The sequence below is a fragment of the Streptomyces sp. NPDC025721 genome, assembly GCF_055558595.1.
In genome coordinates, this window is record NZ_JBVHMF010000009.1 from 1 (window position 1) to 57,671 (window position 57,671).

Annotated in this window: 43 protein-coding genes and 3 tRNA genes (1 of these 46 running past the window's edge); 20 read left to right on the plus strand and 26 right to left on the minus strand. The window is 73.4% G+C overall.

From position 1 onward, the window contains the following. Window positions 1–129: 129 nt before the first annotated feature. Window positions 130–720 carry a GNAT family N-acetyltransferase gene (locus tag ACZ4EF_RS15040; protein ID WP_467504767.1) on the minus strand — a complete coding sequence of 197 codons (591 nt, stop codon included), beginning with the start codon at window positions 718–720 and terminating at the stop codon, window positions 130–132. A gap of 282 nt (window positions 721–1,002) precedes the next feature. On the opposite strand from ACZ4EF_RS15040, the gene rox reads away from it, so the two are divergent. Continuing rightward, window positions 1,003–2,430, plus strand: a complete 1,428-nt coding sequence (gene rox, locus ACZ4EF_RS15045; RefSeq protein ID WP_467504769.1) for a rifampin monooxygenase — start codon at window positions 1,003–1,005, stop codon at window positions 2,428–2,430. Between the two features lie 113 nt (window positions 2,431–2,543). Here rox and ACZ4EF_RS15050 read toward each other — a convergent pair whose 3' ends face one another. Further along, window positions 2,544–3,026 (minus strand): heme-degrading domain-containing protein, encoded by a 483-nt coding sequence (locus ACZ4EF_RS15050; RefSeq protein ID WP_391047083.1) that lies wholly within the window; start codon window positions 3,024–3,026, stop codon window positions 2,544–2,546. After that, a complete protein-coding gene (locus ACZ4EF_RS15055; protein WP_355343143.1) occupies window positions 3,023–4,087 on the minus strand; it encodes a Gfo/Idh/MocA family oxidoreductase in 1,065 nt (354 codons plus the stop codon). The genes ACZ4EF_RS15050 and ACZ4EF_RS15055 overlap by 4 nt, the downstream gene beginning before the upstream one ends. Before the next feature lie 56 nt (window positions 4,088–4,143). Here ACZ4EF_RS15055 and ACZ4EF_RS15060 point away from each other — a divergent pair, with 56 nt between their 5' ends. From ACZ4EF_RS15060 to ACZ4EF_RS15110, 11 genes are all read left to right on the plus strand, one after another. Continuing rightward, window positions 4,144–5,637 carry an ROK family transcriptional regulator gene (locus tag ACZ4EF_RS15060; protein ID WP_467504771.1) on the plus strand — a complete coding sequence of 498 codons (1,494 nt, stop codon included), beginning with the start codon at window positions 4,144–4,146 and terminating at the stop codon, window positions 5,635–5,637. 69 nt (window positions 5,638–5,706) lie between these two features. Beyond that, window positions 5,707–6,471 carry a GntR family transcriptional regulator gene (locus ACZ4EF_RS15065; protein ID WP_355343149.1) on the plus strand — a complete coding sequence of 255 codons (765 nt, stop codon included), beginning with the start codon at window positions 5,707–5,709 and terminating at the stop codon, window positions 6,469–6,471. Window positions 6,472–6,604: 133 nt separating this feature from the next. Then, window positions 6,605–7,723 carry a TIGR03364 family FAD-dependent oxidoreductase gene (locus ACZ4EF_RS15070; RefSeq protein WP_467504774.1) on the plus strand — a complete coding sequence of 373 codons (1,119 nt, stop codon included), beginning with the start codon at window positions 6,605–6,607 and terminating at the stop codon, window positions 7,721–7,723. Window positions 7,724–7,728: 5 nt separating this feature from the next. Then, the gene (locus ACZ4EF_RS15075; RefSeq protein ID WP_355343155.1) at window positions 7,729–8,499 is read left to right on the plus strand and encodes a phosphonatase-like hydrolase; all 771 of its coding nucleotides are present in this window, start codon (window positions 7,729–7,731) and stop codon (window positions 8,497–8,499) included. Next, the gene (locus ACZ4EF_RS15080; protein ID WP_467346927.1) at window positions 8,496–9,653 is read left to right on the plus strand and encodes an ABC transporter ATP-binding protein; all 1,158 of its coding nucleotides are present in this window, start codon (window positions 8,496–8,498) and stop codon (window positions 9,651–9,653) included. Before ACZ4EF_RS15075 ends, ACZ4EF_RS15080 begins: the two co-directional genes overlap by 4 nt. Beyond that, on the plus strand, window positions 9,646–10,668 hold the full coding sequence (locus tag ACZ4EF_RS15085) for a 2-aminoethylphosphonate ABC transporter permease subunit (RefSeq protein ID WP_467504776.1): 1,023 nt from the start codon (window positions 9,646–9,648) through the stop codon (window positions 10,666–10,668). Before ACZ4EF_RS15080 ends, ACZ4EF_RS15085 begins: the two co-directional genes overlap by 8 nt. Further along, complete coding sequence (locus ACZ4EF_RS15090; RefSeq protein ID WP_391163942.1) at window positions 10,655–11,452, plus strand: ABC transporter permease; 798 nt, start codon at window positions 10,655–10,657, stop codon at window positions 11,450–11,452. The genes ACZ4EF_RS15085 and ACZ4EF_RS15090 overlap by 14 nt, the downstream gene beginning before the upstream one ends. A 60-nt stretch (window positions 11,453–11,512) precedes the next feature. Beyond that, entirely contained in the window at window positions 11,513–12,601 is a 1,089-nt protein-coding gene (locus tag ACZ4EF_RS15095; protein WP_467504779.1) for a 2-aminoethylphosphonate ABC transporter substrate-binding protein, read from the plus strand. Window positions 12,602–12,867: 266 nt separating this feature from the next. Beyond that, window positions 12,868–13,647 carry an HAD-IIA family hydrolase gene (locus tag ACZ4EF_RS15100; protein WP_355343169.1) on the plus strand — a complete coding sequence of 260 codons (780 nt, stop codon included), beginning with the start codon at window positions 12,868–12,870 and terminating at the stop codon, window positions 13,645–13,647. Window positions 13,648–13,871: 224 nt separating this feature from the next. Beyond that, window positions 13,872–14,486 carry a hypothetical protein gene (locus ACZ4EF_RS15105; protein ID WP_391163940.1) on the plus strand — a complete coding sequence of 205 codons (615 nt, stop codon included), beginning with the start codon at window positions 13,872–13,874 and terminating at the stop codon, window positions 14,484–14,486. A 5-nt stretch (window positions 14,487–14,491) separates the two neighbouring features. Continuing rightward, the gene (locus tag ACZ4EF_RS15110; protein WP_188283612.1) at window positions 14,492–15,172 is read left to right on the plus strand and encodes a class F sortase; all 681 of its coding nucleotides are present in this window, start codon (window positions 14,492–14,494) and stop codon (window positions 15,170–15,172) included. Window positions 15,173–15,376: 204 nt separating this feature from the next. Here ACZ4EF_RS15110 and ACZ4EF_RS15115 read toward each other — a convergent pair whose 3' ends face one another. Together ACZ4EF_RS15115 and ACZ4EF_RS15120 are read right to left on the minus strand one after the other, a co-directional pair. Further along, window positions 15,377–15,925, minus strand: coding sequence for a hypothetical protein (locus tag ACZ4EF_RS15115; protein WP_355343174.1), 549 nt, complete (start codon window positions 15,923–15,925; stop codon window positions 15,377–15,379). A gap of 198 nt (window positions 15,926–16,123) precedes the next feature. After that, a complete protein-coding gene (locus tag ACZ4EF_RS15120) occupies window positions 16,124–16,993 on the minus strand; it encodes an ANTAR domain-containing protein (RefSeq protein ID WP_467504782.1) in 870 nt (289 codons plus the stop codon). A gap of 296 nt (window positions 16,994–17,289) precedes the next feature. Between ACZ4EF_RS15120 and ACZ4EF_RS15125 the strand changes: the two genes are divergently transcribed. Next, on the plus strand, window positions 17,290–20,286 hold the full coding sequence (locus ACZ4EF_RS15125) for an FAD-binding and (Fe-S)-binding domain-containing protein (protein WP_467504784.1): 2,997 nt from the start codon (window positions 17,290–17,292) through the stop codon (window positions 20,284–20,286). Here ACZ4EF_RS15125 and ACZ4EF_RS15130 read toward each other — a convergent pair. The 4 genes from ACZ4EF_RS15130 to ACZ4EF_RS15145 are packed head-to-tail and all read right to left on the minus strand — an operon-like array spanning window position 20,273 to window position 22,783. Continuing rightward, window positions 20,273–21,424 (minus strand): PP2C family protein-serine/threonine phosphatase, encoded by a 1,152-nt coding sequence (locus ACZ4EF_RS15130; RefSeq protein WP_355343183.1) that lies wholly within the window; start codon window positions 21,422–21,424, stop codon window positions 20,273–20,275. The two genes, ACZ4EF_RS15125 and ACZ4EF_RS15130, sit on opposite strands and share 14 nt — an antisense overlap. Then, window positions 21,421–21,792, minus strand: coding sequence for a monovalent cation/H(+) antiporter subunit G (mnhG, locus tag ACZ4EF_RS15135; RefSeq protein WP_355343185.1), 372 nt, complete (start codon window positions 21,790–21,792; stop codon window positions 21,421–21,423). Before mnhG ends, ACZ4EF_RS15130 begins: the two co-directional genes overlap by 4 nt. Continuing rightward, a complete protein-coding gene (locus ACZ4EF_RS15140) occupies window positions 21,789–22,244 on the minus strand; it encodes an MrpF/PhaF family protein (protein ID WP_467346937.1) in 456 nt (151 codons plus the stop codon). The genes mnhG and ACZ4EF_RS15140 overlap by 4 nt, the downstream gene beginning before the upstream one ends. Beyond that, window positions 22,241–22,783 (minus strand): Na+/H+ antiporter subunit E, encoded by a 543-nt coding sequence (locus tag ACZ4EF_RS15145; RefSeq protein ID WP_355343191.1) that lies wholly within the window; start codon window positions 22,781–22,783, stop codon window positions 22,241–22,243. Before ACZ4EF_RS15145 ends, ACZ4EF_RS15140 begins: the two co-directional genes overlap by 4 nt. 235 nt (window positions 22,784–23,018) lie before the next feature. Here ACZ4EF_RS15145 and ACZ4EF_RS15150 point away from each other — a divergent pair, with 235 nt between their 5' ends. Both ACZ4EF_RS15150 and ACZ4EF_RS15155 read left to right on the plus strand, forming a co-directional pair. Next, window positions 23,019–24,428 carry a M1 family metallopeptidase gene (locus ACZ4EF_RS15150; protein ID WP_391047049.1) on the plus strand — a complete coding sequence of 470 codons (1,410 nt, stop codon included), beginning with the start codon at window positions 23,019–23,021 and terminating at the stop codon, window positions 24,426–24,428. A 14-nt stretch (window positions 24,429–24,442) separates the two neighbouring features. Continuing rightward, window positions 24,443–25,258 (plus strand): pentapeptide repeat-containing protein, encoded by an 816-nt coding sequence (locus tag ACZ4EF_RS15155; RefSeq protein ID WP_401304873.1) that lies wholly within the window; start codon window positions 24,443–24,445, stop codon window positions 25,256–25,258. Between the two features lie 129 nt (window positions 25,259–25,387). Here ACZ4EF_RS15155 and ACZ4EF_RS15160 read toward each other — a convergent pair whose 3' ends face one another. The 5 genes from ACZ4EF_RS15160 to ACZ4EF_RS15180 all read right to left on the minus strand — a co-directional run bounded on the left by ACZ4EF_RS15160 (window position 25,388) and on the right by ACZ4EF_RS15180 (window position 34,738). After that, window positions 25,388–27,076 carry a Na+/H+ antiporter subunit D gene (locus tag ACZ4EF_RS15160; protein ID WP_467504788.1) on the minus strand — a complete coding sequence of 563 codons (1,689 nt, stop codon included), beginning with the start codon at window positions 27,074–27,076 and terminating at the stop codon, window positions 25,388–25,390. Next, the gene (locus tag ACZ4EF_RS15165; protein ID WP_355343203.1) at window positions 27,073–27,558 is read right to left on the minus strand and encodes a Na(+)/H(+) antiporter subunit C; all 486 of its coding nucleotides are present in this window, start codon (window positions 27,556–27,558) and stop codon (window positions 27,073–27,075) included. The genes ACZ4EF_RS15160 and ACZ4EF_RS15165 overlap by 4 nt, the downstream gene beginning before the upstream one ends. Beyond that, window positions 27,555–30,701: a hydrogen gas-evolving membrane-bound hydrogenase subunit E gene (mbhE, locus tag ACZ4EF_RS15170; protein WP_467504790.1), complete on the minus strand. Its 3,147-nt coding sequence runs from the start codon at window positions 30,699–30,701 to the stop codon at window positions 27,555–27,557. The genes ACZ4EF_RS15165 and mbhE overlap by 4 nt, the downstream gene beginning before the upstream one ends. 133 nt (window positions 30,702–30,834) lie before the next feature. After that, a tRNA-Lys gene (locus tag ACZ4EF_RS15175) sits at window positions 30,835–30,908 on the minus strand. A gap of 83 nt (window positions 30,909–30,991) precedes the next feature. Beyond that, window positions 30,992–34,738 carry a S8 family peptidase gene (locus tag ACZ4EF_RS15180; RefSeq protein WP_467504792.1) on the minus strand — a complete coding sequence of 1,249 codons (3,747 nt, stop codon included), beginning with the start codon at window positions 34,736–34,738 and terminating at the stop codon, window positions 30,992–30,994. 127 nt (window positions 34,739–34,865) lie between these two features. Between ACZ4EF_RS15180 and ACZ4EF_RS15185 the strand changes: the two genes are divergently transcribed. After that, a tRNA-Lys gene (locus ACZ4EF_RS15185) sits at window positions 34,866–34,939 on the plus strand. Window positions 34,940–35,069: 130 nt separating this feature from the next. On the opposite strand, the gene ACZ4EF_RS15190 is transcribed toward ACZ4EF_RS15185, so the two are convergent. Next, window positions 35,070–35,825 (minus strand): IclR family transcriptional regulator, encoded by a 756-nt coding sequence (locus tag ACZ4EF_RS15190; RefSeq protein ID WP_355343212.1) that lies wholly within the window; start codon window positions 35,823–35,825, stop codon window positions 35,070–35,072. Window positions 35,826–36,124: 299 nt separating this feature from the next. On the opposite strand from ACZ4EF_RS15190, the gene ACZ4EF_RS15195 reads away from it, so the two are divergent. Next, complete coding sequence (locus tag ACZ4EF_RS15195) at window positions 36,125–37,408, plus strand: LLM class flavin-dependent oxidoreductase (protein WP_467346944.1); 1,284 nt, start codon at window positions 36,125–36,127, stop codon at window positions 37,406–37,408. A gap of 270 nt (window positions 37,409–37,678) precedes the next feature. Continuing rightward, window positions 37,679–39,427, plus strand: a complete 1,749-nt coding sequence (locus ACZ4EF_RS15200; protein ID WP_355343298.1) for a glycosyl hydrolase family 18 protein — start codon at window positions 37,679–37,681, stop codon at window positions 39,425–39,427. Between the two features lie 125 nt (window positions 39,428–39,552). Here ACZ4EF_RS15200 and ACZ4EF_RS15205 read toward each other — a convergent pair whose 3' ends face one another. Next, a complete protein-coding gene (locus ACZ4EF_RS15205) occupies window positions 39,553–41,376 on the minus strand; it encodes a putative bifunctional diguanylate cyclase/phosphodiesterase (RefSeq protein WP_467504794.1) in 1,824 nt (607 codons plus the stop codon). A 252-nt stretch (window positions 41,377–41,628) separates the two neighbouring features. Between ACZ4EF_RS15205 and ACZ4EF_RS15210 the strand changes: the two genes are divergently transcribed. Next, the gene (locus tag ACZ4EF_RS15210; protein WP_467504796.1) at window positions 41,629–42,972 is read left to right on the plus strand and encodes a M6 family metalloprotease domain-containing protein; all 1,344 of its coding nucleotides are present in this window, start codon (window positions 41,629–41,631) and stop codon (window positions 42,970–42,972) included. 4 nt (window positions 42,973–42,976) lie between these two features. Continuing rightward, a complete protein-coding gene (locus ACZ4EF_RS15215) occupies window positions 42,977–44,275 on the plus strand; it encodes a M6 family metalloprotease domain-containing protein (protein WP_401304863.1) in 1,299 nt (432 codons plus the stop codon). A gap of 20 nt (window positions 44,276–44,295) precedes the next feature. On the opposite strand, the gene ACZ4EF_RS15220 is transcribed toward ACZ4EF_RS15215, so the two are convergent. From ACZ4EF_RS15220 to ACZ4EF_RS15265, 10 genes are all read right to left on the minus strand, one after another. Continuing rightward, entirely contained in the window at window positions 44,296–44,724 is a 429-nt protein-coding gene (locus tag ACZ4EF_RS15220) for an OsmC family protein (protein WP_355343227.1), read from the minus strand. A gap of 70 nt (window positions 44,725–44,794) precedes the next feature. After that, window positions 44,795–45,847: a polysaccharide deacetylase family protein gene (locus ACZ4EF_RS15225; RefSeq protein ID WP_467504798.1), complete on the minus strand. Its 1,053-nt coding sequence runs from the start codon at window positions 45,845–45,847 to the stop codon at window positions 44,795–44,797. Window positions 45,848–45,976: 129 nt separating this feature from the next. Then, window positions 45,977–49,270 (minus strand): bifunctional lysylphosphatidylglycerol synthetase/lysine--tRNA ligase LysX, encoded by a 3,294-nt coding sequence (gene lysX / locus ACZ4EF_RS15230; protein WP_467504800.1) that lies wholly within the window; start codon window positions 49,268–49,270, stop codon window positions 45,977–45,979. 86 nt (window positions 49,271–49,356) lie between these two features. After that, window positions 49,357–51,969, minus strand: a complete 2,613-nt coding sequence (locus ACZ4EF_RS15235) for a phosphatidylglycerol lysyltransferase domain-containing protein (RefSeq protein ID WP_467504802.1) — start codon at window positions 51,967–51,969, stop codon at window positions 49,357–49,359. Between the two features lie 44 nt (window positions 51,970–52,013). Beyond that, window positions 52,014–52,087 (minus strand) — tRNA-Lys (locus ACZ4EF_RS15240). A 55-nt stretch (window positions 52,088–52,142) separates the two neighbouring features. After that, a complete protein-coding gene (locus tag ACZ4EF_RS15245; RefSeq protein ID WP_467346952.1) occupies window positions 52,143–52,751 on the minus strand; it encodes a bifunctional DNA primase/polymerase in 609 nt (202 codons plus the stop codon). A 248-nt stretch (window positions 52,752–52,999) separates the two neighbouring features. Further along, a complete protein-coding gene (locus ACZ4EF_RS15250; RefSeq protein WP_355343241.1) occupies window positions 53,000–53,377 on the minus strand; it encodes a hypothetical protein in 378 nt (125 codons plus the stop codon). An 81-nt stretch (window positions 53,378–53,458) separates the two neighbouring features. Continuing rightward, entirely contained in the window at window positions 53,459–54,739 is a 1,281-nt protein-coding gene (locus tag ACZ4EF_RS15255; protein ID WP_402713197.1) for an AAA domain-containing protein, read from the minus strand. Window positions 54,740–54,849: 110 nt separating this feature from the next. Beyond that, window positions 54,850–56,508 carry a hypothetical protein gene (locus ACZ4EF_RS15260; protein WP_467504804.1) on the minus strand — a complete coding sequence of 553 codons (1,659 nt, stop codon included), beginning with the start codon at window positions 56,506–56,508 and terminating at the stop codon, window positions 54,850–54,852. Further along, window positions 56,499–57,671: the 3' portion of a hypothetical protein gene (locus tag ACZ4EF_RS15265; protein ID WP_467504806.1), read on the minus strand. Its footprint extends 30 nt past the window's final position; only the last 1,173 of its 1,203 coding nucleotides appear in the window; its start codon lies beyond the right edge, outside the window — the gene reads right to left on this strand; the stop codon is at window positions 56,499–56,501. The genes ACZ4EF_RS15260 and ACZ4EF_RS15265 overlap by 10 nt, the downstream gene beginning before the upstream one ends.

The window sequence follows — 57,671 nt, forward strand, 5'->3', positions numbered from 1 at the left end:
GGGGGGTGGGGGTGCGAGGAGTGGGCCGCAGGGAGAAGGTTTTCGCCGCCTACAGCCCCCAACGGGTAGGTTGTGGGGGGGGGGGGGAGGGGGGCCCCCCCCCCCCCCCCCCCCCCGCCCCGAAGCCCGTCACGTCGTAGCGAAGTAGGGCTCACGTCCTGCCGCCCGCTCGTTGGCCTCGAATTCGACCGCGAGCAGCCCGAAGTGATGCACGTCCCGATAGGCGCCGCCCTGGAACACGTGCTCACGCTGCACGCCCTCCGCGGTGAAACCGAGTTTGCGCTGGAGCGCCAACGACCCCTCGTTGCCTCCGTAGACCTCGGCACAACAGCGGTGATACCGCCGTTCCCCGAACATGAACGACAGGACCAGCCGCATGGCCTCCGACGCGTAGCCGCGGCGCTGGTACGCGGCACCGAGATGAATGCCGTAATGGAAGTTGCCGTTCAGCCGGTCGCAGTCGTTCAGCACGACAGCACCCACCGGCTTCCCGCTGTCCAGGGCCTCGATGACGAGCAGGTACTCGTCCTCCGTACGGCTCGGCCCTTTCTCGCTCTGCTCTTGAAGGCGCTTGCGAGCCGCGGCCGCGGAAATCGGCAGCATCAGCCGCTCACCGTCCCGTTGCGTCTCCGCCTCGGACTCGAACGCGGCCAGTTGCTCCCAGTCCTCGGGCTCCAGGCCCCGCAGGCGCACCCGCTCGCCCGTCCAGAACCGCGTCACTCCACCCATGCTCAGCCCCCGCCGTCTGTCGCTGTCTCGCGCGGGCCATGACGTCGACCCGGTCCGGGCTGCCAGCGTACGGGGGTGGGCCGGGCTGAATTCCGGGGTGCGGAGGCCGGGTATGCGAATGGGCAAGGAGAGTGGGTACTCCTTGCCCTTCTTAAGGTATAGCGCAAGGGGGGCCTTGCGGCAAGGGGGTGCTGGGGTCGCACAATGGGCGGCCGGAGGCCAGAGGTGCGGTGAATCTGGCGGAATGCACGGCTTTGTGGACGGGGACATCTGATGGTGGACGTGACCGTCGTCGGCAGTGGGCCGACGGGGTTGATGCTGGCGAGCGAGCTGCGGTTGCAGGGCGTGGACGTCGTGGTGCTGGACCGGGAGGCGGAGCCGACGTCGTTGGTGCGGGCGCTGGGGCTGCACGCGCGGAGCATCGAGATCATGGACCAGCGCGGGCTGCTGGAGCGGTTCCTGGCGCTGGGGACGCAGCACCGGGTCGGGGGATTCTTCGGGGGGCTCGGCAGGGAGTGGCCGCGGCGGCTGGATACGGCGCACGGATATGTGCTGGGGATCTTCCAGACGGTCACCGAACGGCTGCTGACCGAGCACGCGCGGGAGCTGGGCGTGGAGTTCAGGCGCGGCTGCGAGGTCGTGGGGCTGAGCCAGGACGACGAGGGGGTGACGGCGGAGCTGGCGGACGGGTCGCGGCTGCGGTCGCGGTACCTCGTGGGGTGCGACGGCGGCCGGAGCACGGTGCGCAAGCTGCTCGGCATCGGATTCCCGGGGGAGCCGAGCAGGGTGGAGACGCTGATCGGCGAGATGGAACTGGACGTCGACCAGGAGACGTTGGCGGCCGTGACGGCCGAGGTGCGCAAGACTGAGAAGCGCTTCGGGGCGATGCCGCTCGGTGACGGGACGTACCGGGTGGTCGTGCCCGCGAAGGGCGTCAGCGAGGACCGGGCGGTCCCGCCGACGCTGGAGGACTTCAAGGAGCGGCTGACGGCGTTCGGCGGCACCGACTTCGGCGTGCACTCACCGCGCTCGCTGTCGCGGTTCGGCGACACGACCCGCCTGGCGGACAGCTACCGCGTGGGCCGGGCGCTGCTGGCGGGGGACGCGGCGCACATCCACCCGCCGACCGGCGGCCAGGGCCTCAACCTCGGCGTGCAGGACGCGTTCAACCTCGGCTGGAAGCTGGCCGCCGCCGTCAACGGCTGGGCCCCGGAAGGGCTGTTGGACACCTACGAGACCGAGCGCCGCCCGGTGGCCGCCGCCGTACTGGACAACACCCGCGCCCAGATGGAGCTGATGTCCACGGAGCCGGGAGCCATGGCGGTGCGCCGACTGCTGTCGGAACTGGCCGAGTTCGAGAACGTCAACACGTATCTGATCGAGAAGATCACCGCGATCGCCATCCGTTACGACGTCGGCGAGGGGCACGAACTGCTCGGCCGGCGGCTGCGCGACGTGGAGTTGAAGCGCGGCCACCTCTACGGGCTGATGCGCCAGGGGCGCGGTCTGCTGCTCGACCGGACCGGCGCGCTCTCGGTCGACGGCTGGGCGGACCGGGTCGACCACGTGGTCGACGTCAGCGAGGAACTGGACGTCCCCGGCGTCCTGTTGCGCCCGGACGGCCATGTCGTGTGGGTCGGCGAGGACCAGGCGGACCTGCGCGCCCTGATGCCGAAGTGGTTCGGGGCCCCCGCCGACTGAGCGATCACGCCGACTGAGCGATCACGGCGACCATGAAGCTCACGGCGACCATCAAGCTCACGGCGACCGACCGTCAAGCTCACGGCGATCACGGCCACCCACCCCGCTCGCCGTCAGGCGCCCGCCTCCGCCAGATAGCGGGTGAGCGCCGCCACGACCAGCGCGTGGTCCTCGACCTGCGGGAGGCCGGAGACGGCGACGACCCCGACCACGCCGACTCCCGCCACCCGCAGGGGGAACGCGCCGCCGTGCGCCGCGTACAGGTCGGGGTCGAGCCGCGAGGACTCCTCGAAGCTGCCGCCCTTGGCCCGGAACCGCTCGCCGACCAGCAGTGACGAGGCGTGGTAGCGCTCGACGACCCGCGCCTTACGGGCCAGCCAGGCGTCGTTGTCGGGGGTGGTGCCGTCCAGGGCGTGGTGGAAGAGCTGCTGACCGCCGCGCCGGATGTCGACGGTGACGGCGGCGCCGCCCTCGCGGGCCATCTCGACCAGCAGGGAGCCGAGCCGCCAGGCGTCGTCGTGGGTGAACCGGGAGAACACCAACTCCGCTTCCTGCGCCACGAGTTCGGCGACCCGCTCGCCGCCGGGCGCGGTCACAGCGCCACCGTCCGGCCCTGCGCGGCCGAGAGCTTCGCGGCCTCCAGGACGTCCAGGGCGGCGGCGGCCTCCAGCGCCGTGACCGGCGGCGGGGTGCCGTCGCGCAGGGAGGCCAGGACACCGGCGTAGAAGGCGGGGTAGTCGCCGGGCACGGACGGCACCCGGCGCGAGTTGTCGTCGGTGCCGACGGTGCCCCACGAGGACTCCGGCTCCGCGCCCCACGCCGTGCCCTCGCCGGGGCGCAGGCCCTCGCGCAGCGCGGCCTCCTGGGGGTCAAGACCGTAGGTGACGTAGCCGCCGAGGCTGCCGAGGACGCGGAAGCGCGGCCCGAGGCGGGCGGTGGTGGCGCTCATCCACAGGTGGGAGTGGACGCCGTTGGCGTGGGTGACGGCGATGAAGGTGTCGTCGTCCGCGGCGGCGCCGGGCCGCTGGACGTCGGACTCGGCGTACACCAGGGCGGCCGGGCCGAACAGCGCGAGCGCCTGGTCGACGAGGTGGCTGCCGAGGTCGTACAGCAGGCCGCCGATCTCGGCCGGGTCGCCGGACTCGCGCCAGCCGCCCTTGGGCTGCGGGCGCCACCGCTCGAACCGCGACTCGAAGCGCTGCACCTCGCCCAACTCGCCCTTGTCCAGCAGCCCTTGGAGAGTGAGGAAGTCGCTGTCCCAGCGCCGGTTCTGGAAGACGGAGAGCAGCAGGCCGCGGCGCTCGGCGAAGGCGGCCAGTTCGCGCGCCTCGGCCGCGGTGCCCGCGAGCGGCTTGTCCACCACGACCGGCAGCCCGGCGTCCAACGCGGCGGTGGCCAGCGGCACATGGGTGCGGTTGGGGGAGGCCAGGACGACCAGGTCCAGCTCGGACGCGCGCGCCCACAGCTCGTCGGCCGCGGCGGCGAAGCGTACGTCCGGGTGCTCGGCCAGCGCCTGGGCGCGGCGCTCGGGGCTGCCGGTGACGATCGTGTCGAGGACCAGGCCCTCGGTGGCGGCGATCAGCGGGGCGTGGAAGAAGGAGCCGGCCGGGCCGTAGCCGACGAGGCCGACGCGAAGGGGAGTGCCGGGGGTGCTCATGCGCTCCACTTTGGCAACAGTGTTGCCAAAGTGCAAGCGCGCGGGACAATGGCGGGGTGAACCCGTCCGCGCCCGGCGCCAACCTCCCCGCCCTCCGCAGCCACAACGCCGCGCTCGTCCTCGGCCTGCTCCGTACGGCCACGCTGTCGCCCGCCGACGCAGGCACGGACAGCGGCGGTACGGACAGCCGGGGTACGAGCGGCGGCGGCACGGACAGCGGGGGTACGAGCGGCGGCGGTACGGGCAGCGGCGGTACGGACGGCCGCGCGCGGGGCATCAGCCGCCTGGAGCTGGCCGAGCGGACCGGCCTCACCCCCCAGGCGGTCAGCAAGATCACCGCCCGGCTGCGGGCCGAGGGACTGGTCGAGGAGGCCGGGCGGCGCGCCTCGACCGGCGGCAAGCCGCGCACCGAACTGCGGCTCGTCAGCGGCGCCCGGCACGCCGTCGGCGTCCACCTCGACGGGGAACGGCTCACCGCCGTCCTCACCGACCTCACCGGCCGTACCGTCGCCGAACGCGAGGCGCCGCTGGACCTCGGCCTGCCCGTGGAGTCCGCGCTCGCCGCGATCGTCCACGAAGTACGGCTCATCGCCGCCCGCGCCCCCGGCGCCGTCCTCGGCGTCGGCGTCGGCATGCGCGGCCCCCTCGACCACCGCACCGGCACCCTCCACCGCGTCACCGGCTTCCCGCACTGGCAGGGCGTCCCGCTCCGCGCCCGCCTGGCCGCCGCCCTCGGCCTCCCGGTCGCCCTCGACAAGAACACCAACGCGGCGGCCCTGTCGATCCTGGCCGAGGCCGTCCCGGCGGGAAGCGTCCCGACCGGGGTCGTTCTGGCCGGGACCGGGGAGGGCTCACCGCCCCCGGCCGCCGCCCCCGGCGAGTGGTCCGCACCGACGGAGTCCGCCCCGGCCCCCGTCACAGCCCCGGCCCCCGTCACCGCCCCGGCCCCCGGAGCCGGTCGTCCCGCGTCCGGAGTCGGCGGTCCCGCGTCCGAAGCCGGTGGTCGCGGGACGGAGTCCGACCCCGCCCCTGGCGGCGAACCGCCGACGACGGCGGAGTCCGCAGCCGCCCGTCCCCGCCCCGCCGCAGGCGGCCCCCCGGCCTTCGCGTATCTGCACCTCGGGGCCGGGCTCGGCGCCGGGCTGGTGCTGGGCGGGGAGGTGTACCGGGGCGGGCGGACCGGGGCGGGGGAGTTCGGGCACCAGGCGGTGGAGCTGGGCGGGGTGCTGTGCGAGTGCGGCAACCGGGGCTGCCTGGAGGCGCTGTGCCTGGCGGCGGCCGGGCGCGGCGACACCGTGGGCGCGGCCCGGCTGCTGGGCGTCGGGGCGGCGAATCTGGTCGCGCTGCTCGACATCGACCGGGTGGTGCTGGGCGGCAGGACCGTACTGGCCGCGCCCGCCGTCTTCGCCGAGCAGGTCACGGCCGTGCTGGCCGAACGCGGCCGGAGCGTGCCCGTGGGATTCGCCGCGGCGGGCCCCCGCGCGGTGGCCGAGGGCGCCGCCCTGCTCGTCCTGGCCCCGCTCTTCGGCAATGTCCTCACCCACGCCTGACGCGTCCCCGCCCGCCCGTGAGCAGGGCTCCGGGACCGGGCACCCCGTCCGGTCTGCGAGGATCGGGCAATGGCCGACGCAGATCCGCAGAGCCCGATCCGGGCGGGCATCCCGGAGCACGGGCGGGTGCCGAAGTACTTCGCCGTCAAGACCCGCCTCGAAGTCGTGCTCGACGAGTTGGGCGAGGGCGGACTGCTGCCCACGGAGCGGGAGTTGGCGGCCCGCTTCGAGGTGGCGCGGGAGACCGTACGGCAGGCGCTGCGCGAACTGCTGATCCAGGGCCGGGTGCGCCGCAGGGGCCGCGGCACCGTCGTGGCCGGGCCCAAGCTGGAACAGCCGCTGTCCACCGACAGCTACACCGAGGGCGTACGGCGGCAGGGCCGCGTCCCCGGCCGCAATCTGATCGCGCTGGAGCGGCTGCCCGCCGACCCCGGTCTCGCCGCCGAACTGCGGCTCGCGCCCGGCGACCCGGTGTGGCACATGGAGCGCGTGCTGCTCGCCGACGAGGAGCGGGTCGGCCTGGAGAGCACGTATCTCGCGGTGGCCCGACTGCCGCACCTGGAAAGGGACTTCGCGCCCGACACCTCCTTCTACGCCTTTCTGCGCGAGCGGATCGGCGTCGAGCCGGTCTCGGTGGACGAGCGGATCGAGACGGTGCTGGCCACACCGCGCGAGGCGCTGCTGATCGGTACGCCGCCCGCGCTGCCGATGCTGCTGCTGCACCGGTCGAGCCGGGACGAGGCGGGCGAGCCGCTGGAGCGGGTGCGGTCGCTCTACCGCGGCGACCGCTTCAGCTTCACCGTCCACATGGAGAAGAGCGACCGGCGGGGCTGAGGTCTCCGGTGGCCGACGCCCCCCTATTTAGTCACGGAACGATAACGGGTCTAGTCCAAGCTTGGAGACCTGTTCACCCGGACGTCGGTAGCCGGACGCGAGACGGCCACCCTCCGCCGCGAATCTCGACGGCGTGAGAGTCACTGTCGTAGGAGCCGGAGCGCTGGGCACGATGCATGCCTGGCACGCAGTCAACCGCGGCCACGAGGTCGTCCACCTGGAGCGCGAGCGGGAGGCCCGCGGCGCGTCCGTGCGCAACTTCGGCCTCGTGTGGGTCGGCGGCCGGGCGGCCGGTGCCGAACTGGAGACCGCGCTGCGCGCCCGCGAGCTGTGGGAGGAGATCGGCGCCCGCGTGCCCGGCGTCGGCTTCCGCGCCAACGGCTCGCTCACCGTGGTCCGCACCCCGGCCGAGCGGGCCGTCGCCGAGGACGTCCTGGGCCGCCCCGACGCCGCCGAGCGCGGCTACAAGTGGCTGTCGCCCACCGAGGTCGCCGCCCACAACCCGGCCATGCGCGGCGAACTCCTCGGCGCCCTGCTCTGCGAGCGCGACGCCGCCGTCGAGTCGCGTGTCGCCCTGCCCGCCCTGCGCGCCCACCTCGAAGCGACCGGCCGCTATACCTTCGTCGCCGGCCGCGAGGTCCGCGACGTCGACACCGGCCTGGTCCGCGACGACCACGGCACGTCGTACGCCTCCGACAGCGTCGTCGTCGCCACCGGCGCCTGGCTGACCGGTCTCGTCAAGGAACTCGCGCCGAGCCTGCCGGTACGCAGGGTCCGGCTCCAGATGGCGCAGACCGACCCGCTGGGCGAACCGCTGACGACCTCCGTCGCCGACGCCGACAGCTTCCGCTACTACCCCGCCTACGACGGCGCCGCGCTCGACGCCCTGCGCGCGGGCCAGCCGCAGCCGCCGGTCGCCGCCGAGCACCGCATGCAACTGCTCATGGTCCAGCGCCTCGACGGCGGCCTCACCATCGGCGACACCCACGAATACGACGAAGCCTTCGCCTTCGACGTGATCGAGGACCCGTACGACCACCTGCTGGAACGGGCCGCCGAACTCCTCGGCCGCCCCCTGCCCAAGATCCGCCGCCGCTGGGCCGGGGTGTACGCGCAGTGCGCCGACACCACCCGGGTCGTCCACCGCGAGCAGGTACGCGACGGCGTGTGGCTGGTCACCGGCCCCGGCGGTCGCGGCATGACCTGCTCCCCGGCGATCGGCGAGGACACCGCGAACGAGATCGGCTGGTGAACGACATGACCGAGACCACGGCGGCTGCCGCCGCCCCCGCACCCACGGAGCCGGGACCCGCCGCCTCCGCCTCCGCCCCAGGTGATACGTCCGACCTGCGGCTCGTCGTCCTCGACATGGCCGGGACCACCGTCGCCGACGACGGCCTGGTCGAACTGGCCTTCTCGCGGGCGGCCGAGGAGCTGGGGGTCGAGCCCGGCAGCGCGGACCACAGCGCCAAACTCGACTACGTACGCGCCACGATGGGCGAGTCCAAGATCACCGTCTTCCGCGCCCTGTTCGGTGACGAGCGGGCGGCACGGCGCGGCAACGCGGCGTTCGAGACCGCGTACGCCGCACTCGTCGACGGCGGCCGGTGCGCGCCGCTGCCCGGCGCGCGCGAGACGATCGACGCGCTGCGCGAGGCGGGCCGCAAGGTCGTCCTGACCACCGGCTTCTCCCGCGTCACGCAGGACGCGATCCTCGACGCGCTCGGCTGGCGCGATGTCGCCGACCTCACCTTGTGCCCGGCCGACGCGGGCCGTGGCCGCCCCTACCCCGACATGGTGCTCACCGCGCTGCTGCGCACCGGCACCGACTCCGTCCGCCAGGTCGCGGTGGCCGGCGACACCGCCTACGACATGCTCAGCGGCGTCCGCGCGGGCGCCCCGCTGGTCGCGGGCGTCCTGACCGGCGCGCACACCGAGGCTCAGCTCATCGCCGCGGGCGCCACCCACGTCCTGGCCTCGATCGCCGAACTCCCCGCCGCCGTCGCGCGCCGGGAGACCCCGCGATGACCGCCGCCGACCACCCGGCGGCGGAGCCGACGCCCGCGCCCCCGCGCGCGGGCACGACCGGCCCCGCGGGCATCCGGTTCGCGCAGGTGACCGTCGCCTACCACGGCCAGACGGTGCTGGACTCGCTCGACCTGACCGTCGAGCGCGGGGAGGTCATGGCGCTGCTCGGCCCGTCGGGGTCGGGGAAGACGACGGCGCTGCGGGCGGTGGCGGGGTTCGTGCGGCCGGTCAGCGGGCGGGTGGTGATCGGGGGACGGGACGTGACGGACCTGCCGCCGTACCGGCGGGGCATCGGGATGGTGGTGCAGCAGTACGCGCTCTTCCCGCATCTGCGGGTGGACCAGAATGTGGCGTTCGGGCTCAAGGCGCAGAAGGTGCCGCGCGGCGAGGTGCCCGGGCGGGTGGCGGACGCGCTGGAGATGACCGGCATGGCCGCGTACGCCCGGCGCTATCCGCGGGAGCTGTCCGGCGGGCAGCAGCAGCGCGTGGCCATCGCCCGCGCGCTGGCGATCAGGCCGGGGGTGCTGCTGCTCGACGAGCCGCTGTCGGCGCTCGACGCGCAGCTCCGCTCCGGGATGCTCACCGAACTGGCCCGGCTGCACCGCGAGTTGCCCGAGGTCTCGATCCTGTACGTCACCCACGACCAGATCGAGGCGCTGACGCTCGCCGACCGTATCGCCGTCCTGGACAAGGCCAGGCTCCGGGACTGCGGCACCCCGCACGACCTCTACCGGCACCCGCGCACGGCCTTCACGGCCTCCTTCGTGGGCAACGCCAATCTGCTGAACGTCAGGGCGGGGGAGGACGGCGCCGTACGGCTGGCGGACACCACCCTCCAGGTGGCCGCGAGCGGTACGGACGGCCCGGCGCCTGGCGCCGAGGCGACGCTGTGCGTCCGCCCGCACGCGCTGCGGCTGGCCGCCGCATCCGGGGAAGGCGGTGGCAACGTCCTGCGCGGCACCGTCACCGCCGTGCAGTGGCGCGGCCACACGCACCGGCTGCTCGTCGCGGCGTACGGGCACGAACTGCGCGCCGACGTAGGGGACTTGCGGCAGCCGCCGCGGGCGGGCGACGAGGTCGGGCTGACCTTCGCGGCCGAGGACGCGGTGCTGCTGCCCGCGGGGCTCGGCGCGGGAGGTGTCGGCGTTGGCTAGGACGACGCAGGCGCCGCTCGTACCGGAAACGAAGCCGGGCGCCACACCGGACACCCCACCGGACGCCAAGCCGGACGCCACAGCGGACGCCCGACCGGCCGCGCGCACCGCCACGCCCGCCGCGGACAAGGGCGGTTCGCGGCGGCTGACCGTGCCCGGCCCGCTCTGGGCCCTGCCGCCCCTGGCCGCGATCGGCTTCTTCTTCCTCTATCCGCTCTTCCTCGTCGGCAAGCAGTCCCTCTCACCGGACAGCGGCGGCCACTCCGTGTCCGCGTACACCGACGTGTTCACGGAGGAGTCGTTCCGCAAGGCGCTGTGGAACACCGTGTGGATCGCGGTCGGTTCGACCGCGGGCTGTCTGGTCCTCGGCTTCGTCCTGGCCCTGGTGATCGCCTTCGTGCCGTTCCCCGGCGGCAAGGCGCTCAGCCGCTTCATCGACATCTTCCTGGCCTTCCCCTCCTTCCTGATCACCCTCGCGCTGCTGTTCCTCTACGGCACCGTCGGCATGGCCAACGGCCTGTGGACGGACGTGACGGGCGGCGCGAGCGGCAGCGGCCCGATCGACTTCCTGCGCACACCGTGGGGCGTACTCCTGGCGGAGATCACGTACTTCACGCCCTTCGTGATGCGCCCGCTGCTCGCGGCCTTCTCCCAGGTGGAGACCGCCCAGTTGGAGGTCGCCTCGTCGCTGGGCGCGCGGGCGCCGCGGATCGTACGGCAGGTGATCCTCCCCGAGGCGCTGCCGTCGCTCGCGGCGGGCGGCAGCCTCGTCCTGGTCATGTGCCTCAACGAGTTCGGCATCGTGCTCTTCACCGGCGCCAAGGGCGTCACCACCCTGCCGATGCTCGTCTACAGCAAGGCGATCCTCGACGGCGACTACCCGGGGGCGTGCGTCGTCGCGGTCGTCGCCGTCGTGCTGTCGGTGACGCTCTACGGCCTCTACCGGGCCGTCGTGGCCCGTACCACCACCCTCGCAGGAGGCTTCACCGGAGGTGCCCGCCGTGCTGGTGCATAGCCGCAGCGGTCGCTGGACGGCCTGGGCCGTCTTCTTCGTCCTGTTCCTGCCGGTCTTCGCGCTGCCCTTCCTCGTCGTGCTGATGGCGTCCTTCGCCACCAACTGGAGCGGCGCCTTCCCGTCCCACCCGACGCTGACGCACTATCAGGACATCACCAAGGGCGACTCGGCGCACGCCCTGACCACCAGCCTGTGGACGGCGCTGGCCGCCAGCGTGCTGGCCCTGCTCGTCGGCGGCTGGGCGGCGCTCGCCGCCGAACGCCTGCGCGGCTGGCAACGGCGCCTGCTCGACACCCTGTTCATGCTGCCCGTCGCCGTGCCGTCCGTCGTGGTCGGCCTGTCCCTGCTGGTCGCCTTCTCCAAGCCGCCGCTGCTGCTCAACGGCACCCGCGAGATCGTGATCCTGGCCCACACCGTCCTGGTCACCGCCTTCGCCTACCAGTCCGTGAGCGCCGCGCTCGTCCGCCTCGACCCGGCGTACGAGCAGAGCGCCGCGAGCCTGGGCGCGCGGCCCGCGTACGTGCTGTGGCGGATCAGGCTTCCGCTGCTGCTGCCCTCGCTCACCGCCGCCGCCGGACTCTGCTTCGCCCTGTCCATGGGCGAGTTGAGCGCCACGATGATGCTCTACCCGCCCGACTGGCTGCCGCTGCCGGTCCAGATCTACGGCGCGACGAACCGCGGTTCGCTCTACTCGGGCGCCGCCCTGGCCGTCGTCCTCATGGTGACGACCCTGCTCGTCCTGCTCGGGATGTCCCGCGTCCGCACCCGGGCCTCCTACCGCTGACCCCCCTTTTCCCCTTTCTCCTTCCCGATTGACCACACCCAGCAAGGAGTTCGACCTGCCATGCGCAAGCGCAGCCCCATCACCCCGCTCACCGCCGTCGCCGGCACCCTCACGCTCGGTCTCGCCCTCGCCGCCTGCGGCGGTTCCTCCGACTCCGGCTCCGGTTCCTCGGACGGCAAGGCGTCCACCGAGGTCACCGTCTACAGCGCCGACGGCCTGCACAACGAGGCCGGGGACGGCTTCTACGACAAGGTGTTCAAGGACTTCACGGCGAAGACCGGCATCAAGGTCAACTACGTCGAGGGCGGCTCGGGCGAGGTCGTGCAGCGCGTGATCCGCGAGAAGTCCAACACCAAGGCCGACCTGATCGTCACGCTGCCGCCCTTCATCCAGCAGGCCGACGCCAAGGGGCTGCTGACCACGTACAAGCCCGCCGGTTCCGACAAGGTCGACGCCGCCGACAAGGGCGCGGACGGCGACTGGACCTCGATCGTCAACAACTACCTGTGCTTCATCTACAACACCAAGGAACTGCCGACCCCGCCCAAGACCTGGAACGACCTGCTGGACGGCAAGTTCAAGAACAAGCTCCAGTACTCCACCCCCGGTGTCGCGGGCGACGGCACCGCCGTCGTCATCAAGGCCATGCACGACTTCGGCGGCCAGGCCCCGGCGATGGAGTACCTGAAGAAGCTCCAGGCCAACAACGTCGGCCCGTCCGCGTCCACCGGCCAGCTCGCCTCCAAGGTCGACAAGGGCGAACTGCTGGTCGCCAACGGCGATGTGCAGATGAACTACGCGGACCAGGCGACGATGCCGCACCAGGGCATCTTCTTCCCGGCCGCCGACGCCTCGGGCAAGCCGACCACCTTCGCGCTGCCGTACGCGGCCGGGCTGGTGAAGAACGCGCCGCACGAGGACGCGGCCAAGAAGCTGCTCGACTACTTCCTGACCACCGAGGTCCAGCAGGAGGTCTCCTCGATCGGCGGCGGCTTCGCGGCCCGCACCGACGTGACCGCGACCGACGCCAACGCCGCCAAGCTCAAGCAGATCATGTCGGGCGTGGACGTCTTCACCCCCGACTGGTCCGACATCGACGCCCACCTGACCGACTACGTGGACGCGTGGAAGACCGCCACCGGAAGCTGACTCCTGGCCGAACGGCAGGTCACCGGTCAGCCGGCCGTTGGCTGACCGGGGGACCGCCGTGACGCGGCGGCCGACCAGCACGCGAGACGGCCGGGGCGGGTGCCATCCGCCCCGGCTACGCTGGTGAGTGAAGCCGTGGGCAGAAGCGGCGTGCTGAGGCCGTGGGCTGAAGCCGGCGTGCTGAAGCCGTGCGCGGAAGCGGCGCGCGGATGCCGCGAGCGGATGCCCCGGGCGCGAGCTGTGCGAGGAACAGGAGAGCGGAACCCGTGTCGACACGCAGGCCCATCGAGTCGTGGCTCACCGACATGGACGGGGTGCTGATCCATGAGGGCACGCCCATCCCGGGCGCCGACGCCTTCATCAAGGGGCTGAAGGAGTCCGGCAAGCCCTTCCTGGTGCTCACCAACAACTCCATCTACACCCCGCGCGACCTGCACGCCCGGCTGACCCGCATGGGCCTCGACGTACCGGTCGAGAACATCTGGACGTCCGCGCTGGCCACCGCCAAGTTCCTGGACGACCAGCGCCCCGGCGGCACCGCGTACGTGATCGGCGAGGCGGGGCTGACCACCGCCCTGCACGACGTCGGCTACATCCTCACCGACACCGACCCGGACTACGTCGTCCTCGGCGAGACCCGCACCTACAGCTTCGAGGCGCTCACCAAGGCGATCCGGCTGATCAACAATGGCGCCCGCTTCATCGGCACCAACCCCGACGAGACCGGGCCGTCCCCCGAGGGCGTGCTGCCCGCGACCGGCTCCGTGGCCGCGCTGATCACCAAGGCCACCGGCAAGGACCCCTACTTCGTGGGCAAGCCCAACCCGCTGATGATGCGCGCCGGGCTCAACGCGATCGGCGCGCACAGCGAGACCAGCGCGATGATCGGCGACCGGATGGACACCGACGTGCTGGCCGGCCTGGAGTCCGGCATGACCACGTTCCTGGTGCTGACCGGCCTCACCGCGCCCGCCGACATCGACCGCCACCCCTTCCGCCCCTCGCGCGTCGTGAACTCGATCGCGGACCTCGTGTCGGAGATCTGAGCCCCGGCCCGCAGCCCCCAGCGCCGGCCCCCGAGCCGGCGCGCGGCCCCCGGAGCCCCGGGCCCGGGAAAGCCGAGCCGACACACCGATTCGTCACTCTCCGTAGAGCGTCCCTCACCCTGATGGACGATTGAGGCGCCCCTCGGGGTGCGGGCGGCGGCCGTCGCAGGGATGTTCGTAAGCACCGGGCGCGAGTCCCCGCTCCCGGACGAGCGGAGGTCTCCATGTTCGGTCTGAAACTGCCCGTCATCGCCGCAGCCGGTGCCGTCGGAGTGTTCGCGCTCGGTGGCGCCTCGGGGCTGCCCAGCCAGGCGATCGCCGACTCGGGCGGAGGGGGATCGTCGTCCTCTTCCTCCTCGTCGTCGTCCTCGTCCTCGTCGTCCAGTTCCTCGGACTCGATGGACGTGTCGCCCGCCAGCGTGGCGCCGGGTGGTGTCGTGAGCCTGCACCTGGAGACCTCCTGCAAGTCCGGCGGCAAGGCCCGCGCCAGCGCCGAGGTCTTCGTGGACACCGTCACCCTCGCCCCGGCGAGCGACGGCTCCCACTCGCTCGAAGGCACCGCGTTCATCAAGTCCGACGCGGTCGACGGCTCGTACGAGATCTCCGTCGAGTGCAACGGCTCCTCCAGCTCCGCGTCCGCGTCCGTGACGGTCACCGGCGCCAGCACCTCGCTGCCGATCGCGCCCGTCCCCGCGGGCGGCGGCGGCACCGCGCAGCTCGCGGCCGGGCCCGGCACGGCCGGTTCCGACACCAGCGCGCTGCTGGTCACCGGCGGCTTCGCGGCCATCGGTCTGGCGGGCCTCGTGATCCACCGGCGCCGCAGCTCCGACCGCGGCTGACCGGGATGGCGGAAGGGGCGGAGGCCGCGGGCGGCGGCGAGGACGGTCCACGGCCCGACAACAGGACCTGGACGACCGCGGCCGTCGCCCTCGTGCTGCTCGCGGCCTGGCTGTTCGGACACGACGGCGGCGGCAGCGGTACGGAGGCCACCCCCGGCGGCCGGGCGCTGGCCGCCGCCGCTGCCGACCGCCCGCGCGAGGTCTACGCCCCCCACCTGCCGATGCCCGCCTCCACGCCGCTGCGCATCGACATCGCCTCGATCGGGCTGCACGCCAAGCTCGTCGGCCGCGGCCTGAAGGACGGCGCGGTGGACCCGCCGCCGTACGCCACCCCGGACGTCGCGGGCTGGTACCGCGACGGACCGTCGCCGGGAACGGCGGGCGCGGCGCTGATCGTCGGCCACGTCGACACCGAGACCCGCGCGGCCGTCTTCTACGGGCTGAGCACCGTCGAGCCGGGCGCGCTGGTGGAGGTGACCCGCGCGGACGGCACGGTCGCCGAATTCTCCGTCGAGGGCGTCGAGGTGGTGGAGAAGGACCACTTCGACGCCAACCGGGTGTACGGGTCCTCCGGGCGCCCGGAACTGCGGCTGATCACCTGCGGCGGCTCCTTCGACAAGGAGAAGCAGGCGTACTCGGCGAACGTCGTGGTCTTCGCGGCGCTGACCGGCAACCGCACGACCTGACGCACGCAGTACGACCCGAGGCGCGTGCGCCCGACGGAGTACGGCCCGAGGCGCGTGCGCCTGACGCACGTACGGCCCGACGCGCGGACGGCCCGGCGCGCGGACGGCCTGACGCGCGTGTCGAGACCCGCATCCCTCCCGGGGTGCGTACCGCGCCCGGCCGGTGGCTCGCCTCCCCCGCGAAGCCGCCCGGCCGGGCGCTCCTCACCCTCGGGCGCCTGGACTGCGGGAGGCGTCCGGCGCGGCCGGGGGAGTGGGGGGAACCGTAGGGGCGTGGGGCAGTTGGGTCCTGAAGCGGATGAGCACGGCGCCGTCCACCGCGTGGTGCACCTGGACCCCGTCGATCGTCACCGGGTGGGCCGCGGCCTCGGCGAGCCGCCTGCACAGGTCCCTGGCCTCGTCGCGGGCCGGTTCCGGCACCGGCTCCGCGCCGTCGCCGGGCAGCCCGTGGTCGTAGCCGTAGTCGGTGACCGCGACCGCGCAGTGCCCGCCGTCCACGCCCAGGGTGACGCGGTAGCGCCGGGCCAGGCTGTGGGCGACCAGGTAGGCGCACGCCAGTGAGGTGGCGTCGGTGATCAGGGCGCCGATCCCGCCGTACGGGCCGCCGAGCGTGTCGAGGGCGGCGCGGGTCATACGGGCCGCCAGTTCGTCGCTGCCGGGCAGGCGGCCGACGGAGAAGGTCCAGGACACGTCGAGCACCGGGCGGTCGGCTTCGCGTGGGGGGAGGTACGCGGATGCCGCGAGCTTGACCATGGGCAAACCAAGTCCTGGCGTCGTCGGGCCGTGCCTGAGCGGACGGGAGAGTACGGGTCTGAGCGCCGCGACCGGGGTCGCGGGCCGCGAAGTGCCCCACACCCTAGAACACCGAACTCCCGCGCACCAGAGGGAATATGACGGTTGGTTACACGTTCTCTACGCAATGCGACGTCACCGGCCGCGGCATGGGCGGCGTCACCGGCCGGGGCCCCCGCGCAGCTCCGCCGCGTCCACCGTGCTGTCGAGCAGGCCCTGCGCCAGGTCGGACAGCCGGATGCGGCGCGTCCTGGCGTGGCTGCGCAGCGCGGCGAAGGCGGCGTCCACGCTCACCTGCCAGCGCTCGGCGAGCAGCCCCTTGGCCTGCTCGACCAGGACCCGGCTCTCCAGGGCGGACTGGAGCTGGTCGGCGAGCTGTTCGCGCTGCCGTCTGACCCGGCGCTGGAGCACCCCGATGGTGGTGACGTCGGCGAGCGCCTGGGCCAGCTCGGCGTAGCCGTCGGGGAGCGGGCCGGGCGCCGTACGGAACAGCGTCAGGGCGCCGATGGTCTCCTCGCGCCAGCGCATGGGGACGGCCAGGACGGCGCCGTAGCCCGCGGCCAGCGCGGCCCCGGTGAAATCGGGCCACCGGCCCGCCGCCGCGCCCAGCACGTCGGCGCGCACCGGCGCGCCCGCGCGGTGGCACTCCCGGCCGGGGCCCTCGGCGGCGACCAGCGCCCGTACGGCCTCGTCCGTGACCGCGACCACCTCGGGCTCCGCGCTCCCGCGCGATTCCGCCACCAGCAGCAGCCCGGCCGCCGCCGCCCCGAGCACCCCGACACACCGCCCGACCAGCACGTCCCCGACCGCGCCGCCCCCGTCGAGCGTGTCGGCCACGGCCACGAAGGCCGCCCCGAGCGCGGCGGCGTACGGCTCGGGCGCCGGGGAGTCGGCGGGAGCGCCGGGCCGGACCCCGGAAGGGCCGCTCGTGGCCGGACCGTTCGAGGCGGGGCCGCTCGAGGCGGGGCCGCTCGTGGCGGGACCCTTCGTGGGAGGGCCGGAAGGATCACCTGGCGCGCTGTGGCTCATTCTCGCTGCTCCCCGTTCGTGCCCGGCCCCCGTTGCCGGACTCGCAGCCGAGTATCCGCCGTCGGGTCGGCGCGGCGCCTCCGCCGTAGGTCGGAGACGGCGGAGCAGCGCGGGGCCCGCGGGGCGAGCGGGAACGCGGAGTCCGTCATACCTTGGCAATCGGTGGGCTCCTCCCGAGCACCGAGAGCCGAGCACCGAGCACCCGGAGCCGCCGACCCGAGAACCGCCGCGAGCCCAGCGCCCACGACCGAGAACCGGAAACCACCACGTCCCACGGTCCGCCCGAGGAGGTCCGGATGCCCGTGCCCGATCCGAAGGGCGAGGCACTGCGCCCTGTGCCGCCCGCGAGCGCCGCGCCCGACCGGGTGGAGGAGTCGCGGGCCACCGGCACACCGCAGGGCCTCAAGGCCGCGCTGACCGAGCTGCTGGGCGCGGAGAAGGTCCTCACCGGCGTCTCCGACCTCGTGCGCTACGCCTCCGACGCCAGCCCGTACCGCTTCGTGCCGCAGGCCGTCGTCCTGCCCGAGAGCGCGCAGGACGTCGTCAGGCTGCTGGCCTACGCCCGCCGCGAGCGCCGCCACCTGGTCTTCAGAGCCGCGGGCACCAGCCTGAACGGCCAGGCGCAGGGCGAGGACATCCTGGTGGACGTGCGCCGCCACTTCAGCGGCGTCGAGGTCGAGGCCGACGGCGCGCGGGCCCGTATCCTGCCCGGCACCGTACTCGCGCGGGCCAACGCCACCCTGGCCCGGCACGGCCGGGTGCTCGGCCCCGACCCGGCCAGCGCCGTCGCGTGCACGGTCGGCGGAGTCGTCGCCAACAACGCGTCCGGGATGGCCGCGGGCACCAGCCGCACCTCGTACCGCACGGTCACCTCGATGACCGTCGTCCTGCCGTCGGGCACCCTCGTGGACACCGGCGACCCCGACGCCGACGCGGCGCTGGCCGCCGCCGAGCCCGAGCTGTGCCAGGGCCTGCTCGACCTGCGGGACGAGATCGAGGCCGACGAGGAGCTGACCGCCAGGATTCGCGCGAAGCACGCGATCAAGAACACCAACGGCTACCGGCTCGACGCCTTCCTCGACGCCGAGACGCCCGCGCAGATCCTGCGCGGTCTGATGGTCGGCTCGCAGGGCACTCTCGGCTTCGTCGCCGAGGCCGTCTTCGAGACGCTGCCGATACGCGCGGCGGCCACCGCCGCCCTGCTGTTCTTCCCGACGCTGCCCGCCGCCGCCGCGGCCGTGCCGCTGTTCAACCAGGCGGGGGCCGAGGCCGTCGAGCTGATGGACGGCAACACCCTGCGGGCCGCCGTGGGCGTGCCCGAGGTGCCGGGGGAGTGGGCCGTGCTGCCGCGCGAGACGACCGCGCTGCTGGTGGAGTTCCGGGCCGCCGACGACACGGAGCTGGCCGCGTACGAGCGGGCCGCCGTCCGGGTCTGCGACGACCTCGGCCTGGTCACGCCCGTACCGTCCGCGGACAACGCCTTCACCCGCGACCCGGCGCGGATCGCCGGCCTGTGGCGTATCCGCAACGCCTTCGTTGCGGCCGTCGGGAGCGCCCGCCCGTCGGGCACCACACTGATCACCGAGGACTTCGCCGTACCGCCGGAGCTGCTCGCCGACGCCTGCGCCGAGCTGCTGGAACTCCAGGAGCGGCACGGCTTCGACGCCGCTGTCGCGGGCCACGCCGCGCACGGCAATCTGCACTTCCTGCTGACCTTCGACGCGGCCGACCCCGCCGACGTGGAGCGCTACGCGGCCTTCATGGACGACTTCTGCCACACCGTCGTCGAGCGCTTCGACGGCTCGCTGAAGGCCGAGCATGGCACCGGCCGCAACATCGCGCCCTTCCTCGAACTGGAGTGGGGCGCGAAGGCCACCGCCCTGATGTGGCGGGTCAAGCGGCTGCTCGACCCGGACGGCGTCCTCGCCCCCGGCGTCGTCCTCGACCTGGACCCGCGCGGCCACCTGCGCGGCCTCAAGACGATTCCGGCCATCGAGGCCGTCGCCGACGCCTGCATCGAGTGCGGCTTCTGCGAGCCCACCTGCCCCAGCCGCGACCTGACCACCACTCCCAGGCAGCGGATCGTGCTGCGCCGCGAGATGCTCCGCCAGCCGCCCGGCTCCCCGGTCCTCCAGGCGCTCCTGGACGCGTACGGATACGACGCCGTCGACACCTGCGCGGGCGACTCCACCTGCGCGCTGGCCTGCCCGGTCGGCATCGACACCGGCGCGATGATGCGGGACTTCCGGCACGCAGGGCACTCCCGTACCGAGGAGCGGGTCGCCGCCTCCGTCGCCACCCACTGGAAGGCCGCGGAACGCGCCGCCCGCGCCGCGGTGGCCGCCGCCGACGCGGTACGCGACCGGGTCGGCGACCGCCCGCTGACCGCGGGCACCGGCCTGGCCCGCAGAGCCGTACGCCCGGACCTGATACCCGAATGGCTCCCCGAGATCCCCGGCGCCGCCCCCCGGCTGCCCCGCACCGAGAAGGACGGCGCGACCGCCGTGTACTACCCGGCGTGCGTCAACCGCGTCTTCGGCGTCCCGGCCACCCGGTACGGGTCGCTGCCGCAGGCCGTCGTCAGCGTCTCCGCGCGGGCCGGCCGCCCGGTGTGGATCCCGGACGACGTCACGGGCACCTGCTGCGCCACCATCTGGCACTCCAAGGGCTACCTGGCGGGCAACGCGGTGATGGCCAACCGGATCGTGGAGGCCGCCTGGCTGTGGACCGGCGGCGGACGGCTGCCGATCGTGGTCGACGCCAGCTCCTGCACGCTCGGCCTGGCCCGCGACGTCGTGCCGTACCTCTCCGACGCCAACCGTGAGCTGCACGGCGAGCTGACCGTCATCGACTCCGTCGTCTGGGCCGCCGAGCACCTGCTGCCGCGGCTGACGGTCACCGACACCGTCGCGTCCGCCGTCCTGCACCCGACCTGCTCGATGCGGCACCTCGGCGACACCGGCGCGCTGGAGACCGTCGCGCGGGCCTGCGCCCGCGAGGTCGTCGTGCCCGACGACGCGGGCTGCTGCGCCTTCGCGGGCGACCGCGGGATGCTGCACGAGGAGCTGACCGAGGCCGCGACGCGCCCCGAGGCCGAGGAGGTCGCGGCGCGCGGCTACGACGCGTATCTGTCGGCGAACCGGATGTGCGAGCTGGGCATGGAACACGCCACGGGCGAGGCGTACGAGTCGGTGCTGATCGCGCTGGACCGTGCGACACGCGGCCTGCCGGTCACCCACGCGGCGCCCGCGCCGGACGCCCGGGACACGACGACAGCGGTCACACCGGATTGAGCGGCGGGTCCTGCGGGTGGGCCGGCAGGGGCCGTTGCTGGGGCGCGAGCAGCAGCAGGACCACGTCGTCGGTGAGCGAGCCGCCCGCGTGCTCCAGCAGATCGCTGTAGACGCGCTCCACGGCGTCGTCCAGGTCGTACGAGGCACCGGCGACCAGGCGGCCGACCCGCTCGGCCAGCGGGTAGAAGGAGTTGTCCCGCGGGCTGCGCGCCTCGATCACCCCGTCGGTGCACAGCACCAGCACGTCGCCCGGCATGAGCGGCACCCGCCACGGGGTGGGCCCCTCGGCCACCATGTCGGCCAGGCCCAGCGGCAGCCACGGCTCGTTCGGGTACAGCGTCTCCACCTCGCCGTCCCGCGAGACCCGCAGCGGCGGCACATGGCCGTAGTGCAGCAGTTCCACGCTGTCCGGCTTGTCGAACTGCGCGAACAGCGCCGTGATGAAGTCCCCGCCGGTCACATGCCGGCCGACGCTGATGTCCACCCGGCGCGCCACCCGGTCGAGTCCGCCCTCGTCGAACGCGGCCTCGCGGAAGGCGCCGAGCACCACCGCCGAGGTCTGCACCGCGCCCAGGCCCTTGCCGCGCACGTCGCCGATCAGCGCCCGCACGCCGTACGGGGTGTCGAGCACCGCGTACAGGTCGCCGCCGATCTGCGCCGCGTCGGCCGCCGACACGTACCGCACGGCCAGTTGGATACCGCCCACGCGCGGGGCGGGCGGACGCATCAGGGCGTGCTGGGCGGCCTCGGCGACGGAGGTGATGGCGCTGAACGCCTTCGCGCCGGTCTCGCGGCGCCAGGCGATGTAGATGCTGAAGAGGGTCACCGAGCCGTACGCGAAGACCTGGCCGAAGAACACGTCGTGATCGGGGATCTCGGCGATGCCGTCGTAGGGCGCGAGCGCCGCCTGGACGATCAGGCCCAGCACGCCGATGAACAGGGTCCGCCGCCAGTTGACGGTGATCGCGGCCAGCGGCGGCGCGGCCACGATGCCCGGCGTGATGAAGTGGTCCCGGCCCGCCGCGAGATCGGCGATCACGACCAGCGCGATGACCAGCAGGGGGAGCGACATACCCATACGTGACAGGTATTCGTCCTCCACATGCTGTAGCGCCCTGACCACGCGGACATTCTTCACACGGTGAACCTATCTGGCCTTTCCGGCCGGGTCAGCCGCTCGTCCAACTCGTCAAGGACCAGCCGGTCGCCGTCCACCTGGCCCGTGCGGTACGCCGCGCGGCCCACGATATGAGCCGCGACCGGCACAGTCATCAGCTGAAACGTGCCAATCAGTACCAGCGTTCCCAGATCCACCCAGGAACGCAACCGCAGGGCGACCCCGAGCAGCACCAACAGCAGCCCGAGCACCTGCGGCTTGGTCGCCGCGTGCATACGGGTGAGGGTGTCGGGCAGCTTCAGCAGCCCGACCCCGGCCACGAAGCTCAGCCCCGCGCCGAGCAGCAGGCACACCGCCGCGGCCCAGTCGCCCACCGCGGTCCAGCTCATCCGCCCGTCTCCTCACCGTCAGCGGCCGTGCCCTCCCGGCCGTCATCCCTTTTCGGCCGCTCGGTCCGCTCGGTCCGCTCGGTCCGCTCGGTCCGCTCGGCCCCCTCGGGCTCCACCGGCTCCCCCGGCCGCCCCGGCCCTCCTGGCTCCCCTGACCCCGCCGGCTCCTGCCCGCCCGGCCGCTCCGGGGGCTCCGCGCCGCGCACCGCGATGAAGCGGGCGCTGGCCACCGAGCCGGTGAAGCCGAGGAAGGCCAGGACCAGCAGCACCGGCAGGGTGTACGGGGTGCGCGCCTCCGCGGCCCGCGCGCCGAGTCCGGCCACCACGACCGCCAGCAGCGCGTCCACCGCCACCGCCCGGTCCAGCATCGAGGGGCCGCGCGCCAGCCGGACGAAGACCATCACGCCGGAGGCGACCAGCAGCGCGAGCACCACCCCCGTCACCCAGTTCACGGCGCACCCGTACCCGGCTCGGGGGCCGTCAGGTCCGCGATCTCCGCGCGGGTGCCGAACGCCCGTACCACCAGCTGCTCCAGGCGTCTGACCTCGGCGCGGGCCTGGTCCGTGCCCGCGCTGTCGGAGCCCATGACGTGGACGAAGAGGGTGCCGGTGGAGCGCTGGATCTCCAGTACGGCGCTGCCCGGCACCGCGCAGACCGCCACGGCCGTCGCGGTCAGCATCAAGTCGCTGCGGGAGCGCAGCGGTACGGCGAGCACCGCGCAGGGCAGCGGCGACGGGGTGAGGATCTGCCAGACCGTACGCAGCCCGGCCACCGTCAGATCGGCCAGGAAGTAGGCGGCGAAGCGGACCAGGCCCACCGGGTGCAGCCGCAGTTCGAGTTCGAGCGGCGGGAGGGGGAAGGCCAGGCAGAGCACGACGCCGACGGCCAGGCCGGTCAGCACATTGCCCGCGGTGACCTTTCCCCACAGCAGCACCCAGACCACGGCCAGCCAGAGCACCAGCGGCCACTGGATTCTCCGCAGGGTACGCACCCGCCGAATGCTCGCAGACCGGACACGTGTGACGCGCCTACGACACGGGTGTCACGTTCCGGCCGTTGTGTTGCGCCGGGTGAACGTTCTGCGACAGCAGTGAGTACAGGGGTGGCTGGGACGGTTGGGGCTCCTTAGGGTCGCCGTGTACCTGCCACTCGGCCGCCGCCACCCGCCTCGCGGCGGCGGCCACTTGGCACCCGCCGCTTGTCGTTCACCGTGCTGGAGGACCCCTGTGCGTAAGAGAGTCATCGCGTCCACTGCCGCCGCCCTCGGCCTGCTGCTGGCGATCCCGGCGGCCGCTGCCGACACGGGGCCGGGCGCGCCCGGTATCGGCGACCCGTACTACCCGACCTACGGGAACGGCGGCTACGACGTCTCCCACTACGACCTGAACCTCGACTACCAGCCCAGCACCGACCTGCTGTCGGGCACCGCCGTCATCACGGCGACCGCCACCCAGGGACTGACCAGCTTCGACCTGGACTTCGCGCTGACCGTCAGCCGGGTCACCGTCGACGGGAAGCCCGCCGCCTTCGCCACCAGCGGCGAGCAGGAACTGGTCATCACCCCCGCCAGGCCGATCGCCAAGGGCCACCGGATCACCGTCGCCGTCACGTACTCGGGCGTCCCCTCCACCGTGAAGCGCTACGGCTTCACGTCGTGGCAGCGCACCCCGGACGGCGCAGTCGCCGCCAACGAACCCGAATCCGCGTGGTGGTGGTTCCCCAGCAACGACCACCCGGCCGACAAGGCCACCTACGACGTGCGCGTCAAGGTCCCCGACGGCGACCAGGCGATCAGCAACGGGCTGCTGGTCTCGCGGAAGTCCGAGGACGGCCGGACCAGCTACCACTGGCGCGAGACCAAGCCGCAGGCCACATACCTCACCACGCTGGCCGTCGGCCACTTCGACATCACGCACAGCCGCACCCGCACCGGCGTCCCGGTCATCAACGCGTACAGCGCCGACCTCCCCGCGGCCACCGCCGCCAACGCCCGCGCCAGCGTGGAGCGGACCGCCGAGATCGTCGACTTCCTCAGCGGCTGGTTCGGCCCCTACCCCTTCGACGCGGCCGGCGGCTACGTGCCCAACGTGACCTCGCACTTCGCGCTCGAAGCGCAGACCCGCGTGTTCTACAGCCCCAGCTCCTTCGCCACCAAGGCCAACACCAACGTCGTCTCGCACGAACTGGCCCACCAGTGGTGGGGCGACGACGTCTCGCTGGAACGCTGGTCCGACATCTGGCTCAACGAGGGCTTCGCCAGCTACGCCCAGTTCCTGTGGGCCGAGCACGAGGGCACCGGCACCCCGCAGCAGCTCGCCCGCGACATCTACGACGCGCACCCCGCCGACGACCCGTTCTGGACGGTCAAGCCGGGCGACCCCGGCCCCGACAACCAGTTCGACGACGCCGTCTACGACCGCGGCGCCGTCGCCATCCAGGCGCTCCGCGACACCATCGGCGACCGCGACTTCCGCACCCTGCTCAAGGCGTGGCCCGCCCTGCACCGCTACGGCAACGCCACCATCGCCGACTTCCAGCGGCTCGCGGAGCGGATCTCCGGGCAGCGCCTCGGCACCTTCTTCCAGACCTGGCTCTACACCCCCGCCAAGCCCGCGGTCTTCCCCTCGGCGCCGTGAGGCACCATTGACCGGTGGACACGCCGACGGGTGAGACGAGTGAGCTGCGGGCCGACTGCGGCGACTGCTTCGGGCTGTGCTGCGTGGCCCTCGCCTTCACCCGCTCCGCGGACTTCGCCGCGGACAAGGCCGCCGGGGAGCCCTGCGGGCACCTCGGCGGCGACCACCGCTGCGGCATCCACCGCGAACTGCGGGGCCGCGGCTACCGGGGCTGCACCGTCTACGACTGCTTCGGCGCGGGCCAGAAGCTCTCCCGGATCACCTTCGGCGGGCAGGACTGGCGCGACGCCGCCGACGGGGGGCGGTCGATGTTCGCGCTGCTGCCGGTCGTCCGGCAGCTCCACGAACTCCTCCGCTACCTCGGCGAGACACTGGCGCTGCCGTCCGCCCGGCCCGTGCACGCCGCCGCCGAGGCGGCCGTCGCCCGGATCTCCGGGCTCACCCTCGGCACCCCCGAGGCCCTGCTCGCCCTCGACGTCGCCGCCGAGCGCGCGCCCGTCAACGAGATCCTGCTCCGCGCCAGCGCCCTGGCCCGCGCCGGCACCCCCGGCCGCGACCGGCGCGGCGCCGACCTCATCGGCCGCGGGTTCCGCGGGGCGGACCTGCGCGGCACCGACTTCCGCGGGGCCTATCTGATCGCCGCCGACCTGCGGCGGGCCGACCTGCGCCTCGCCGATCTCATCGGTGCCGATCTCCGCGACGCCGATCTGCGCGGGGCGGATCTGCGCGGGGCCCTCTTCCTCACCCCGCCCCAACTCACCGCCGCCCGCGGCGACTCCACCACCGTCCTTTCGCCAGGTGGCCCGCCCCGCCCCTCCCACTGGACCTGACGCCCGGGGCAGGACGCGCCCCGTCGGGGGCATGGGGAACCGCGCGCTCAACTACCGCGTGCCCGCAGGTCACCACCGGCCCCGGCGGGGCAGTCCGGTTGTCTCCGGACCACCGGCCGGTGGGGACCGTCAGTGGCGGAGGACCGCCGAGACGTACGGGGTTCGGGACAGCAGCTCGCTCGCGGAGCGATCGGCGAGGCCGGTGAGGGGCCCGGCCAGGACGGTGAACGACAGACCGAGCGCGACCATGGCGCAGGTGGCGAGAAGCATCGGCGCGGGGAGGGCCGCCGTGGTGGTGATGGGCCGCCCGCTGAGGGACGCGGCGTGGGCGGCCCCGGCGGGCAGGGGCACGGCGGTCGCCCCGGAGTCCTCCCCGGGCGACGGGGGCGACGGCGGCGACGCTGGCGCGGGTGCCGGCCCCGAGCCGCCCTCCTCCGCGTCGGCGGAGTCCTCGTCGGATTCCAGGACGGTGCCGTCCTCGCACAGATCGGGCGGGGCGGCACGCCAAAAGGCCAGGTTCCAGACCTTCGCCAACGCGTACAGCGTCAGCAGGCTGGTGACGATGCCGCCCGCGACCAGGACGTACGCCCAGCCGCCCCCGTTGGCGATGCCGGCGCGCAGCAGGCCGAGTTTGCCGAGGAAACCGGACAGCGGCGGAATACCGGCGAGGTTCATGGCGGGGACGAAGAAGACGACGGCGAGCAGCGGCGAGATCCGGGCCAGACCGCCCAGCCGCAGCAGATCCGTCGTGCCGCCGCGCCGTTCGATCAGCCCCGCGACGAGGAAGAGCGTGGTCTGCACGGTGATGTGGTGGGCCACGTAGAAGACGGAGCCCGCGATGCCGCCGCGTGAGGCGAGCGCGATACCGAAGACCATGTACCCGATGTGGCTGACCAGCGTGAAGGACAGCAGCCGCTTGAGGTCGGTCTGGGCGACCGCGCCCAGGATGCCGATCACCATCGACAGCAGGGCGACCAGCATCAGCGGGTCGGCGAGCCGCCCGCCGGGGAACAGCAGCGTCTGGGTCCGCAGTATCGAGTAGACGCCGACCTTGGTGAGCAGACCGGCGAAGACGGCGGTGACCGGCGCGGGCGCGGTCGGGTACGAGTCCGGCAGCCACGCCGCCAGCGGGAAGACGGCGGCCTTGATGCCGAAGACGGTCAGCAGCGCCAGTTGCAGCAGCAGCCGTACGCCGGAGGGCAGTTCGGCCAGCCGCCCGGCGAGCAGCGCCAGATTCACCGTCCCGGCCGCCGCGTAGACCATCCCGATCGCGACGAGGAACAGCACCGACGACAGCAGCGACACCACCACGTACGTGGCGCCCGCCCGCATGCGGGCCGCCGTACCGCCGAGCGTCAACAGCACATAGCTGCTGGTCAGCATGATCTCGAAGCCGACATAGAGGTTGAACAGGTCGCCCGCGAGGAAGGTGTCGCAGACCCCGGCGACCAGGATCAGATACGCCGGGTGGAAGACGGACAGCGGTGTCGCCGCGTCCTGGTCGGCCATGCCCTGGCCGATCGAGTAGATCAGCACGCACAGCGTGACCGCGGCCGACACCACCAGCATCAGCCCGGACAGCCGGTCGGCGACCAGCGTGATGCCGACCGACGCGGGCCAGGTGCCGGTGTGCATGACCTGCGGCCCGTCCCGGTCGGCGGCCACCAGCAGGGCGAGCGACGCGCCGAGCACCGCGCACAGCACGCCCGCGCTGATGAACCGCTGCGTACGCGGCAGCCGTTGGCCGATCGCCAGCTTCACCCCGGCCGCGAGCAGCGGCAGCGCCACCGGCAGCGGCAGCAGGTCGGACGCGGTCACCGGTCGGCCCCCAGTACGTGGTCCCAGACCTCGTCGTCGAGGTCCTCGGTCTCCTCCGCGCGGGCCTGCCGCACCCGGTCCGCCCGCAGCACGGCCCGCAACTCCGCCCGCGTGCCCTCGTGTTCTGCGCGCAGCGCGATCCGGATGTCCTCGACGTCGTCCTGCACGTCGTCGTTCCCCGACAACTGCCAGCTCCGGTACGCCATCGCCAGCAGGAACGCCGTCAGCGCCAGCGTGATGACGATCGCGGTGAGCGCCATCGCCTGCGGCAGCGGGTCGGTGACGTCCTTCGGGTCGGTGCCCGGATACAGCAGCGGCGGCTTCCCCGCCTTGCCCGACGTGGCGAGCACCAGCAGATTCGCCCCGTTGCCGAGCAGCACCGCGCCCAGCAGGATCCGGGTCAGCGGTCTGGACATCAGCAGCGCGGTGCCGCAGCCGAACAGCACACCGCCCACCGCGATGAGCGCGATCGTCGCCTTCACGTGACCTCCCTCTCCCCGCGGCCGTCCCGTTCGATCTGGAGGTCGATCTCGGCGCCCAGGCCGCGCAGCACGTCCAGGACGACGCCGAGCACCAGCAGGTACACCCCGAAGTCGAAGAGCACCGGGCTGGCCAGATGGACCGAGCCGAACAGCGGCAGCCGCGCGTGGTACGTGCCCGCGTCGAGCACCGCGCGCCCGAACACCAGCCCGCCCAGGCCCGTACCGACCGACACGACCAGGCCCGCGCCGAGCAGGAAACCGGCGTCCACCGGGGCCGCGGCGGCCAACTCGTACCGCCCGCCCGCCAGATAGCGCACCACCAGCGCCAGGCCCGCCACGAGCCCGGCCGTGAAGCCGCCGCCGGGCAGATTCTCCGCGCTGAACAGCAGGTAGAGGGAGAGCACCAGGATCGGGTGGAAGGTCAGCCGGGCCACCACCTCGAAGACCACCGAGCGGCGCTCCTGCGCGAGGGTGCCGCTCGCGGACAGCCAGGTCCGCTCGGGGGCGAGTGACGCCGGGCCCGGCGCCTCGCGCGGCCCCGCCCGCCATACGGTGCCCGGTTCCTCGCCGTCCGCTGCCCGTGGCAGCGAGCCCGCGCGGCGGCGCAGGAACAGCAGGCTCGTCACGCCGACCGCGGCGACCGCCAGCACCGCGGACTCGCCCATCGTGTCCCAGGCGCGCAGATCCACCAGGATCGTCGCCACCACGTTCTTCACGCCGTCGTGCTCGGTCGCCTCGATCAGCGCGGCGCGGGCGTCGCTCGCCCGGCGGGCCGCCGCTGTCAGATACGTCAGGCCCGCGACGAGGGCGCCCGCGGCGGCGCCCACCGCGTAGTTCGCCGCGCGGCGGCGCGGGGCGGTGCGCGGGAAGCGCGCCGGGAGGCGGCGCAGCACCAGCACGAACACCACGATGCTGGCCGTCTCCACGGTGAACTGCGTCAGGGCCAGGTCGGGGGCGCCCTGGAGCACGAACAGCACCGCCGTGCCGTAGCCCGTGGTGCCCGCCAGCACCACCGCCTTCATCCGCAGCCGGGCCGTCACGCACAGCACCGCCGCCGCCATCACCGCGACCGCCACGGCGGCCTGCGCCGCGTCGTCCGCCAGGCGGGGGCCGCCGCCGGGAGTGTGCCAGGGGGCGTCGTGGACCAGGGCGTACGACTCGGTGCCGGTGAACACGAGGAGGGCGGTGGTCAAGTAGACCGCGAGGGAGCCGCGTTGCACCGTGCCGGTGAGCTGGAGGGCGAACCATTCGGTGCCGCGGATCATGCGGGCGAAGGCCGCTTCGGCGGTGGGGAGGGCCGTTTTCCGGGCGAGCCGGATCAGGGGGGTGTTCGCCGCGAAGAGGGCTGCGCCCAGGGCCCAGGCGACCAGGGACAGGGCCAGTGGGGTGCCCCAGCCGTGCCACAGCGCCAGGTGGTACGGCGTGGCGCCGTCCGCTTCCGGTACGGAGTGGGCGTACTGCCCGAGCAGCGGTTCGAGGCGGGTGACGTAGGGGCCGAGGACCGTCCCGGCGAGTGCCAGCGTTCCTACGGGCACCGCCTTTTCCCAGCCCTTCAGGTGTGCGCTTGCCGTGTGTGCGCGGGGTGTGTGTGCGCTGGCCGTGCGTGGGCTGGCCGTGTGGGCGCCTGCCGTGTGTGCGCGGGTCGGTCCCGGGCCGGGGTACCTCCTCGAGCTGCGTGCTGCCTGCTCCCGCGCATCCGTCGCCGCCCTGTCGGCACGCAAATCTGCGGGGGCACCCCGGCCCGTCCCCTCCGGTACGTCGGCGGCTGCGGGGGGAGGGGCGGCAAGGGGCTCCGGTGCGTCGGCGGCTGCGGGGGGAGGGGCGGCAGGGGGCTCGCTCCCGCTTGACGGTGCCTCGCGGACCGCCTCGCTCGGTCCGAAGGCGCCCCACAGGAAGCGCAGGGTGTATGCGACGGTCAGGGCGGAGCCGAGGACGGACAGGGAGAGGGGGAGGGGGGTCAGGGCGTCGAAGGCGGCTTCTTTGGCGGGGAAGCCGAGGAAGGGGGGGAGGCCGGTCATGGAGGCGGCGGCGAGGGTGGCGGCGGCGCACAGGAGGGGGGAGGTGCGGGCCAGGCCCGACAGGCGGCGGATGTCGCGGGTGCCGGTGGTCTGGTCGACGGCGCCGACGACGAGGAAGAGGGCGGCCTTGAAGAGGGCGTGGGCGAACAGGAGGGTGACTCCGGCGAGAGCGGCGTTGTGGGAGCCGGTGCCGACCAGGGCGGTGAGGAAGCCGAGTTGGCTGACGGTGCCGTAGGCGAGGATCCGTTTGAGGTCGAATTCGCGCAGGGCGCGCCATCCGCCGAGGAGCATGGTGGCCAGGCCGAGGCCGACGGTGAGGGCGCGCCAGGGGCCGACGGGGGCGAAGGCGGGGGAGAGGCGGGCGACGAGATAGACACCGGCCTTCACCATGGCCGCCGCGTGCAGGTAGGCGCTGACGGGGGTGGGCGCGGCCATCGCGCCGGGCAGCCACAGGCTGAAGGGCCACACGGCGGACTTGGACAGGGCGCCCGCGAGGACCAGGACGAGGGCGACGCGTACGGCGGGACCGGTGGCGGGCGGGTGGGCGATCAGCGCGGACAGCCGGTAGGTGCCCGCGAGGTGGCCGAGCATCAGCAGCCCGACGAGCATGGCGAGGCCGCCCGCGGTGGTGACCACCAGGGCCTGGAGGGCGGAGCGCCGGTTGGCCTTCTTCTCGGCGGTGTGGCCGATCAGCAGGAAGGACAGGACGGTGGTCAGCTCCCAGAAGACGTACAGGAGCATCAGGTCGTCGGCCAGGACGAGGCCGAGCATGGCGCCCGCGAAGGCGGTCAGGGTGCCCGCGAAGCCGCCGAGTCCCGGCTCGTCGTCGCGGAAGTACCCGGCGCAGTAGACCAGGACGAGGGCGCCGACGCCGCCCGCGAGGACGGCGAGCAGCAGGCTCAGCGCGTCGAGGCGCAGGGCGATCTCCAGGTCGAGGGCGGGCGCCCAGTGCCAGGTCTGTTCCCGGACCCGGCCGTCCGCGACCGCGTTCCACTGGAGGGCCGCCCAGACGGCGGTCGCGGCGGGCGCGGCGGCGAGCACGAGGAAGGCCCGGCGGCCCCACCACCGCGTGAACACCCCCGCGAAACCCGCCAGCACGAAATGACCCACGATCAGCCCCAGCACGGGCCGACCTTCCTCCGCCCGCCCCGCCCCGTACGCCTGCCGCGCCCGCCGCCGCCCAGGACCACCCGTGCGGAGCACACCGGCGGGCACACGGAGAAGGCCCCCCGCTCGCGCGGAGGGCCTTCTGGGCAAGTGCGCCGCCAGGGACTCGAACCCCGGACCCGCTGATTAAGAGTCAGCTGCTCTAACCAACTGAGCTAGCGGCGCTTGCGGGGACCATCATACGTGGTCGGAGGGGGTGGTCTCGACCACCCCCTCCGACCATCCCCTCCGCCCGGTGGGTCAGCCGGTCACCTCAGGCCGAAGGCCCTGATGATCTCCTGGCTCACCGAGCCGCCCGCGCCGTCGGACGCGCTCGCCTTCAGCGACACGGAGCCGCCGGGGTCGCGCGGAGTCCGGATCAGCGTCGTCCAGTGGCCCTTGCGGTCCTTGATCAGCAGCGTCGGCAGCCAGGTCCTGCCGTCGTCGTAGGAGACCGACAGCTTCGCCGAGGCCGCCTTCGTCGCGCCGTCCAGCCACTCCTGCGTGGTGGACCCCAGACCGACCGGGATCAGCCGGCCGCCGGGCACATCGCCCGCGGTGTCGGTGGGCACGTCGTAGTCGAGCTGGAGCAGCTTGACGTCGTCCTGGCCGACGCCCTCGGGCAGCGGCCCCGAGACGAAGTTCCACTCGGTGTGCGTACGGATCGAGGTCCGCCACTCCTTGGCGTCCCGCGCCGAGTCGAGCACCAGCCGGTAGGGCAGCTTCTTCGCGGGCTGGTCCCAGATGCCGCCCGCCCGGCCGACTCCCTGGGCGACGAGGGTGTCGCCCTGGTAGGCGGCGTAGGTGGTGCGGCCGTCGTACTCGTCGGCGGGCATGTCGCCCGAGTGGCCCGCGCCGCCGTCCGTCCACGGCGTGATGTTGAACTGGATGTCGTTGTACGACGAGCGGTTCGGCCCCCAGAAGGCGGAGCCGAGGCGCGGCCGGAAGATCCCGCCGAACCAGGAGACCGCGTACGAACGGCCCGGTGTGAACGAGTCGTTGCCGCCGCGCTCCTCCAGGAGCTGGTTGCTGTAGTCCGCGTCGTAGACGGAGTGGTCCTCGTACCAGAATCCGGCGCCGTGCTCGGGCGAGACGTACTCGGTACGGGTGCCCGGGTAGGACTCCTGCTCGGCGAAACCGATGCCGAAGCCCCAGGCGGGGATGTCGTAGCGGAAGCCGGCGCCCGCGCGGGCGCGGTCGCCGTTGTAGGTGGCGGTGACCTTGGCCAGGTCGCGCCTGGGGTCGGGGGTGTAGGCCAGGGAGCGGTCAGGGATGGTGCCGTCGTGCTGGTCGAGCAGGTCGTAGACGACCCGGGTGTACTCGCGCTGTTCGACGCTCAGCGAGAGCTTGCCGCCCTTGGCGTCGGCGACGAGCTTCGCCCCCGCGCCCTGCTGGACGGAGACCACGGTCAGCGGCGTGTCCTGGTAGCCGTTGTCGGGGTCGGCGTAGGACTCCAGCAGCCTGCCGCGGCCGTCGTTGACGACGATCAGCAGCTTCGCGCCCGCGGCGGTCGCCGCCGCGGCCCGCTGGACCGGCGTGACGGCGTCGGAGCGCTCGACCACCACGACCTTGCCCCTGGCGTCCAGACCCCGGTAGCCGGCCGCGCCGCCCTGCCCGGCGTAGACCGCGCGGAGCGTGCCCTTGCCGTCGGTGACGGTGGCGCCGGGCTGCGGGGTGGTGTCCAGGTCCTGCCCGCGCCCGGTGACGGCGACCTGCCGCTCGCCGAGCCGCCAGCGGGTCAGGAAGTCGAAGGTGCCGTTGCCGACCTTGGCCGTCGGCGACGCGTACAGCGTGTCGTACGTCAGCGGCAGGACCGCCGCGTCACGGACGACCTCGCCGTCGGCGAAGGTGCGGGCGATGTCCACGTGGAGCTGCCGCGTCTGGGTCCGCTGACCCGGCACGGCCGCGCTGACCTTGCGCGCCTTGCTCGCGTCGAGCGTGACGGTGGTGTCCTTGCTGAGCACCGTCTCCGGGTTGATCAGCACGGCCAGGCCCAGCGAGTCCGGCGCGTCGCCTGCCACGTCGATCTCCGCGTACGCCATGTACGTGCCGGGCGCCAGCCGCAGCGTGCGCTCGCCGTCGACCGCGACCGGCGACGGGTTGGGGTTGCCCTCCTGCGCCAGCACGACGGTGCCCGCGGCGGGCTTTCCGTCCCGGCCGCGCAGCTTGACCGTGTAGTCGTACAGCTCCTGTTCCTTCTCCAGCGCGAAGCCGGTGTGCGCGACGACGTGTCCGGTCGCCGCGTCGGTCGCCAGCACCTGGCCGGAGAAGGTGGTCGCCGACGGCACCCCGGCCGGGTCGAGCGTCAGCGTGACGTCCGCGCTGCCGCCCGCGGCGACGGTGACGGACGGCGCCGACAGCGTGTACGCCGGGTCCTTGGTGTCCGTCGCCAGATCCAGCGTGACCGGGGCCTTGCCGCTGTTGCGGTACGTGATCACGCGGGTGGCCGGCGCCGCGCCGTCGTGCGGCCAGGAGTAGACGGCCGTGTCGACCGAACCGGTGGCCTGGACCGGGGAGTCGACCGCGGCCAGTACGTCGACCCGGCCGGTGCCCTGCTCGAACGGCGTGTAGTCGGCGAGCACCTTGGACGTGCTCATCAGCGCGTCCTTGAGCCGCGCCGCGGTCCAGTCGGGGTGCCGCTGCTTGAGGATCGCGGCGGCGCCCGCCACGTGCGGGGTGGCCATCGACGTACCGGACATTGTCTGGTAGCCGCCGCCGGGCATCGCCGCGGTGATGTCGACGCCGGGCGCCGACAGGTCCGGCTTGAGTCCGTAACCGCCGCTCAGCGGGCCCATGCTGGAGAAGTCGGCGCGCTGGTCGGACTTGTCGACGGCGGCCACGGTCAGCGCGTCGCGCGCCGAGCCGGGGGCGCCGATGGTGCCCGCGCCGTAGGAGTTGCCCGCGGCGATCACGTACAGCGGACCGCCGTTCGCCGACAGGGAGTTGACGGCCTGGGCCATCGGGTCGGTGCCGTCGTCGGGTATCGGGGAGCCGAGGCTCATGCTCACCACGTCGGCGCCCTGGGCCTTGGCCCACTCCATGCCCGCGATGATCCAGGAGTCCTGGCCCTCGCCCTCGTTCGAGAGCACCTTGCCGACCAGCAGCTTCGCGCCCGGCGCGACGCCCTTGTAACTGCCGTCGGAGGCCGCGCCACTGCCCGCGATGGTGGAGGCGACGTGCGTGCCGTGGCCGTTGCCGTCGGTGACGGCCTGGCCGGGCACGAAGCTCTGCTCGGTGGCGATCCGGTCCTTCAGGTCGGGGTGGGTGTCGTCCACGCCGGTGTCCAGGACGGCGACCTTCTCGCCCGCGCCGTCGTAGCCCTCGGCCCACGCCTGCGGCGCGTTGATCTGCGGCACCGAGTCCTTGAGGTCGGCCGTCACCCGGCCGTCGAGCCACAGCTTGTCGATGCCGGTGGCGCCGTTGAGCGAACGGGCGTCGCCCGCCGGGCCCGCCAGGCCGGTCCAGAAGGCGCGGGACCGCTTCTTGTCGGCCTTCAGGGCCGCGCCGCCGATGCTCGGCAGCGTCCGTACGGTGCTCGCGCCGGCCGGAGCCGCGGGCTGCGACCGTGCCGTGCGGGCGGCGTCGGTCCAGGTGGCGATCAGCGGCAGTCCGGCGCTGTGCGCGTCGTCGTAGCCCATCGCGGTCAGGGCGGACACGTCGAACAGCCGCCGGTCCAGCTTTCCCGCGGCCAGCAGCGGCTCCGCCTCGTCGGGAATGACGTACGTGTCACCGCCGTACTGCTGGATCCGTACGATCCCCCGCGCTCCGGGCGCGCGGTCGACGGTGACGGTGTCCTGCTTGCCGGGGCCGTCGGCGATGTGCACGACATCGCCGGTGAGCAGGGTGACGGTGGTCGAGGTGGCGGAGGGGGTGGAGTTGGCTGACGAGGGCGCGGACCGCGGGGCCGCCGCGGGGGTCGCCGCGGCGGCGGGGCCCGTGGGCAGCAGGAGTGCGGTACCGAGGGCGAGCACGGTGGTGCCCGCCGGTACGGTGATCCGGCGTCGAGTCGAAGTCATGCACATGATCTACCGGCCGTACGCCCGCCACCGCACGGATCGGCGGTGGCGCGATTCCGCCTGGCGGCAATCCGCCGCCGCTTTGAGCCCGGCCCCGACCATCGGGTACGATCTCCCACGTCAGCAGGCGCCGCTAGCTCAGTTGGTTAGAGCAGCTGACTCTTAATCAGCGGGTCCGGGGTTCGAGTCCCTGGCGGCGCACATGCCCACGAAGGCCCTCCGTACACGCGGGGGGCCTTTGTCGTACCGAACCTTTGTCGTACCGAACGCTCGCCGTGCCGGGTCTTCGCCGTGCCGGGCTTTCGTCGTGCCGAGCCTGTGCCGTGGCGGATCAGATGCTGAAGGAGAGCAGGACCGGGGCCGCGCGGGTGTGGAGGGTGTCCACGGCGGGCTTGAGGCGGTGGGCCTGGGCGTACGGCATCGACAGCGCGAGGCAGGCGACCGTCTTGCCGATGGTGACCGGGATCGCGGCGCAGACGGTGCCGACCGCGTATTCCTGGAGGTCGAGCGTGGGCACCGAGGTCGGCTGGCGTTCGAGCTTGGTCAGCAGGACGCGGTCGTCCACGACGGTGCGCGAGGTCAGCCGGGCCGGGCGGTGCCGCGAGAGGTGTTCCATCCGGCCGTCGTGGTCGAGCTGCGAGAGCAGGCACTTGCCGACCGCGCTGGCGTGGGCGGAGGAGCGGAAGTCCACCCACTCGTTGACCTTCGGCGCGTTGGGGCCGTCGGCGAAGTCGATGACGTGCACCTCGCCGTCGTCGTACCGGCTGAAGTAGACGGCCGCGCCCACTTCGTCGCGCAGTTCGGCCAGGACCGTCTGGAGCTTCTCCGCGAGGGCGTGGTCGCGGTTGGCGGCGCCGAGGAGCACCATGGACTCGCCGATGACATATCCGCCGCCGGGCAGAAATCCGAGATAACGCTCGCGGCGCAGCATTGCCAGCAGATGGGAGAGATAGTCCAGCGGCACACCGATTTCGCGGGCCAACTGTTCGGCGGTGACGCCGTGCCGATGGGTGTCGACGGATTCGAGCACGCGCAGCGCGTACTGGACCGCGTACACCGGCTCGATCTGTCGGTGTTCAAGCGCCACGGTAGCCCCCTGCAGGTATGACCGTTTGCGTCCTGGCTGTCGCCGCCGGTCACGGACGGGTATCCGAGACGACCGGACCCGGCGGCTGGGCCGGTCTCCACGATAGCCCCAATCCCGTTTCAGGTAGAGGCGGTTGGCCGGTTATCCGGGGCTCTTCAAGCGTATATGCAGGAAGGGGCCACCCTGGCATATGCCGACGTCATTACCCGAAAAGGAAACGGCGGGGGAACCGTACAATCCGCGCCCGGGAATAACCGGACGCGGGCTCCGGTTGTCGGTCGGGCAGGGGTGGGGCAGACATGGGCACGGAGACGATCGAGGAGGCGCCCGCCGTGGGTGACGAACGACAGGGCGAACAGCAGGGCGAACGGACGGACGGGCGGTCCGTTACGGACGGCCGGTCCCGTACGGACGGCCGGGACGGCGACACCGGTACGCTCCGCGGCCGGGGCATCCGCGGCCCGGTCCGCGGCACCGCCCCCGTACCGCTGTCCGTACTGGATCTGGCCACCGTCGGCAGCGGCTTCACCGCCACCGACGCGCTGCGCACCAGCGTCGAGATCGCCAGGACCGCGGAGACCCGCGGCTACCACCGGATGTGGGTGGCCGAGCACCACTCGATGCCGGGCGTCGCCAGCTCCTCGCCCGCGGTGATCCTCGCCCACCTCGCCGCCCACACCCGCACGCTGCGGCTCGGCTCCGGCGGGGTGATGCTGCCCAACCACGCGCCGCTGGTGATCGCCGAGCAGTTCGGCACCCTGGAGGCGCTGGCCCCCGGCCGGATCGACCTCGGTCTCGGCCGCGCGCCCGGCACCGACGGCGCGACGGCCGCCGCGCTGCGCCGCACCGACCGGCTGCACGAGGGCGCGGACGAATTCCCGCAGCAGCTCGCGGAGTTGACCCGGTTCCTGGACGACGACTTCCCCGACGGGCACCGCTACGCGCGCATTCACGCCATTCCCGGCCCGGTGCAGGGCACGGCGCCCGGCGGCGTCCAGTCGGCGGGCCGCCCGAGCGTGTGGCTGCTGGGCTCCTCCGGCTTCAGCGCGCGACTGGCGGGCACGCTCGGCCTGCCGTTCTCCTTCGCGCACCACTTCTCGGCCGCCAACACCGTTCCCGCGCTGGCCCTTTACCGCGAGTCCTTCCGGCCCTCGGAGATCCTGGACCGCCCCTACGCCTCGATCGGCGTCGCCGCGCTGGCCGCCGACGACCCGGCCGAGGCGCGCCGCCAGGTGCTCTCCGGCGCGCTGAGCATGCTGCGGCTGCGTACCGGACGCCCCGGCCTGGTGCCGACGCCCCAGGAGGCCGAGGCATACGAATTCAGCCCGGCGGAACGGGACTTCGTGGACTCGTGGCTGGTGAACATCATCCACGGCGACCCGGACACGGTGCGTACCGGACTCGACCAGCTCGTGGACCGCACCGGCGCCGACGAGTTGGTGATCACCGCCAACGCGCACACGCCGTCGGTCCGGCTGCGTTCCTACGACCTCATCGCGGACGCGTACGGCTTCCCGAAGGACATCGCGACGGCCTCCGCCGAGGCCCCGTCGGGTGTCTCCTCCGAGGTCGCCGCCGGTTAAAGACTCATTTCCGGCCGGTGCGTGGTCCAACGTCGCGCGACGGCCCCTGACCAGCCTTAAGTCAGCGTTAAAGCCGCTTGTCACCCGGTTGACGAGCGGCTTTGCCGTTGTCGCGGAACGCTACCGGCCGGTCGCCTTCCGCAGGATTGGTCTAGTCCAAGTCTGGTTCAGACCATTGACGTGCACTTGACGAGGGGTTATCCATTCACCAGCCCCCTGTTGTTCCTCCCTCTCCCCCCGGAGGTACTCGTGCAGTCCAGGAAGAGAGCGATCGTGGCAGCCGTCACGACCGCCGCCCTCACCGCCGGAGCGCTCACCGCGCTCGTCGCCGGAGTGGGCACAGCCCAGGCGGACACCACCGCCGCCGCCAAGCCCGCGGCCGCCGCCGCGAGCAGCGGCGGCGTGAAGATCGCCTATTACGACCAGTGGAGCGTGTACGGCAACGCCTACTACCCGAAGAACCTCGACACGTCGGGGGTGGCGGGCAAACTCGACATCCTCAACTACTCGTTCGAGAACATCGACCCCTCGAACCTGACCTGTTTCGAGGCCACCAAGGCGTCGGACTCCACGAACGAGTCCAACCCCAACGCCGGTGACGGCGCGGGGGACTCCTTCGCCGACTACCAGAAGTCGTTCGGCGCGGACATCAGCGTGGACGGTGTCGCCGACACCTGGAACCAGCCGATCGTCGGCAACTTCAACCAGCTCAAGAAGCTGAAGGCGAAGCACCCCAACCTGAAGATCGTCGCCTCGATCGGCGGCTGGACCTACTCCAAGTACTTCTCCGACGTGGCGGCCACGGACGCCAGCCGGAAGAAGTTCGTCAGCTCCTGCATCGACATGTTCATCAAGGGCAATCTGCCCGTGCAGGGCGGCTACGGCGGCCCCGGCAGCGGTGCCGGGATCTTCGACGGCTTCGACATCGACTGGGAGTACCCCGGCTCGCCCAACGGCCACGTGGGCAACCACTACAGCCCCAACGACAAGGCCAACTTCACCGCGCTGCTCGCGGAGTTCCGCACCGAACTGAACGCGTACGGCACGGCCAACGGCAACAAGAAGATGCTGCTGACCGCCGCGCTCCCGGCCGGCCAGGACAAGATCGCGCAGATCGAGACCAACAAGGTCGGGCAGTACCTCGACTACGCGAACATCATGACGTACGACATGCACGGAGCCTGGGACGCGACCGGTCCGACCAACCTCCAGGACCCGCTGTACCAGTCGCCGACCGACCCGTCCACGGCGATCCCGCCGGGCACCGAGAAGTACAGCACCGATCACGCCATCAACGCGTGGATCAACGGTAATTCGGCCTACGGCATCGCGGGCGGCTTCCCGTCCACGAAGATCACCATGGGCTACCCGCTGTACTACCGCGGCTGGACCGGTGTACCCGCGGGCAGCAACCACGGCCTGTACCAGTCCGCTTCGGGCCCCGCCCCGGCGCGCGGCATCAGCCAGGTGGCGGGCACCGCGTACTACAAGGAGCTCACCGGGCTCGTGGACAACGCCTCCACGACGTTCTACGACCCGAGCACCCAGGCCAACTGGTTCTACAACGGGACCGAGTTCTGGACCGGCCTCGGCGCCCAGGCGATCCAGGCCAAGGCGGACTACGCGCACTGCCACAACCTGGCCGGCTCGATGATGTACTCGCTGCTCGACCTCGATCCCGCCGCCACCCTCTTCAACAAGATCGTGACGGCGACCAACGGGTCCGCGTCCGGCTGCGGCACGACCACCACGCCGCCGACCACCCCGCCGACCACGCCTCCCACCACCCCGCCGACGACGCCCCCCACGACGCCGCCGACGACCCCGCCCACCACGCCTCCGACCACCCCGCCGGGCGGCACCTGCACCCTGCCGTCCTGGTCCGCCTCCGCGGTCTACGTCGGTGGCAACCAGGTCTCCTGGAAGGGCCACAAGTGGAACGCCAAGTGGTGGACCACCAATGAGGAGCCCGGTACGACCGGGGAATGGGGCGTGTGGCAGGACCTCGGGGCCTGCTGACGCGGCTCACCTCCTGACCGCATGACCCGGGGCCCGCGTCCTTTCTCCCCCCAAGGACGCGGGCCCCTTCCGCGTGCCGCCGTCGCGCGGCGCGTACCGCCCCGGTCTGCGCGGCGCGTGCCGCCTCAGTCCAGCAGCGCGGAGATCGCCGCCGCCGCCACGGGGCGCGAGTAGTGCCAGCCCTGGCCCGTGTCGCAGCCGATCCGCCGCAGGCGCTCCGCCTGCTCCGCGTTCTCCACGCACTCCGCCGTCACCGTCAGACCGAGCCGGTGGGCCAGTTCGACCAGCGCCTCGACGATCGTCTCGTCCGCCGGGTTGGGGTGTTCCGCGGAGCGGAAGCCCTGCACGAAGGAGCCGTCCAGCTTCAGGGCCGAGACCGGGAGGCGGCTCGTGTAGGCGAGGTTGGAGTAACCGGTGCCGAAGTCGTCGATGGCGATCCGTACGCCCATCTCGTCCAGGGCGTGCAGCGCCTGGAGGGGACGGCCGGCGGAGCCCATCACGGCGGACTCGGTGAGTTCCAACTGGAGCAGCCGCGGCGGCAGACCGGTGTCGGCGAGGATCGCGGCGACGTCGGCGACCAGGTCGGAGTCCCAGACCTGGCGTACGGCCACGTTGACACTGACCACCAACGGCGCCTCGGGGTGGGCCAGTTGCCAGGCGCGGGCCTGGCGGCAGGACTCGGCGAGCACCCAGCGGCCGAGCTGGACGATGGAGCCGTCCTCCTCGGCGAGACCGATGAAGCGGTTGGGCGCCAGCCGCCCGAAGTGCGGGTGCTCCCAGCGCACCAGTGCCTCGACACCGCGCAGCTCGCCCGAGTCGAGGGCGACCAACGGCTGGTAGTCCAGGACGAATTCGCCGCGCTCGACGGCCTGCCGCAGCGTACGGGACAGGGCCTGACGGGTCATCCGGTGCTCGTTGCGCTCCGGGTCGAAGAGCGTCCAGCGCGCCTTGCCGTCGGCCTTGGCCCAGTACAGCGTGGTGTCGGCGGCCTGCATCAGACCGGTGGCCGACGTGCCCGCCGCCTCCCGTTCGACCACGCCGATGCTGGCGGAGACCGCGAGCCGGTGGCCGCCCACGTCGAACGGCGGCTGGAGCGCGGCCAGTACGGCCTCGGCCAGATCCGTCGCCTGCCCCGTACCGGTGGAGTCCCGTACCAGCAGGGCGAATTCGTCGCCGCCGAGCCGCGCCACCAGGTGCCCGCCGGGCTCGGCGCAGGCCAGCAGGCGGCGGCCCACGGCGGCCAGCAGTTCGTCGCCGACGCGGTGGCCGAGCGTGTCGTTGACCGCCTTGAAGCCGTCCAGGTCCAGATAGCACAGGCCGATCCGGCCGGTCCGGCTGCCGTGGTCGCCGACGGCGGCCGACAGCCGCTCGAAGAACAGCGCGCGGTTGGGCAGTCTGCTGACCGGGTCGTGCATGCGCAGGTGCCGCAGCTCCTCGCGCAGGGTGTCCCGTTCGCCGACGTCCTCGACGGACAGCAGCAGCGGGCGCGCGCCGGTGCGCGAGAGCGTGATCTCGGCGTGCACGGTGCTGCCGTCCGGGCGGGTGATGCCGCGCGTGCAGCGCAGCCGTTCGCGGCGGCCGGTGAGCACGTCGTGGAAGGCGGCGCGGGCGTGCCGGTCGCCGCTCAGGCCGAGGAGCGCGGCGGCGCCCGTGGCGCTCATCCGCTCGGGCGAGGCGCCCAGCAGCGCGCCGAGCGCGCCGTTGGCCTCCAGGACCGTGCCGTCGGGGGCGAGCAGCGCCATCGCGGTCTGGGCGATGGCGAAGGCGGCCCGGTAGTCGCGCAGGTCGGCGTCGCCCGGCCGCGCGGCCGTACTTCCCTGCCCCGCCGTCCGTCCGGCCGGCTGCGATTCCCCGCCGCCGCCGGAGTGTGGGGCAGAGGTGTGACTGTGCGTGATGACTTGTGCTGTGCTTTCGGGCTCGACACCTGGGCCGCCCGAGGGTCCGCCCATGGCCCGCTCCCCGCTTCGCGCTCGTCTCGATCGCGATCATATGGGCTGGCGGAGTTGGTGTTCCAGCGCCCTGGTGGTGATTCTCCGCACGTGTGCTGACGGATCGACCGAACGTGTCCGAACGGATCGCTCATGTGATCGCATCCCCGGGGACATTACGCACCGTAGTGACCGCTGTGCGACGCCCGTACGCCTCCCGCACACCGCCCGGCTGGAGCAGTCGGACAGGACATATCGTCACATTCCATAGCAATGTGGGGGAGGTGTCCCGAACGGGTTCACGAATCCTCCCCGGAGGTCCATGTGCGGCGGTCAGCCAGCTCGTCAGGCTCCTCAGGCGTCTCGATAGGCGTACCGCCCCGCGCGCGGCGGCGTGTCCTGCGCTCCGCCGCGGCGGCGCTCAGCGTCTTCAGCGCCGTGGTCGCCTGGACGCTGACGACCGGCCCCGCCGCGTCCGCCGCCGTCGGCAGCGCCTGCCTCCTGCCGCGCACCGGCGCCCACCACTCCGAGGGCGTCGACACCTGGGAGAGCGGCTACACCCGGCCGACCGGCCACATGAAGGCCCTCATGGTCTTCCTCGACTTCCCCGACACCGCGCCCGACCTCACCACCCAGCAGGTCGCCGCCGACCACTTCCCGGCCACCACCCGCTTCTTCGACCGCGCCTCGTACGGCCGCTTCGACCTCGGCGTCCACCCCGTCACCCGCTGGCTGCGCATGCCGCGCCCGGCCACCGACTACGCGATCAGCCGCGACTGGAACGCCGCCGACCGCACCGCCTACCTGCGCGACGCCATCGCCGCCGCCGACCCGGTGGTCGACTTCCACGGCTACGACGTCGTCTACCTCGTCGCTGACCCCGACGCGCCCGGCGTCGACTCCGACGCCACCAAGGTCGTCAACCTCTCCACCCCGATCACCGTCGACGGCACCCCGCTGCGCCGGCTCGTCACCGTCTTCGAACGGCACCCGCCGGACCGCAACGTGCTCGCCCACGAGACCGGCCACGTCTTCGACCTGCCCGACCTGTACTACCGGCCGCCCGCGGGCAGCAACGCCGACTGGGACACCCACGTCGGCGACTGGGACCTGATGGGCAGCCAGTTCGGCCTCGCGCCCGACCCCTTCGCCTGGCACAAGTGGAAGCTCGGCTGGATCACCTCCGACCAGGTCGGCTGCGTCACCCGCGCGGGCACCACCTACCAGGACCTCAGCCCCGACGAGACCCCCGGCGGCACCAAGCTGATCGTCGTACGCACCGGGCCCGACACCGCCCTCGCCATCGAGGCGCGCACCGCCACCGGCAACGACCACGCCGCCTGCCGCCAGGGCGTCCTGCTCTACAAGGTGCGCTCCGACATCGAGTCGGGCGACGGACCCATCGCGGTGATCGACGGCCACCCCCACACCTCCGCGTGCCGGGCCACCTCCGTCTACCCGCCGCTGGCCGACGCGCCGCTGGGCGTGGGGGAGTCCTACGCCGTACCCGACGGCTCCACCCGCGTGACGGTCTCCGCCCACAATTCGGACGGCACCTGGACGGTCAAGATCGTCGAGGGGTCGCCCGTCGGCGACGACACCGGCCACAGGAGCTAACGCCATGGCCTCCACCAAGGGGTCTGGACCGCGCCGCCCGGCCACGACGGGGTCGGGGCCGCGCCGGCTGACCCGGACCGGACTGCGCTGCACCGCGCTCTTCGCGCTCGGGCTGCTCGCCGTCGGCAGCACCGTCTCCGCGGGCCCGCGCACCGCCGCGCTCAACGCCTCGCCGCCGCCCGCCGCCCGGCCCTGCGCCCTGCGGGCCGTCCCCGGCGTCGCCATGTCCGAGGGCTTCCCCGACAGCTCCAGCCGCGGCCCCAACGCCGAATTCGCCCCCTCCACCGGCACCCTGCACGCCCTGACCCTGCTGATCGACTTCCCCGACGCGCCCGCCCAGTACAGCGCCGCCGACCGCTACGGCGAGTTCTTCCCCGCCGTCAAGAAGTGGTACGCCGTCAGCTCGTACGGCCGCCTCGACTACGAGTCCACGCCGGTGCTGCGCTACATACGGATGCCGCGGCCCTTCAGCGCGTACGGGATCGGCCGCGGCTACGGCTGGGACGCCCACACCGAGATGATGCGCGACCTGCTCAAGGTCGCCGACCACTCCATCGACTTCCGCGGCTACGACCTGGTCAACATCCTCGTCACCCCCAACGCGGGCCCGCCCGCCGACGAGGCGGTGCTCTCGGTCACCTGGACCGGCGCGTCCGCCGCGACCACCGACGACGGCGCCCACCTCGACAAGGTCTCCCTGATCTACGGCCACGACCAGTCGGGCCCGCGCGTCCTCAGCCACGAGAACGGCCACGCGCTCGGCCTGCCCGACCTCTACGCCGCCGACGACTTCCCGCGCACCGACACGCTCGCCGGGCAGTGGGACAGCATGTCGCTCGACTGGGGACTGCAGGGCGACCTGTTCGCCTGGCACAAGTGGAAGCTCGGCTGGCTCGACGACAGCCAGATCGCCTGCGTCACCGGCCGCACCGACACGACCTACGAACTCGGCGCCGTCGAGATCCCCGGCGGACGCAAAGCCGTCGTGATCCCGTACAGCCGCACCGGGGTCTTCGTCCTGGAGGCCAGGCAGCAGCTCGGCAACGACAAGGACGCGTGCCGCGCGGGCGTGCTCGCCTACCGGGTCCGCACCGACGTCGACTCGGGCAAGGGCCCGGTGACCGTCGTGGACGCCCATCCCCGCACCTCCGCCTGCGACTTCAGCAGCGGCGCCTTCAACTCCCTGAACGACGCGCCCTTCAGCGTCGGCGAGGGCTCTACCGACAAGGCGTCCGGGCTGACCTTCAAGGTGCTGGGAAGGACAGCGGCGGGCGCGTGGAAGATCCACGTCACCCGCCGCTGATCAGGCGTCAGAAACCGTACTCAGTCCAGCAGTTCGGCGTTGAGCGTGATCGTCGTGCCCGCGAGCGCCTTGCTGACCGGGCAGTTCTCCTTGGCGCCCTGCGCCGCCGCCTCGAAGTCACCGGCGGAGATGCCGGGGACACGCGCCTTCACCGTCAAGACGATGCCGGTGATGCCCTCACCCGGCTGGAAGGTCACGTCGGCCTGAGTCTGCACCGACTCGGGCGGGGTGCCCGCGCCCGCCAGACCGTGCGAGAGCGCCATCGAGAAGCAGGAGGAGTGGGCCGCGGCGATCAGCTCCTCGGGGCTGGTCTTGCCGTTCGCCTCCTCCGCGCGGGAGGCCCACGTCACGTCGTACGAGCCGACGCCCGAGGTGTCGAGCGAGACGGTCCCGGCGCCGCCCATCAGCGGGCCCTTCCACTGGGTCGTCGCGGTGCGGGTGGTTGCCATGGTGAAGCCTCCAAGAGGTACCGACGGATGGCGGGAACGCCTCCTGAACGCTACCTCGCGCGCGCCACGATCAGCGCGCGGGGAAGCTGTATGTCCAGCCCTGCGCGTCGAGCCTGTCCAGCAGCCGCGACAGCGCCCGCACCGTCTGGGCGCGGTCGCCGCCGCCGTCGTGCATCAGCACGATGGAGCCGGGGCGCAGTTGACGGTCGATGTTCGCCAGCACCTTGGCGGTGCCGGGCCGCTCCCAGTCGCGGGAGTCCACCGTCCAGCCCAGCGGGCGCAGCCCGTGGCCGGCGGCGATGTGACGGATCGTCGGGGTGAAGTCGCCGCCGGGCGCCCGGTAGTACCAGAGCTTCGCGCCGGCGCCCGCGGCCTTGGTTATCTCGCGCTGCGCGTCGACTATCTCGTGCGTGTTGTACGCCGCGGACCTGCTGCTCTGCCGCTCGTTGTGGTGCACGGAGTGGTCGCACAGCCGGTGGCCCGCCGTGGTGATCTGCCGGACCAGGTCGGGGTGGGCGGCGGCGTTGGGGCCGATCTCGCAGAAGGTCGCCTTCGCGTGGTGCGCGGCCAGCAGCGCCAGAACCTGCGGGGTCCAGCGCGGGTCGGGGCCGTCGTCGAAGGTCAGCGCGACGGACCTGCCGCCGTCCTCGGTGGAGTGCTGGATCGACTCGTCGGCCGGGGCGCCGGTGGCGGGGCTCCCCGAGGGGTCGGCGGGACCGGCCGAGGGGTCCAGGGGCCCGGTCGGCTGCCCGGGGACCGTCTGCGACGGGACGGTCCCGGACGGATCGGTGGGCACGGGACCCGTCTGCGACGGACCTGTCGGTGCGGGACCGTTCTGCGCGGGACCCGGTCCGGACGGCTGCGAGCCGGACGGATCGCCCGGCGGAGAGGTCCGCTGGGACGGGATGCCCGCGGCCGGGCCGGACGCCTCACCCGACGCGGTCGAGGACGGCGCGCGCGACGAGGCCCGCGCGTCGTCCGCCCCGCTCGCCGCGGCCCCGCCGTGCTGTGTGCCGCACGCCGCGAGCGCGGTCCCGGCGAGCGCCGCGGTGGCCACCGCGGCGGCGGTCCGCCGTACGGCCGTGCGGCTCAACATCCCAGATCGTCCGGTTTTGTACGTCATGCGGACCACCGTAAACATGCTCCGAACGGGTGATGCAAGGCCCCCCGCCCCGCGCCCGGCCCCGGGGAACCCGCCCCGCGCCCCCGCGAATCCGGCCGCGCACCCCCCGCGACCCGCCGCGCGGCACGGTCAGCGGCGACGTACCAACGGGAAAGGCAGCGTCTCACGGATCGTCCGCCCCGTGAGGAACATCACCAGCCGGTCCACCCCGATCCCCAGCCCGCCGGTCGGCGGCATCGCGTACTCCAGCGCCGTCAGGAAGTCCTCGTCCAGCTCCATCGCCTCCGGGTCGCCGCCCGCCGCCAGCAGCGACTGCCGGGTCAGCCGGGCCCGCTGCTCCACCGGATCGGTCAGCTCGGTGTACGCCGTGCCCAGCTCCGTGCCGTACGCGACCAGGTCCCAGCGCTCGGCCAGCCGCGGATCGGTGCGGTGCTGCCTGGTCAGCGGCGAGACCTCGGCCGGGAAGTCCTTGTAGAAGCACGGCGTGGTGGTGCGCTCCTCCACCAGCCGCTCGTACATCTCCAGCGCCACGTCGGCCGGGCCGTCCTCCGGGCCGTACGGCACCCCCGCCCGGTCGCACAGCGCGCGCAGCCGCGCCAGCGGCGTCCCCGCGTCGACCTCCTCGCCCAGCGCCAGCGAGATCGCCCCGAACACCGTCCGCACCGGCCACCGCCCCGACAGGTCGACCTCCGCGCCGTCCGGCCGCCGGGCGGTCTGGCCGCCGTTCGCCGCGACGGCCGCCGCCTGGATCAGCTCCCGCGCCAGACCGAGCATCACGTCGTAGTCCGCGAACGCCTGATACGCCTCCAGCATCGTGAACTCGGGGTTGTGCTTGTACGACACGCCCTCGTTGCGGAAGGTCCTGCCCAGCTCGAAGACCCGCTCCACCCCGCCGACGCACAGCCGCTTCAGATACAGCTCGGGCGCGATCCGCAGATACAGGTCGAGGTCGTAGGCGTTGATGTGCGTGGTGAACGGGCGGGCGTTCGCGCCGCCGTGCACCGGCTGGAGCATCGGCGTCTCGACCTCCAGGAAGCCGCGGTCGGCCAGCGTCGTACGGACCGCGCCGACGGCCGCGCTGCGGGCGGTGAGCAGGGACCGCGCCTCGGGGGAGACCACCAGCGCCAAATAGCGCTGCCGCACCCGCGCCTCCGGGTCGGTCAGGCCGCGGCGCTTGTCCGGCAGCGGGTGCAGGCACTTGCCGGTCAGCGTCCAGGAGTACGCCTCCGCGGTCGGCTCACCGCCGCGGCTGACCGTCATCGCCCCCTCGACCCGGAGCAGGTCGCCGAGGTCCACGCCCGACTCGAACTCCCGCAGACCGTCCCGTCCGAGACGATCCCTGGTCAGCATGATCTGGAGGTCGCCCGACCAGTCCCGCAGCGTCACGAAGACGACCCCGCCGTGGTCGCGCACCCGCAGCACCCGGCCCGCGACCGCCACCGCGCTGCCCGCCCCCGCCGTACGCGCCACCGCCAGCGTGTGCGTCGGCCCCGCGCTCACCGGATACGGGTCGACGCCGTCGCGCCGCATCCCCTCGACCTTGGCCAGGCGCACACGGACCTGCTCGGCGGGGCCGTGCGGGTCCGCGGGGGCGTGACGGCCGCGCTCGGCCGCGGCGGCCGTCACGCTCGCCGTCGTCATCCCCGCCGCCGTACCGCCCACCACGCCCGCCGTCGCACCGGCCACCGCCGTACCGCCCACCGCGCCCGCTCCCGTACCGCCCGCCGCGGACCGGCGGCGGCGCCGGAAGCGCAGGCTCGGGAGTTCCACGAAACCCTCGGCGATGCCCGAGGCCAGGCCGATCCTGGCCATGTCCTTGCCGTCGGCGTAACACAGGTACCGCGGGTACCAGTGCGGCTGGTACTTCACGTTCGAGCGGTACATCGCCTCCAGCTGCCACCAGCGGGAGAAGAACAGCAACAGCCGCCGCCACATCCGCAGGACGGGCCCCGCGCCGATCCGGGCGCCCTCCTCGAAAGCGGACCTGAACACCGCGAAGTTCAGCGAGACCCGCCGGACACCCAGCGCGCCCGCGCCCGCGGCCAGCTCGGTGACCATGAACTCCATGATCCCGTTGGGCGCCGTACGGTCCCGCCGCATCACGTCGAGCGACACCCCGTCGTGCCCCCACGGCACGAACGACAGCAGCGCGGTCACCCGCCCCTTGTCGTCCAGCGCCTCCACCAGCAGGCACTCGCCGTCCGCCGGGTCGCCGAGCCGCCCCAGCGCCATCGAGAAGCCGCGCTCGGTGTCGGTGTCCCGCCAGGCGTCCGCCAGCCGTTCGACCTCCCGCAGCTCCTCGGGCGACAGGTCGTGGTGCCGCCGGATGCGGGTGGTCGCCCCGGTCCGCCGCACCCGGTGCACCGCCTGCCGGATACCGCGCATCTCGCGGCCCGCCAGGTCGAAGTCCGTCACGTCGAGAATCGCCTCGTCGCCCAGCTCCAGCGCGCCGAGCCCCGCCCGCGCGTACGCCTTCGCGCCCTCCTCGCCCGCGCCCATCACCGCCGGCACCCAGCCGTACGCCCCCGCGTGCGCCAGCCACGCGTCGATCGCCGGACCCCACGCCTCCGGGTCGCCCAGCGGATCACCGCTGGCCAGACAGACCCCCACCTCCACCCGGAACGTCACCGCGGACTTGCCGCTCGGCGAGAACACCACCGACTTGTCGCGCCGCGTCGCGAAGTAGCCCAACGAGTCCTTGTCCCCGTACCGCGCCAGCAGCGCCCGGATACGGTCCTCGTCGTCCCCCCGCAGCGCCGCCTCCATCCGCTGCGACCTGAACAGCGCCGCCGCCGCGCACAGCAGGGCCGCCGCGCCGAACAGGCCGAGCCAGAAATTCGTCCAGTACGGCGGCCTGCCGATGTCGGGCAGGTCGTTCACTCCGCCGACCACCTTGTTGACCGCCCACCGCAGCCGGTTCCCGCCCTCCAGCGTCCCCGGGAACAGCGTCAGCAGCCCCCACCCCAGCAGCACCCCGATCGCCAGCCCGCACACCAGCACCAGCAGCGCCCGCCAGAACGCCCCCTTGCGCACCCGCGCCGAGAACTCGCCCCGCGCGGCGATCACCGCGCCCAGCACCGTGCCCGTGATCAGCAGCGCCGGGATCGCGCTCCAGTCGCGCACCGCGATCAGCACCAGATTCGCCACCACGGTCAGACCGAGGAAGACCGCCACGATCCAGTACGCCACCCGTTTGCGGGCCGCCATCGCGCCGCCCAGCAGCACCAGGAACGCCGCGTACGCCAGATTCGGCGACGCCGGCACCGTCAGGATCTCCACCCACCGGCGCACCGGGTCCAGCAGGGGCCGCAGCGGGGAGACGACGGCCAGGGTGGCGCAGAACAGGGCCAGAATCCCGAAGAATTCTCCGAACCAGCCCGGAATTCTGGGCGCCACCCGCCCCCACGCCACCTTCCCGGGCATCGGCTCCGCCTCTCCTCCCACGCACCTGGCGCCTTCAGCTTTCCCCAACCCGGCGGGACGCGCCTCTCCAGGCGTACGGCTCCGGGCTAGGGAGCACCGTCCTCAGGGGTGAGGAGGGTGCCGCGGTGGCGGAGACGGGGTCCGGTGAGGAACCCTTCGGCGATGGCATTGGCGGCAGCCACCCGCGGAAGGTCGGCTCTCCGCTCGAAGAGCACATAGCGGGCCTGCCAGCGCGGCGCGAACGCCGCGTAGCCCCGCTCGCGGGCGGCGACCTGCCCGAGGCGGGCGAGAAGCCGCAGCGGGGCGCGGCGCAGCCGCGAGGACAGGGCGCCGCGGAAGGCGGTGAAGTTGAGGGACACGCGGGTGACCGCGCCCAGCGGAGCCCTACCGGCTGCGGCGCGCAGCAGCACCTCGGTGAGGAGGAAATCCACCGGGGCCCGCCCGGACTCCCGGTCGCGCCGGATGAGGTCGAGGGTGAGCCCGTCGGGCCCCCACGGCACGAACGTGACCATCGCGCAGGTCCGCCCGTGCGGATCGAGGCACTCCGCCAGGAGACAGTCCCCGTCGGCCGCGTCACCGAGCCGCCCGAGCGCCACGGAGAAGCCGCGCTCGGCGGGGTGCCGCCGCCACCTGTCGGCCAGATGCGCCAGCCGCCGCAGTTCGTCCGGGGCGATCTCCCGGTGCCTGCGCAGCACCACCGAGTAGCCCGCGCCGCCGAGCACCCCGTGCGCCTGCCGCAGCGCGCTCAGCTCGGCGGAGCCCGTATCGGCGAAGACGGCGGCGAAGGAGGCCGCCTCCACCACCGCCTCGTCACCGGACGGCAGCGCGCGGAAACCGGCCGCCTCGTACACCACGGCCGCCGCGGGCCCCGCGCTGGTGACGGCCGGGACCCAGGCGTGCCGCCGCGCCGTGTCCAGCCAGTGGTCGACGGCCCGCGGCCAGGCCGCCCGGTCGCCGACGAGGTCACCGGAGGCGAGCGCGACCCCGTTCACCACGCGGTAGAGGACGGCCGCGTCCCGCTCCGGGGTCCAGGACACCGCCTTGTCGCGGCGCAGCGCGAAGTAGCCGAGCGAGTCGCGCCGCCCGTACACCCGCAGCAGCGCCCGCAGCCGCCGCTCGTCCGCGGGCAGCAGCCGGTCCCGGCCGCGCGGCGAGCGGAAGAAGGCGAGCAGGATGAGCAGCATCAGCGCGACGCTCAGGACGTTGATCGCCAGGTCCGTCCAGCCGGGCACCCGGATCTCGGGCAGGTCGAAGAGACCGGACACCGTCAGCACCCGCACCAGCGTGTACCGCGTACTGGCCCCCCACTGGCGCGGCGGCAGCTCGTCCGTCGCGTGCACCAGCAGCGTGCCCAGGCCGATCGCCACCGCGCCGCCGACGACGAAGGTCGTCAGCCCCAGCGTCACATTGCCCCGCTCGCCGCGCACGTTGAACACCGTCCTGGACACCAGCAGCGCGAACAGCACCAGCCCGGTCACCCCCAGCGACACCCAGTTGAACGGATGCCCGCGCGTCACCGGCAGCGCCGCCACACCGGCCAGGCACAGCAGTGTGTATCCGCCGGTCAGCACGGTCGTGACGATCCAGGCGGCCCGCTTGCGGCGGCGCAGGCTCACCGACAGCACCAGCGCGAGCACCGCGCCGGTGAAACCGGGGCTGACCAGGAAGGCGGTGAAGAACTCGCCGTTCGAGGCGGCCCGCACCCGGTCGCGGAACGGCGCGATCACCCCGGTCACCGCGTTGACCGCGCACACCACCCGCAGATACCAGACGGTGAAGGCCGCACCCGGCTGCCGCAACGGCCGCAGCACGCGGGCCAGCAGCGTCTCGATCCTGGACGGCGGCAGCTCCACGATCGTCGGCCGCCGCGCGGGCTTGCGCGCGGGCGTCGCCGACGGCAGCGGCGCGCCCGCCACCGCGTCCATCACGGCCGTCTTCATCGCGACCATCCGCCGGTGGATCCGGTCCTCGCGCCGCTCGGCCCTGGCCATCCGGCGCGGCCGGGAGGTGTACCGCCAGCGCGCCCACGGACTGGCCGGGCGGGCCAGCCGCAGCGCGCCGACGATCGCCAGCACCGGCACCATCACCCCGAGCAGCCCCGTCCAGACCTTGCCCTTGGACAGGCACACCACCACGAAGCCGATCAGCACCCCGGCGCTCAGATACTGCTGGTACGACTCCCCGACGACGAATCCGCCCAGCGGGGCCTGGCCGATCAGCAGCAGTCCGATCACCGACACCGCGAGGATCACCGCGTCGACCGACTGGCGGCCCTGCTCGCTCCAGTAGACGTCCTTCAGGTGCAGCACCAGCGCGAACTCGTCCAGCACCAGGCCGCAGCCGATCCCGAAGACCAGCGCGAGCACGTCGTGCACCGCCGGGCCGCCGCGTACGGCGAACGACCCGATGCCGCCGATCAGCATCATCGCCTGGCCGAACACCACATGGTGGATGTGCAGGCCGCCGGGCTGCACATTGCCCGGCCACCACTTCACCCCGCGCCGGATCATCCGCACGCTGAACCGGATGAACAGGAAGGAGCCGATCAGTCCGACCAGCAGCAGGAAGAGCGGCTCACGGCCGGTGTCCGCGATCCGCGTCCGGTACGCGTCGGCCAGCCAGTCCACCATGGCTCCAGGGTCGTCGTGGTGCGGGCCGTCGGCCACCCGGACGGCGCGTCCGCATGCCTGGACGTTCATACGAAGAAGGCCCCCCGCTTCCGCGAGGGGCCTTCGACCGTCTGTGCGCCGCCAGGGACTCGAACCCCGGACCCGCTGATTAAGAGTCAGCTGCTCTAACCAACTGAGCTAGCGGCGCCTGCCGACGTCGTAGACCTTAGCATCCGGCCACGGGGAGCGGAAATCGATATGACTCAGGCCGTTCCAGGGGTGCTGACCAGGGCGGGAACGGTCTTCGCGGGCGCCGACCTGGCCGCCCGCACGCACGCCCAGAGGACCACGTCCGCGCCCGGCAGCCAGGGGTGCCGGGTGTCGGGCGCCACCAGCCAGCGGGACAGCCCTGCCCCCGGATCGCAACCGGAGTCCTGGCCGGCCTCGGCGCCGTCCAGCGGCGCGTACAGCGGCGGTACGGTCACCGCGTCGCCGCTGCCGTGACAGAGCATCGGCGGCACCGCCTGGCCCCACTCCTCCCAGTCCAGCAGGTACGGCAGCCGCTGCGCCGTACCCGGCGCGACGAGCAGCAGCAGCCGCCCGCGGTGCACGGCCACCGGGCCGCTGCCGGGGCCCGACGCCCATAACTGCTCCAGGAGTCTGCGGCCGAACAGCGCCGACAGGTTCACCACGTCGAACGCCGTACCGCACGGCAGCACGCTCGGCGCCGTCGGACGGGCCGACCACAGCGCCCGCACGCTGCGCGGGAAGGCGCTGGCCGAGGCCAGCCACTCGGCGCCCTCCGGGGTGACGTACGACGTGTGCCGACGCCGCTGGGCTTCGGTGACGACCTCGGTGACGGCATGCGTCACGGCCGCGATGCTTCCGGTCCCTTGCCATTCGTCCATGGCATCTACAGGTACCGGCCGCTTCCGGCGCGGTCGGCGCAATCGGACGAATTCGGGACAGGAGGGTGGGAGAGGGGGTACCTTGCCGCGACGCATATGCGGGGCACGGTTGCGGCGGCCCCCGGCGGCGTGACAGTCACGGCAGCCGCCAGGGGAGCCGGAAGCGCCCGCGGACACGTCCTAGGGGGCGCCGCCGCCCGCGGACAGGCCCCCTAGGGTGCGCCGCCGCCCGCGATCAGGCCCTCGCCGTACTCGACCATCCGCTTCGCGTAGTCCTCGGTCCACCCCGCGCGCTCGGCCAGGCCCGCGTACGTCAACCGGTCGAAGCGGCGCGGATCGGTGAGCTGCGCGGCGGCTATCGCCTGGAAGTCCGTGGCCCGGTCGGCGGCCGTACGGAAAGCCGTCGCCAGCTCCGTCGCCCGCGCCAGCATCCGCCCCGGATCGTCCATCGACTCCAGGTCGAAGAAGTGCTCCGGATCCTCCACCGTCGCGGCAGGCTCGAAGCTCAGCGACGCGGGCCGCCTGGGCCGCGGCGCCGCCTCCCGCGACCCACCGCCCTGCGCGTTCTGAGCCGACTGCGGCTCTGACATACGGCTACCTCCGGAATCGATCACGCACACCATTGTCCCGCGCCCACGCAAGACCCCCTCCATTCGGGTGAGCGACCGCGCTCACGGCCGCCAGCTCACCCGGTGTTCCGCGAGGTGCGCCAGGACCGCGTGGTTGGCCTCCCAGCCGTCGGGGAACTTGACCGTGACACCGAGCTGGACCGGCTCGGAGGACGGGTGCTCGTCGAGGAGTTCGGCCACGCCCGCGCGGCACACCACGATGCACGCGTGCCGGTGCCGGGAGGCCAGCACGCACAGCCGCCCGGTCTCCAGATGGAACGCCGTGGCGTCGGGGCGGCCGGACAGCGGGTGCAGCACCACGGTCACGTCGAACTCGCGGCCCTGGAGACGGTTCGCGGTGTCCACCGTGACCCCGGCGACGCCGACGTCGGCCAGCGCGGCGCGCACCGCCGCCGCCTGGTCCCGGTGCGCGGTGCCGACCGCGATCCGGTCCGCGGTCAGCGCCGCCGGATCGGGATCGGGCGCGGAGTACGTCAGACCCCCGCGGTCCAGCAGCCGCCGCACCACCGCGGCCACCGCGCGTACCGCCTCAGGGTCGGTGCGCGGGGTGTGCCGGGCGGGCAGCTCCAGCAGCCCCCAGCCGCTGGCCGCCGCCTCGTCCAGGACACGGTCGGGCCCGCCGCCGTCGCCCGGCACCCCGAACACCAGCCGCCGGTCGCCGTGGTCCGTACCGCTCCTGAACGGGGTGTACGGGTAGAAGGCGCGCGACACCAGGGGCGCCGCCGACGCGGGCAGCCGCCAGGACACCGGCAGCCGGTGCTGCGGCAGCCCCGGATTGTGCGCGAGCAGCGTCACCACCGCGCTCGCCGACGGGTCGTAGCTCAGCCCCGCCCACTGCTCCGCGCCGACCACGCTGAACGGGTCCAACTGCCCGGGGTCGCCCACGAACAGCGCCCGCTCGAAGAGCCCCGCCACTTGCAGCAGCGCGTCCGACCGCATCTGGTACGCCTCGTCCACGATGGCGTGCCGCCACGGCTCGGTGTCCTTCACGTACGCCCACTTCGCCGCGGTCGCGATCACCACCTCGCAGGCCCGCAGATCCGCCACAGAACTGGACTTCATCAGCGCCGGGTGCCGGTCGAGCGCCTTGTCGGGCGGCGACTCGGCGCCGTGCAGCCGGCCCACCGGCAGGTCGGGCTCAGCGGTGGCGAGCCGGTCCGCGAGGTCGTCGACCTGCGCGTTGGTCTGCGCGACGATCATCAACGACTCGCCCGCCGCCGCCAGTTCGCGTGCCGCGCGCACCACGAGCGTCGACTTGCCCGCGCCGGGCGGCGAGTCGACCACGACCCCGCGGGCGGTGCCGTGCAGCGTGCTCTCCAGGATCGCGGCCGTCGCCTCGGCGGCGGCCCTCCCCGCGTCGAACCCGTCCTTTCTGTCCCACCTCTCCGGTACGTGTCCGTCCGTGTCCGGGCCGTCGGCTCGCACGGGCTGCGTCACAGGTAGTCCTCCGCGGTCACGGTGTCGGGCGGGTCAGCGGTCGGCGGTGTGCCGGGCGGCGTCCCGGCGTCGGGCGGGCCGCCGTGCGTCCACGGTGTCTGCTCCGGCTCCGGCAGCCCGGGGCCGCCGCGCGGATCGTGCTCGAAGAAGGTGAAGTCCACCCGGTCACCGGCCCCCGGCACCGACCCCTCCTTCGGCGTCCGCCCGCTCCCCATCCCCCCGGTGAGCCGCACCACCACCACGAACCGGCCTTCCGGCCCGGTCGCAGGACCGCCGTCCGGCGCGGTGGCGACGCTGCCGTCCGGGGCCACCGAGACCACTTCGGCGCTCTGCGCGGACTTGGCACCCGGCACGGAGCGGTACGCCTTGGTGCCGGGCTCGGCCTGGGGGAGGTCGTGGGTGCGGATGGTCAGGAGGGGGCGGGGCATGGGCCGCTTGCCCTCGGAGTACGTCATCTCGACGCCGATGACCTCGCCCGCGAACGCCTCGCCCGCCAGCCGCCTGGCCGCCATCGTCAGGGGGTCGTCCAGCGCCTCCTGCGCGGAGACCCGCGCCTGGGCCGTCTCGCGGCCCGCGAGCTTCTGCGCGGCGGCGATGGCGCCGTCCCGCTTGGGCTGCGGCGGCTCACCCGCGCGCAGCCGGTCGCGGTGCCCGGTGAACGACCAGCGGTCGCGCTTCCACCGGTCGGCCACATGCGCGCCCTCGGGCAGCGCCCGCAGCAGGTCGAGGCCGCGCCACACGTCGTCCCAGGTCGGCCGGAGCTGGGAGCCGACCAGCCGCCGTACCTCCGCCTCGGCCGCGGCCAGCTCCGCGGCGGCCCCGGCCGGGTCGGCCTCCGCCGCCGTACGCGCCGCGTCGTAGCGGGCCATCGCGGGGGCCAGCACACGGTTGTCGAAGACCGGGTCGGTCGCGGGACCCGCGGGCGGGCTCAGCAGCAGCCCGTCGGCGGCGCGGTCGGTCTGCGCGCGCTCGGCGGCGACCGCCCCGTCCAGCCCGTCCGGCGGGTCGATCCAGCCGAGCAGGCCGCCCAGGTGCTGGTCCTCCATCGAGCTCTGCCCGGTCGCCCAGTGCCGGGTCAGCAGCTCCGTCATGGCCACCAGCAGCGCGCTGCCCGGCGTACGCGCCCGCTCCCCGTAATGCGTCAGCCAGCGGCCGAGCAGCGGCACCGGCACCGGGACGGGGTGCGGCGCGTCCGGGTCCTCGACCGTCCGCAGGAAGCGCGTGGACCGGCCGAGCAGGCGGACGTACTCCAGCGCCGCGCTGTTCGGCACCACGATCTGCGGCGCGTCCGCGCAGACCTCCGACTCTCCCCCAGCCCGGCGGCTGGGAGGTGCCCCCACGCGGTTGCGGGTCGCGGGCTCCACCTCGACGTCGTCCGCGTACGCGTCCATCAACGGCAGTACGGCGCCCGCGAGTCCGGCGAAGAAGCCGAAGCGCAGCTCCCGGTCCAGCGGCTGCGGCACCACGAGCAGCTCGGGCGCCGCCCGGTCCGTGCCCACCATCGCGCCCAGCGGCGCGCCCGCCTCACCGGCCGTCGTCAACGGCACCAGCACCAGCGGCCGTTCGGCCAGGTGCCGGTGGCGTACGGTCGCCGCGGGCACGGCCCGGCCCGTCGCGACGGCCTCGGCCCGCGCGAGCGTGTTCATCAACGACATGCGGCACCGTCCCGTACGGCGGCGTCGTCCGCTGCCTGGTCCCGTACGGCCGCCTGGGCGGGCAGCGCGGGTGCCTCTTCCCGGGCGGACAGCGCCTCGGCCCGCAGGGCCGCCGCCCTGCGCAGCGCCGCCACCGCCGGGTCGGCCGGGTCACCGGCCTCACCGTGCGCGGCCGACAGCACCGCCTCCACCGTCGTCAGGGTGCCCAGCTCGCCGCGCAGACTGCGGCCGAGCGACTCCACGCAGCCGTCCGCCCGCGACCGGTCACGGCAGTGGTACGCCAGCTCGCAGGTCGACAGGCACTCGGGCGCGTACGCGGCGGGCACCGCGTCCACGGCGGCGGTCAGGTCGATCCGCGGGCGGGTCGGCGTACTGCCGTCCGCGCCGTACCGCAGGTCGAAGGTGGTGCCCTCGGGGAGGGCCGCCGCGATCTCCTCGATCCGGGTCAGCCGGGCCAACTGCCGCCGGGTGACCGAGAGCTGCTTGCGGACGTCGACCCACTCGGCGGTCGGCAGATTCGAGAAGTCCTTCGGGCAGACCAGCAGGACGTCGGGCCGGGTCCGGCCGGCCGCCACCTCGTCGAGCGCGAGCACGTACACCGCGGACTGCCGGGCCGCCGCGCCGACCTTCAGCGCGTCCGCGCCGCCGTCCAGGATCGGGAAGGACTTGATCTCCACCACCGTCCAGGACCCGTCGGGCCGCACCGCCACCGCGTCCGGCTCCAGATACGCCAGCGACCCCGCGACCTCGAGGGCCAGCAGCGGATGGTCGAGCAGCGTCCAGGAACCGGCCGGTGCCTCGGCGAGCGCCAGCCGCGTACGGGCCGCCCGGCCCTCGGGCCCCGCCGCCGACAGATCGGGGACCTCGGCGGACTCCGGAATCCCCGCCGCCGTCTCCGCCGCGCCCAGCAGCCGCAGCAACTCGGCGCAGCCGTCCCGTTTGACGCGGGCCTCGAAGGCGTGGCCGCGCGAGAAGGCGAAGCGGGACTGGCCGAACCGGGCGGGCGCGCCCAGCACTTCGGCGACCGCGCCCTTGTCGACCCCGGCGGCGTCCAGCAGCGCGCGGCGGCGGCACCCGGGGTTGGCGGCCAGCGCGGCCAGCGCCCGTGCGTCGAGCGGCCGTGGCGCGGTGTCGGGGCCGCGCAGCGCGGCCAGCCGTTCCCG

Coding starts and splice junctions, on each gene's coding strand:
- rox (WP_467504769.1), top strand. CDS start 1,003: ATGGTGGACGTGACCGTCGTCGGCAGTGGGCCGACGGGGTTGATGCTG.
- ACZ4EF_RS15055 (WP_355343143.1), bottom strand. CDS start 4,087: ATGAGCACCCCCGGCACTCCCCTTCGCGTCGGCCTCGTCGGCTACGGC.
- ACZ4EF_RS15065 (WP_355343149.1), top strand. CDS start 5,707: ATGGCCGACGCAGATCCGCAGAGCCCGATCCGGGCGGGCATCCCGGAG.
- ACZ4EF_RS15075 (WP_355343155.1), top strand. CDS start 7,729: ATGACCGAGACCACGGCGGCTGCCGCCGCCCCCGCACCCACGGAGCCG.
- ACZ4EF_RS15080 (WP_467346927.1), top strand. CDS start 8,496: ATGACCGCCGCCGACCACCCGGCGGCGGAGCCGACGCCCGCGCCCCCG.
- ACZ4EF_RS15095 (WP_467504779.1), top strand. CDS start 11,513: ATGCGCAAGCGCAGCCCCATCACCCCGCTCACCGCCGTCGCCGGCACC.
- ACZ4EF_RS15105 (WP_391163940.1), top strand. CDS start 13,872: ATGTTCGGTCTGAAACTGCCCGTCATCGCCGCAGCCGGTGCCGTCGGA.
- ACZ4EF_RS15110 (WP_188283612.1), top strand. CDS start 14,492: ATGGCGGAAGGGGCGGAGGCCGCGGGCGGCGGCGAGGACGGTCCACGG.
- ACZ4EF_RS15115 (WP_355343174.1), bottom strand. CDS start 15,925: ATGGTCAAGCTCGCGGCATCCGCGTACCTCCCCCCACGCGAAGCCGAC.
- ACZ4EF_RS15120 (WP_467504782.1), bottom strand. CDS start 16,993: ATGAGCCACAGCGCGCCAGGTGATCCTTCCGGCCCTCCCACGAAGGGT.
- ACZ4EF_RS15125 (WP_467504784.1), top strand. CDS start 17,290: ATGCCCGTGCCCGATCCGAAGGGCGAGGCACTGCGCCCTGTGCCGCCC.
- mnhG (WP_355343185.1), bottom strand. CDS start 21,792: ATGAGCTGGACCGCGGTGGGCGACTGGGCCGCGGCGGTGTGCCTGCTG.
- ACZ4EF_RS15180 (WP_467504792.1), bottom strand. CDS start 34,738: ATGACTTCGACTCGACGCCGGATCACCGTACCGGCGGGCACCACCGTG.
- ACZ4EF_RS15195 (WP_467346944.1), top strand. CDS start 36,125: ATGGGCACGGAGACGATCGAGGAGGCGCCCGCCGTGGGTGACGAACGA.
- ACZ4EF_RS15205 (WP_467504794.1), bottom strand. CDS start 41,376: ATGGGCGGACCCTCGGGCGGCCCAGGTGTCGAGCCCGAAAGCACAGCA.
- ACZ4EF_RS15210 (WP_467504796.1), top strand. CDS start 41,629: ATGTGGGGGAGGTGTCCCGAACGGGTTCACGAATCCTCCCCGGAGGTC.
- ACZ4EF_RS15215 (WP_401304863.1), top strand. CDS start 42,977: ATGGCCTCCACCAAGGGGTCTGGACCGCGCCGCCCGGCCACGACGGGG.
- ACZ4EF_RS15220 (WP_355343227.1), bottom strand. CDS start 44,724: ATGGCAACCACCCGCACCGCGACGACCCAGTGGAAGGGCCCGCTGATG.
- ACZ4EF_RS15225 (WP_467504798.1), bottom strand. CDS start 45,847: ATGACGTACAAAACCGGACGATCTGGGATGTTGAGCCGCACGGCCGTA.
- lysX (WP_467504800.1), bottom strand. CDS start 49,270: ATGCCCGGGAAGGTGGCGTGGGGGCGGGTGGCGCCCAGAATTCCGGGC.
- ACZ4EF_RS15235 (WP_467504802.1), bottom strand. CDS start 51,969: ATGAACGTCCAGGCATGCGGACGCGCCGTCCGGGTGGCCGACGGCCCG.
- ACZ4EF_RS15250 (WP_355343241.1), bottom strand. CDS start 53,377: ATGTCAGAGCCGCAGTCGGCTCAGAACGCGCAGGGCGGTGGGTCGCGG.
- ACZ4EF_RS15260 (WP_467504804.1), bottom strand. CDS start 56,508: ATGTCGTTGATGAACACGCTCGCGCGGGCCGAGGCCGTCGCGACGGGC.